Annotated in this window: 65 protein-coding genes and 1 pseudogene (1 of these 66 only partly in view); 41 read left to right on the top strand and 25 right to left on the bottom strand. The window is 62.3% G+C overall.

The annotated features are described in order from the left end of the window. Positions 1 to 140 precede the first annotated feature (140 nt). Complete coding sequence (locus tag KBY73_RS07720) at positions 141 to 407, top strand: YciI family protein (RefSeq protein WP_254936502.1); 267 nt, start codon at positions 141 to 143, stop codon at positions 405 to 407. Positions 408 to 414: 7 nt separating this feature from the next. Here the strand turns inward: KBY73_RS07720 and KBY73_RS07725 are convergent, their stop codons facing one another. Next, positions 415 to 720, bottom strand: a complete 306-nt coding sequence (locus KBY73_RS07725) for a c-type cytochrome (RefSeq protein WP_254936660.1) — start codon at positions 718 to 720, stop codon at positions 415 to 417. 148 nt (positions 721 to 868) lie between these two features. On the opposite strand from KBY73_RS07725, the gene KBY73_RS07730 reads away from it, so the two are divergent. Further along, positions 869 to 2,068, top strand: coding sequence for a metallophosphoesterase (locus KBY73_RS07730; protein ID WP_254936503.1), 1,200 nt, complete (start codon positions 869 to 871; stop codon positions 2,066 to 2,068). 2 nt (positions 2,069 to 2,070) lie between these two features. Continuing rightward, complete coding sequence (locus KBY73_RS07735) at positions 2,071 to 4,752, top strand: AAA family ATPase (protein WP_254936504.1); 2,682 nt, start codon at positions 2,071 to 2,073, stop codon at positions 4,750 to 4,752. Between the two features lie 97 nt (positions 4,753 to 4,849). On the opposite strand, the gene KBY73_RS07740 is transcribed toward KBY73_RS07735, so the two are convergent. Next, positions 4,850 to 5,215: an AbrB family transcriptional regulator gene (locus tag KBY73_RS07740; RefSeq protein WP_106502848.1), complete on the bottom strand. Its 366-nt coding sequence runs from the start codon at positions 5,213 to 5,215 to the stop codon at positions 4,850 to 4,852. Between the two features lie 137 nt (positions 5,216 to 5,352). Here KBY73_RS07740 and KBY73_RS07745 point away from each other — a divergent pair, with 137 nt between their 5' ends. Together KBY73_RS07745 and KBY73_RS07750 are read left to right on the top strand one after the other, a co-directional pair. After that, positions 5,353 to 5,904: a GNAT family N-acetyltransferase gene (locus KBY73_RS07745; RefSeq protein ID WP_254936505.1), complete on the top strand. Its 552-nt coding sequence runs from the start codon at positions 5,353 to 5,355 to the stop codon at positions 5,902 to 5,904. Continuing rightward, positions 5,897 to 6,427 (top strand): Nif11 domain/cupin domain-containing protein, encoded by a 531-nt coding sequence (locus tag KBY73_RS07750; protein WP_254936506.1) that lies wholly within the window; start codon positions 5,897 to 5,899, stop codon positions 6,425 to 6,427. Before KBY73_RS07745 ends, KBY73_RS07750 begins: the two co-directional genes overlap by 8 nt. Here the strand turns inward: KBY73_RS07750 and KBY73_RS07755 are convergent. The 4 genes from KBY73_RS07755 to KBY73_RS07770 all read right to left on the bottom strand — a co-directional run bounded on the left by KBY73_RS07755 (position 6,363) and on the right by KBY73_RS07770 (position 8,847). Then, on the bottom strand, positions 6,363 to 6,854 hold the full coding sequence (locus KBY73_RS07755) for a phosphate-starvation-inducible PsiE family protein (protein WP_254936661.1): 492 nt from the start codon (positions 6,852 to 6,854) through the stop codon (positions 6,363 to 6,365). The genes KBY73_RS07750 and KBY73_RS07755 overlap by 65 nt on opposite strands. Positions 6,855 to 7,150: 296 nt before the next feature. Beyond that, positions 7,151 to 7,477: a hypothetical protein gene (locus KBY73_RS07760; RefSeq protein ID WP_254936507.1), complete on the bottom strand. Its 327-nt coding sequence runs from the start codon at positions 7,475 to 7,477 to the stop codon at positions 7,151 to 7,153. A gap of 5 nt (positions 7,478 to 7,482) precedes the next feature. Beyond that, on the bottom strand, positions 7,483 to 7,878 hold the full coding sequence (locus tag KBY73_RS07765; RefSeq protein ID WP_254936508.1) for a DUF1232 domain-containing protein: 396 nt from the start codon (positions 7,876 to 7,878) through the stop codon (positions 7,483 to 7,485). A 48-nt stretch (positions 7,879 to 7,926) separates the two neighbouring features. Further along, the gene (locus KBY73_RS07770) at positions 7,927 to 8,847 is read right to left on the bottom strand and encodes a sigma-70 family RNA polymerase sigma factor (RefSeq protein WP_254936509.1); all 921 of its coding nucleotides are present in this window, start codon (positions 8,845 to 8,847) and stop codon (positions 7,927 to 7,929) included. Positions 8,848 to 9,049: 202 nt separating this feature from the next. On the opposite strand from KBY73_RS07770, the gene KBY73_RS07775 reads away from it, so the two are divergent. From KBY73_RS07775 to KBY73_RS07785, 3 genes are all read left to right on the top strand, one after another. Next, positions 9,050 to 9,538, top strand: a complete 489-nt coding sequence (locus tag KBY73_RS07775; protein WP_106502844.1) for a DUF2214 family protein — start codon at positions 9,050 to 9,052, stop codon at positions 9,536 to 9,538. Continuing rightward, entirely contained in the window at positions 9,538 to 10,215 is a 678-nt protein-coding gene (locus KBY73_RS07780; protein ID WP_254936510.1) for a peptidase, read from the top strand. Before KBY73_RS07775 ends, KBY73_RS07780 begins: the two co-directional genes overlap by 1 nt. A gap of 104 nt (positions 10,216 to 10,319) precedes the next feature. Then, on the top strand, positions 10,320 to 11,084 hold the full coding sequence (locus KBY73_RS07785; RefSeq protein ID WP_254936511.1) for a phycobilisome rod-core linker polypeptide: 765 nt from the start codon (positions 10,320 to 10,322) through the stop codon (positions 11,082 to 11,084). Between the two features lie 8 nt (positions 11,085 to 11,092). Here KBY73_RS07785 and hisIE read toward each other — a convergent pair whose 3' ends face one another. Further along, positions 11,093 to 11,809, bottom strand: coding sequence for a bifunctional phosphoribosyl-AMP cyclohydrolase/phosphoribosyl-ATP diphosphatase HisIE (gene hisIE, locus KBY73_RS07790; RefSeq protein ID WP_254936512.1), 717 nt, complete (start codon positions 11,807 to 11,809; stop codon positions 11,093 to 11,095). On the opposite strand from hisIE, the gene KBY73_RS07795 reads away from it, so the two are divergent. The 6 genes from KBY73_RS07795 (at position 11,808) to KBY73_RS07820 (ending at position 15,983) form a co-directional block, all read left to right on the top strand. Beyond that, a complete protein-coding gene (locus KBY73_RS07795; protein ID WP_254936513.1) occupies positions 11,808 to 12,272 on the top strand; it encodes a 6-carboxytetrahydropterin synthase in 465 nt (154 codons plus the stop codon). The genes hisIE and KBY73_RS07795 overlap by 2 nt on opposite strands. A gap of 108 nt (positions 12,273 to 12,380) precedes the next feature. Continuing rightward, entirely contained in the window at positions 12,381 to 12,572 is a 192-nt protein-coding gene (locus tag KBY73_RS07800; protein WP_254936514.1) for a DUF3721 domain-containing protein, read from the top strand. Next, the gene (locus KBY73_RS07805) at positions 12,572 to 12,997 is read left to right on the top strand and encodes a hypothetical protein (RefSeq protein WP_254936515.1); all 426 of its coding nucleotides are present in this window, start codon (positions 12,572 to 12,574) and stop codon (positions 12,995 to 12,997) included. The genes KBY73_RS07800 and KBY73_RS07805 overlap by 1 nt, the downstream gene beginning before the upstream one ends. A gap of 36 nt (positions 12,998 to 13,033) precedes the next feature. Continuing rightward, positions 13,034 to 13,990 (top strand): permease, encoded by a 957-nt coding sequence (locus tag KBY73_RS07810; protein ID WP_254936516.1) that lies wholly within the window; start codon positions 13,034 to 13,036, stop codon positions 13,988 to 13,990. Beyond that, positions 13,990 to 14,667, top strand: coding sequence for a TIGR03943 family putative permease subunit (locus KBY73_RS07815; protein WP_254936517.1), 678 nt, complete (start codon positions 13,990 to 13,992; stop codon positions 14,665 to 14,667). The genes KBY73_RS07810 and KBY73_RS07815 overlap by 1 nt, the downstream gene beginning before the upstream one ends. Continuing rightward, positions 14,664 to 15,983, top strand: coding sequence for a hypothetical protein (locus KBY73_RS07820; RefSeq protein ID WP_254936518.1), 1,320 nt, complete (start codon positions 14,664 to 14,666; stop codon positions 15,981 to 15,983). The genes KBY73_RS07815 and KBY73_RS07820 overlap by 4 nt, the downstream gene beginning before the upstream one ends. Here the strand turns inward: KBY73_RS07820 and KBY73_RS07825 are convergent. Continuing rightward, positions 15,969 to 16,781 (bottom strand): metal ABC transporter permease, encoded by an 813-nt coding sequence (locus KBY73_RS07825; protein WP_254936519.1) that lies wholly within the window; start codon positions 16,779 to 16,781, stop codon positions 15,969 to 15,971. The two genes, KBY73_RS07820 and KBY73_RS07825, sit on opposite strands and share 15 nt — an antisense overlap. Positions 16,782 to 16,815: 34 nt before the next feature. On the opposite strand from KBY73_RS07825, the gene KBY73_RS07830 reads away from it, so the two are divergent. Next, complete coding sequence (locus KBY73_RS07830; RefSeq protein ID WP_254936520.1) at positions 16,816 to 17,217, top strand: transcriptional repressor; 402 nt, start codon at positions 16,816 to 16,818, stop codon at positions 17,215 to 17,217. 39 nt (positions 17,218 to 17,256) lie between these two features. Here the strand turns inward: KBY73_RS07830 and KBY73_RS07835 are convergent, their stop codons facing one another. Together KBY73_RS07835 and KBY73_RS07840 are read right to left on the bottom strand one after the other, a co-directional pair. After that, the gene (locus KBY73_RS07835) at positions 17,257 to 17,952 is read right to left on the bottom strand and encodes a metal ABC transporter ATP-binding protein (RefSeq protein ID WP_254936521.1); all 696 of its coding nucleotides are present in this window, start codon (positions 17,950 to 17,952) and stop codon (positions 17,257 to 17,259) included. Positions 17,953 to 17,978: 26 nt separating this feature from the next. After that, positions 17,979 to 18,992 carry a hypothetical protein gene (locus KBY73_RS07840; RefSeq protein WP_254936522.1) on the bottom strand — a complete coding sequence of 338 codons (1,014 nt, stop codon included), beginning with the start codon at positions 18,990 to 18,992 and terminating at the stop codon, positions 17,979 to 17,981. An 84-nt stretch (positions 18,993 to 19,076) separates the two neighbouring features. On the opposite strand from KBY73_RS07840, the gene KBY73_RS07845 reads away from it, so the two are divergent. From KBY73_RS07845 to KBY73_RS07890, 10 genes and pseudogenes are all read left to right on the top strand, one after another. Beyond that, positions 19,077 to 20,126, top strand: coding sequence for a metal ABC transporter substrate-binding protein (locus KBY73_RS07845; protein WP_254936523.1), 1,050 nt, complete (start codon positions 19,077 to 19,079; stop codon positions 20,124 to 20,126). A 74-nt stretch (positions 20,127 to 20,200) separates the two neighbouring features. Then, positions 20,201 to 20,341 (top strand): hypothetical protein, encoded by a 141-nt coding sequence (locus KBY73_RS07850; protein WP_254936524.1) that lies wholly within the window; start codon positions 20,201 to 20,203, stop codon positions 20,339 to 20,341. Between the two features lie 21 nt (positions 20,342 to 20,362). Beyond that, positions 20,363 to 20,407, top strand: a pseudogene (locus KBY73_RS15135) (hypothetical protein); the annotation flags it as partial. A gap of 46 nt (positions 20,408 to 20,453) precedes the next feature. Further along, the gene (locus KBY73_RS07860; RefSeq protein WP_254936525.1) at positions 20,454 to 20,912 is read left to right on the top strand and encodes a carbohydrate porin; all 459 of its coding nucleotides are present in this window, start codon (positions 20,454 to 20,456) and stop codon (positions 20,910 to 20,912) included. A 64-nt stretch (positions 20,913 to 20,976) separates the two neighbouring features. After that, positions 20,977 to 22,089 carry a GTP-binding protein gene (locus tag KBY73_RS07865; RefSeq protein WP_254936526.1) on the top strand — a complete coding sequence of 371 codons (1,113 nt, stop codon included), beginning with the start codon at positions 20,977 to 20,979 and terminating at the stop codon, positions 22,087 to 22,089. Positions 22,090 to 22,123: 34 nt separating this feature from the next. Beyond that, positions 22,124 to 22,699 (top strand): HupE/UreJ family protein, encoded by a 576-nt coding sequence (locus tag KBY73_RS07870; protein ID WP_254936527.1) that lies wholly within the window; start codon positions 22,124 to 22,126, stop codon positions 22,697 to 22,699. Positions 22,700 to 22,778: 79 nt separating this feature from the next. Further along, positions 22,779 to 22,922, top strand: a complete 144-nt coding sequence (locus KBY73_RS07875; RefSeq protein WP_254936528.1) for a hypothetical protein — start codon at positions 22,779 to 22,781, stop codon at positions 22,920 to 22,922. A 114-nt stretch (positions 22,923 to 23,036) separates the two neighbouring features. Further along, positions 23,037 to 24,608: an iron uptake porin gene (locus KBY73_RS07880; RefSeq protein ID WP_254936529.1), complete on the top strand. Its 1,572-nt coding sequence runs from the start codon at positions 23,037 to 23,039 to the stop codon at positions 24,606 to 24,608. A 121-nt stretch (positions 24,609 to 24,729) separates the two neighbouring features. Further along, the gene (locus KBY73_RS07885) at positions 24,730 to 25,794 is read left to right on the top strand and encodes an extracellular solute-binding protein (protein ID WP_254936530.1); all 1,065 of its coding nucleotides are present in this window, start codon (positions 24,730 to 24,732) and stop codon (positions 25,792 to 25,794) included. Between the two features lie 114 nt (positions 25,795 to 25,908). Beyond that, positions 25,909 to 27,381, top strand: a complete 1,473-nt coding sequence (locus KBY73_RS07890) for an iron ABC transporter permease (protein ID WP_254936531.1) — start codon at positions 25,909 to 25,911, stop codon at positions 27,379 to 27,381. A 36-nt stretch (positions 27,382 to 27,417) separates the two neighbouring features. Here the strand turns inward: KBY73_RS07890 and KBY73_RS07895 are convergent, their stop codons facing one another. Beyond that, positions 27,418 to 28,014, bottom strand: a complete 597-nt coding sequence (locus KBY73_RS07895) for a Crp/Fnr family transcriptional regulator (protein WP_254936532.1) — start codon at positions 28,012 to 28,014, stop codon at positions 27,418 to 27,420. A 192-nt stretch (positions 28,015 to 28,206) separates the two neighbouring features. Between KBY73_RS07895 and KBY73_RS07900 the strand changes: the two genes are divergently transcribed. From KBY73_RS07900 to mscL, 4 genes are all read left to right on the top strand, one after another. Then, complete coding sequence (locus tag KBY73_RS07900) at positions 28,207 to 28,782, top strand: hypothetical protein (protein ID WP_254936533.1); 576 nt, start codon at positions 28,207 to 28,209, stop codon at positions 28,780 to 28,782. Next, a complete protein-coding gene (locus KBY73_RS07905) occupies positions 28,779 to 29,753 on the top strand; it encodes a hypothetical protein (RefSeq protein ID WP_254936669.1) in 975 nt (324 codons plus the stop codon). Before KBY73_RS07900 ends, KBY73_RS07905 begins: the two co-directional genes overlap by 4 nt. Before the next feature lie 113 nt (positions 29,754 to 29,866). After that, a complete protein-coding gene (locus tag KBY73_RS07910) occupies positions 29,867 to 30,796 on the top strand; it encodes a hypothetical protein (RefSeq protein ID WP_254936534.1) in 930 nt (309 codons plus the stop codon). A gap of 5 nt (positions 30,797 to 30,801) precedes the next feature. Then, positions 30,802 to 31,179 carry a large conductance mechanosensitive channel protein MscL gene (gene mscL, locus KBY73_RS07915; protein WP_254936535.1) on the top strand — a complete coding sequence of 126 codons (378 nt, stop codon included), beginning with the start codon at positions 30,802 to 30,804 and terminating at the stop codon, positions 31,177 to 31,179. Here the strand turns inward: mscL and KBY73_RS07920 are convergent. The 6 genes from KBY73_RS07920 to KBY73_RS07945 all read right to left on the bottom strand — a co-directional run bounded on the left by KBY73_RS07920 (position 31,159) and on the right by KBY73_RS07945 (position 36,063). Further along, entirely contained in the window at positions 31,159 to 32,127 is a 969-nt protein-coding gene (locus KBY73_RS07920; protein ID WP_254936536.1) for a formylglycine-generating enzyme family protein, read from the bottom strand. The genes mscL and KBY73_RS07920 overlap by 21 nt on opposite strands. Before the next feature lie 10 nt (positions 32,128 to 32,137). Continuing rightward, positions 32,138 to 33,640 carry an arylsulfatase gene (locus KBY73_RS07925; protein WP_254936537.1) on the bottom strand — a complete coding sequence of 501 codons (1,503 nt, stop codon included), beginning with the start codon at positions 33,638 to 33,640 and terminating at the stop codon, positions 32,138 to 32,140. Positions 33,641 to 33,829: 189 nt separating this feature from the next. Next, positions 33,830 to 34,690 (bottom strand): bile acid:sodium symporter, encoded by an 861-nt coding sequence (locus KBY73_RS07930; protein ID WP_254936538.1) that lies wholly within the window; start codon positions 34,688 to 34,690, stop codon positions 33,830 to 33,832. Positions 34,691 to 34,739: 49 nt separating this feature from the next. Next, a complete protein-coding gene (locus KBY73_RS07935) occupies positions 34,740 to 35,120 on the bottom strand; it encodes a YidH family protein (RefSeq protein ID WP_254936539.1) in 381 nt (126 codons plus the stop codon). Next, positions 35,117 to 35,512, bottom strand: coding sequence for a DUF1622 domain-containing protein (locus KBY73_RS07940; RefSeq protein ID WP_254936540.1), 396 nt, complete (start codon positions 35,510 to 35,512; stop codon positions 35,117 to 35,119). The genes KBY73_RS07935 and KBY73_RS07940 overlap by 4 nt, the downstream gene beginning before the upstream one ends. A gap of 128 nt (positions 35,513 to 35,640) precedes the next feature. Next, positions 35,641 to 36,063 carry a Fur family transcriptional regulator gene (locus KBY73_RS07945; protein WP_254936662.1) on the bottom strand — a complete coding sequence of 141 codons (423 nt, stop codon included), beginning with the start codon at positions 36,061 to 36,063 and terminating at the stop codon, positions 35,641 to 35,643. Positions 36,064 to 36,178: 115 nt separating this feature from the next. Between KBY73_RS07945 and KBY73_RS07950 the strand changes: the two genes are divergently transcribed. After that, positions 36,179 to 37,126 (top strand): NAD(P)-dependent oxidoreductase, encoded by a 948-nt coding sequence (locus KBY73_RS07950; RefSeq protein ID WP_254936541.1) that lies wholly within the window; start codon positions 36,179 to 36,181, stop codon positions 37,124 to 37,126. Positions 37,127 to 37,197: 71 nt separating this feature from the next. Here KBY73_RS07950 and KBY73_RS07955 read toward each other — a convergent pair whose 3' ends face one another. After that, positions 37,198 to 37,671: a hypothetical protein gene (locus KBY73_RS07955; protein WP_254936542.1), complete on the bottom strand. Its 474-nt coding sequence runs from the start codon at positions 37,669 to 37,671 to the stop codon at positions 37,198 to 37,200. A gap of 369 nt (positions 37,672 to 38,040) precedes the next feature. Here KBY73_RS07955 and KBY73_RS07960 point away from each other — a divergent pair, with 369 nt between their 5' ends. From KBY73_RS07960 to KBY73_RS07995, 8 genes are all read left to right on the top strand, one after another. Then, positions 38,041 to 39,093 carry a methyltransferase domain-containing protein gene (locus tag KBY73_RS07960; RefSeq protein ID WP_254936543.1) on the top strand — a complete coding sequence of 351 codons (1,053 nt, stop codon included), beginning with the start codon at positions 38,041 to 38,043 and terminating at the stop codon, positions 39,091 to 39,093. Then, positions 39,093 to 40,046: a helix-turn-helix domain-containing protein gene (locus KBY73_RS07965; RefSeq protein ID WP_254936544.1), complete on the top strand. Its 954-nt coding sequence runs from the start codon at positions 39,093 to 39,095 to the stop codon at positions 40,044 to 40,046. The genes KBY73_RS07960 and KBY73_RS07965 overlap by 1 nt, the downstream gene beginning before the upstream one ends. Positions 40,047 to 40,126: 80 nt before the next feature. Next, positions 40,127 to 40,774, top strand: a complete 648-nt coding sequence (locus tag KBY73_RS07970; protein ID WP_254936545.1) for an MCE family protein — start codon at positions 40,127 to 40,129, stop codon at positions 40,772 to 40,774. 246 nt (positions 40,775 to 41,020) lie between these two features. Beyond that, positions 41,021 to 41,671, top strand: a complete 651-nt coding sequence (locus tag KBY73_RS07975) for a hypothetical protein (protein WP_254936546.1) — start codon at positions 41,021 to 41,023, stop codon at positions 41,669 to 41,671. A gap of 47 nt (positions 41,672 to 41,718) precedes the next feature. Continuing rightward, entirely contained in the window at positions 41,719 to 41,997 is a 279-nt protein-coding gene (locus KBY73_RS07980; RefSeq protein WP_254936547.1) for a response regulator transcription factor, read from the top strand. A 93-nt stretch (positions 41,998 to 42,090) separates the two neighbouring features. Then, positions 42,091 to 42,654, top strand: coding sequence for a hypothetical protein (locus KBY73_RS07985; protein WP_254936548.1), 564 nt, complete (start codon positions 42,091 to 42,093; stop codon positions 42,652 to 42,654). Positions 42,655 to 42,712: 58 nt separating this feature from the next. Further along, positions 42,713 to 43,105 (top strand): hypothetical protein, encoded by a 393-nt coding sequence (locus KBY73_RS07990; protein WP_254936549.1) that lies wholly within the window; start codon positions 42,713 to 42,715, stop codon positions 43,103 to 43,105. A 361-nt stretch (positions 43,106 to 43,466) separates the two neighbouring features. Next, positions 43,467 to 46,733 (top strand): autotransporter domain-containing protein, encoded by a 3,267-nt coding sequence (locus tag KBY73_RS07995; protein ID WP_254936550.1) that lies wholly within the window; start codon positions 43,467 to 43,469, stop codon positions 46,731 to 46,733. Positions 46,734 to 46,798: 65 nt separating this feature from the next. On the opposite strand, the gene KBY73_RS08000 is transcribed toward KBY73_RS07995, so the two are convergent. Continuing rightward, positions 46,799 to 47,074, bottom strand: coding sequence for a hypothetical protein (locus KBY73_RS08000; RefSeq protein ID WP_254936551.1), 276 nt, complete (start codon positions 47,072 to 47,074; stop codon positions 46,799 to 46,801). A 100-nt stretch (positions 47,075 to 47,174) separates the two neighbouring features. Next, entirely contained in the window at positions 47,175 to 47,567 is a 393-nt protein-coding gene (locus KBY73_RS08005) for a hypothetical protein (protein ID WP_254936552.1), read from the bottom strand. 36 nt (positions 47,568 to 47,603) lie between these two features. On the opposite strand from KBY73_RS08005, the gene KBY73_RS08010 reads away from it, so the two are divergent. Both KBY73_RS08010 and KBY73_RS08015 read left to right on the top strand, forming a co-directional pair. Then, a complete protein-coding gene (locus tag KBY73_RS08010) occupies positions 47,604 to 47,930 on the top strand; it encodes an AAA family ATPase (protein ID WP_254936553.1) in 327 nt (108 codons plus the stop codon). 81 nt (positions 47,931 to 48,011) lie between these two features. Beyond that, positions 48,012 to 48,620, top strand: a complete 609-nt coding sequence (locus KBY73_RS08015) for an AAA family ATPase (protein ID WP_396096840.1) — start codon at positions 48,012 to 48,014, stop codon at positions 48,618 to 48,620. A 60-nt stretch (positions 48,621 to 48,680) separates the two neighbouring features. Here KBY73_RS08015 and KBY73_RS08020 read toward each other — a convergent pair whose 3' ends face one another. The 5 genes from KBY73_RS08020 to KBY73_RS08040 all read right to left on the bottom strand — a co-directional run bounded on the left by KBY73_RS08020 (position 48,681) and on the right by KBY73_RS08040 (position 52,614). Next, positions 48,681 to 48,872, bottom strand: a complete 192-nt coding sequence (locus KBY73_RS08020) for a DUF3955 domain-containing protein (RefSeq protein ID WP_254936555.1) — start codon at positions 48,870 to 48,872, stop codon at positions 48,681 to 48,683. A 158-nt stretch (positions 48,873 to 49,030) separates the two neighbouring features. After that, complete coding sequence (locus KBY73_RS08025) at positions 49,031 to 50,014, bottom strand: lysylphosphatidylglycerol synthase domain-containing protein (RefSeq protein WP_254936556.1); 984 nt, start codon at positions 50,012 to 50,014, stop codon at positions 49,031 to 49,033. Positions 50,015 to 50,031: 17 nt separating this feature from the next. Next, entirely contained in the window at positions 50,032 to 51,303 is a 1,272-nt protein-coding gene (locus tag KBY73_RS08030; protein WP_254936557.1) for a LarC family nickel insertion protein, read from the bottom strand. Beyond that, on the bottom strand, positions 51,248 to 51,892 hold the full coding sequence (locus KBY73_RS08035) for a hypothetical protein (RefSeq protein WP_254936558.1): 645 nt from the start codon (positions 51,890 to 51,892) through the stop codon (positions 51,248 to 51,250). Before KBY73_RS08035 ends, KBY73_RS08030 begins: the two co-directional genes overlap by 56 nt. After that, positions 51,889 to 52,614, bottom strand: coding sequence for a hypothetical protein (locus tag KBY73_RS08040; protein ID WP_254936559.1), 726 nt, complete (start codon positions 52,612 to 52,614; stop codon positions 51,889 to 51,891). The genes KBY73_RS08035 and KBY73_RS08040 overlap by 4 nt, the downstream gene beginning before the upstream one ends. A 73-nt stretch (positions 52,615 to 52,687) precedes the next feature. Here KBY73_RS08040 and KBY73_RS08045 point away from each other — a divergent pair, with 73 nt between their 5' ends. Continuing rightward, positions 52,688 to 53,163, top strand: the 5' portion of a protein-coding gene (locus KBY73_RS08045; RefSeq protein WP_254936560.1) for a hypothetical protein. The gene runs 364 nt beyond the window's last position; only the first 476 of its 840 coding nucleotides appear in the window; it begins with the start codon at positions 52,688 to 52,690; its stop codon lies off the right edge, out of view.

Genomic DNA, 53,163 nt, shown 5'->3' on the forward strand with positions numbered 1-53,163 from the left:
GTGAAAAAGGCAGCAGCAACAAGAACGAGAAAGGAGCGCAAAACGGTGATTGGGAAGCTTGATCTCTGTCCTAACACCATTGATCGGCAGCCAGTAAGCAGGTAACCCCGTAATGTCAGGCCCTGACAACTCCCATCACCATGCGCTTCGTGCTCTGGGGCACCTACTGCGATAACGCCCTCGCAAAGCGCAGCCCCTATCGGGAAGAGCACCTGGCCGGACTGCAGGGCCTTAAGGACGCCGGCACCCTGATCACCCTGGGCCCCACCGAAGGCAGCACCCATGTGTTCGGTATCTACGAGGCGGGCAGCAAGGAGCAGGTTGAAGCCCTTGTCAAGGCAGACGTCTACTGGCTCAATGGCATCTGGACTGAGGTTCAGGTGTATCCCTGGATCCAGGCCTTCTGAAGCAACTTCAGGCCTTAGGCCAATCCAGCTGGGCCTGCTGCCATACGTAGGCGGCCACCGCCTCTGCCCCCCCATCCCCAAGCACGGCTGCATAGCCCGACATCTGGCCCTGGCCAGCGGCGGCTATTACGGCGATCCGCTCCGGAACATCGATGCCATTGCGCTCCAGGGCCGCCAGGCGCAGGGTTTTACCCCGGCGAATGATGTTGCCGCCGTTGACGTGGCAGCCAGCGCAATGGTTGGCAAACAGCTCAGCCCCATCCGCCTCAGGGGCAGCCCAGGCCGGCTCTGCGCTGATAACCAGTGCCGCCATCACCACGGCTAACAAGGCCAATCTGGCCAACCCCACCCCCCGCAACAGCTTCTGCAGCACCTTGGCAATCTTGCAATCGATGATTCCAGTGTGCGCCTGCAGGCGCTAAACAGGGTCTTACGCCGCCACCTGGGCCCTGGCTAGCCCCTTGCCACCCGTCACCCTGCTGCACAGCGCCGACTGGCAGATCGGCAAGCCCTATGCCCGGGTCAGCGATCCAGACAAACGCGCCCTGCTGCGCCAGGTGCGGCTCCAGGCAATCGGCCGGATCGCAACCCACGCCGCCGCCACAGCAGCCGACTTGGTGGTGGTAGCTGGGGATCTATTCGACTCACCCACGCCTGGAGCAGCGGATGTGAGTGCCGTGTGTGCCGCCATCGGCACGATCCCTTGTGCCGTGCTGGTGATCCCCGGCAACCACGACCACGGTGCCCCAGGCAGCGTGTGGCATACGCCCTATTTCCAGGCGGAGCAGGGGCGCCGCGCCGCCAACCTGCAGGTGTTGCTGGAGGCCACACCCATCGAACTGGAGAGCGTGGTGGTGCTGCCCTGCCCGCTTCTGCGTCGCACTGATGCGAGCGATCCCTGCGGCTGGCTCAACGGCCTCAACTGGACTGAGCTGCCTAAAAACAAGCCCCGGCTGGTGCTCGCCCATGGCTCGGTTCACGGCTTTGGTGCCACCGACCTTGATGCCGCTGGCGAGCCAGACGACGACAACCCCGGCGATGCCAGCAACCGTCTGCGGCTAGATGGGGCCTGGATGGAGCATGTTGACTATGTGGCACTGGGCGACTGGCACGGACTCAAACGGGTATCCGAGAAGGTTTGGTACAGCGGCACCCCCGAAGCAGATCGCTTTCCCCGCAGCGCCGACTACCGCTGCGGCCAGGTATTGCAGGTGCAGATTGGGCGGGGCGTGCTGCCCCAGGTGAGCCCCTTGGCCACCGGAGCGCTGAGCTGGCATCCCCTCCGCGTCCAACTGCAACAGGACAGCGATCTTGAGCGACTCGAAGCTCAGCTGGAAAGCCTGCTTGGCGGGCGCATCGGCAGCGACCTGCTGCTGCTGGAGGTGGGCGGCAGCCTCAGCCTGGCTGGCCATCGCCACTACGCAGAGCTGCTGGAGCGCCTGGATGCCCAGCTGTTGCGCCTGAAGCTGCGGGGTCGCTGCGAAGCAGCGCCGGGTGAAGCCGAACTAGCCGAGCTCACCCAGCGCCCCGGCGATCCCCTGGTTGCCCGGGTTGCCCAAGAGCTGCATCGCTGCCTGAAGATCCCTGGCGACGCCAACCCAACGGTGGTGCGTCTAGCCCTCAGCGAGCTGCACCAGACCGTGGCCCAGTTGCAGGGCTAAATATGCGCCTGCTCCACGCCACCCTGCGCCAGGTGCGCTTGCACCAGCAGCTCAAGCTTCAGTTTGATCCCCGCTTCACCCTGCTAGGCGGCCCCAACGAGGCGGGTAAGAGCACGGTGGTGGAAGCCCTGCACAAGGTGCTGTTCCTGAAGGCCAGTGCCACGGGCCGCGCGGTAGACGAAATGCGCTCCCGCCTGCACAGCGGCCTGCCCGAGGTGGAGCTGGCCTTTGAAGCGGCCGGCGCCCGTTGGGAGCTACGCAAGCGCTTTTCCGGGGCAAGTGGCACCTGCCAGCTCAGCAGTGATGCTGGCCTGGCCCTGCGGGGGGCGGCGGCGGAGGAGCAGCTGGCCCGTCTGCTGGGGGTGGATGGGCCAATCGAGGGCAGGCGCCACAGTCAGTTGCCGCTGCGCTGGGCCCACCTCTGGGTGCGCCAGGGGGAGGCGGGCACCAACCTGCTGGCCAGCCCCAGCGAGGCCTACGACGTTGAACAGCTTGTACAGCAACTGCAGCAGCGGGGCGCGGCGGCCGCAGCCCTGGAATCCCCCCTAGATCGCCTGGTCAGCGAGCAGCTGCAAGCCCGGCTCGACCAGCAGTTCACGGCCACAGGCAAGCTCAAAGCCGGCTCCACCCTGGCCGCGGCCCGCCAGCGCTGCTCAAGCGCCCTACTGAACCTGGAGCAGGCCCAAGCCCTCCAAGCTGAGCTGGAAGCGGCCATGGAGCAGCTGCGTCAAATAGGTCAAAGGTTGCAATTGATCGAAGCCCAGGAGCGGCCGCAGCTGCAGCGAGCTCTCCAGCTGGAGGCCCAATTACGGCTGCGGCGAGCCCAGGTGGAGCCCCTGCGCCAGCAACTGAGCAATCTTGAGCAGGCCCTATCGCAGCTGCAAGCGGTGCAGCGGCAGCTGGGCGAACTAGGGGCGCAGCAGCAGGGCTGCCAGCTGCAACGCAGCACCCGGCAACAGCAATTCCGCAGCTTGGAAGCCAATTGCCAAAGCTCAGACCAGGCCTGCCAGGAGCTGAAAAACCAGCAGCAGCAACAGGTCGAGCGTCTCGAGCTAGCCCAGCAACTGCTCGATCTAGCCAACCTCGAGCGGGAGGCTCAGCAGCTCCAAGAGCATCAACAACAATTCCAGCGGCTCCAGCTCCAGGCGGAACAGTGCAAGCAAAGCCTTGCCCAGCTGGCCCCGATCGATGCCGCCGCTGTGAAGTCCCTGCGGCAGGCCGAACAGCAATGGGCCCAGGCCGAAGCCCGCAGCCAGGCCATGGCAACAGCAATCAGTTTGATTGAGGCAGATCAGCCCGTGAGCCTCGCCGGCCAGACCCTATCCCCTGGAGAAACAGCTCAGCTCAATGGCAGCGCCGAGCTAGCGGTGGGCTGCGGGGTACGGCTGCGAATCAGCCCTGGAGGAGGGGAGGCAACCGCCCAAGCTGCAGCTGCACTGCAGCAAAGCGGCGCGGCCCTGCGCGAGCTGCAGACCGCCATTGGCGTGGCCAACAGCGAAGCGGCAGAAGTAATTGCCCGGCAGCGCCAGGCCCTGGAGCTGGAGCTGGCCAACCTGCGCCAAGCGGCCAGTGCCATCCCCTGGAGTCGCCTGGAAGAGCAGATCGCCGCCCTTGAGCCCAGGCGTCAGCGCCTGCTCAGCCGGCTGGCAGAGCATCAATTGCAGCGCCAGAGCCTGACCGAACGCGGCGAGCTGCCCCAGGGGCGCGCGGAGCTCGAAGCCTGGATCGAAGAGCTGCGGCGACAAGCTAATGAGCTCAGTAAAAGGCAGCAGCAGGCCGAGGCCGAGCGCACAAGCTGGCGCCAGCAGCTGGAGCAGCAGAGCCGAAGCAGCCAGGAGCTGGAGCGAAACCTCGAGCAACTCACGGGCTCCCTGAGCACCTTGGCGGAACGCGAACTAGCCCTACAAGCCAGTCACGGTGATGCGCAGCAACTAACTGATGCGGTGAACAGCAGCCGCCAGGCCCTGCTCATCCAGGAGGCGGAGTTGGCCGCCCTGGATAAGGAAATACTCGACAAGCTGCCAGCTGGCGGCGCCATCGAGCAGCGCCTTCGCCTGCTAGATGGCGAGAAAGACGCCCTGCTCACCAGCCGCGGCCAAAACGAGCAACGCTGCCTCACTCTTAGCTCGGATGATCCAACGGCATTAGTCGAACACCGCCAGGCCGCCTGGGAGTCGGCCCAGGCAGATCTGGAGGCGCTGGAGCTCCAAACCCAGGCATTGCAGATGTTGCAGAACCTGTTTCACCAGAGCCGCCAGGATTTCTCCCAGCGCTACAGCGAATCGCTAGAGCAGGCCATTGGGCCCTACCTCCAATACCTGCAAAACGGCAGGCACCAGGCAAGCCTGGACTTTGACCCCAAAAGTGGGTTTGGCAATTTCGAACTTCAGCAGGGCCCACACCGCTTTGGCTTCGAGCAGCTAAGTGGAGGCATGCGCGAACAATTAGCCGCCGCCCTACGCTTGGCCATAGCGGAGGTGCTCCAACCCGCCTACGACGATTGCCTGCCGTTGATATTCGACGACGCCTTTACCAACAGCGATCAACAGCGCCTGCAAGCGCTGCAGCAAATGCTGCGCCGAGGGGCCAACCACGGCATGCAACTGATCCTGCTGTCCTGCAACCCGAATGACTATCAGGCGCTGGCTGCCGAGCTTGGCAGTGAAATCGCTTTAGCCGCCTGAGCAAAGAGTCTTAGGCGGCAAGGCAAAAAAAAACCCCGGACCAGCCGGGGTAAACAATCAACAGATGCTTAAGCAGCGTCAAATGGGGACGCGACTATCACTCTTCGTCTTCGTCGGTGGCACCGGCGGGAATCAGGCGAATCTGCTTGCGGCCGAGCTTGATCTCGAACTCATCGCCGGGCTTGAGATCAAGCAGTGCCGTGTAGGCCTTGCCGATCAGCAGATTGCCATTGCCTTGCACGGTAGCGATGTAGCTGAGTTTGCGGCCGCCCTTGCCAACCTTGCCAGCACCGCCAAGCTCAACGCCCTTGGCTTCAAGCAGGGCCTCATAGAAGGCAGTGAAATTAAGGCGCTCGCCGCCATCCTTCTTATTGGAGACATAGCCGCAGGCCCGGACGATCTCCGACTTACCCACATCGCCAAGCTCTTTGACCTTGGCAAGCAGTTCTGATCCTGTGAGCATCGATTTAGGGGATTGGTGGGTGAATTGGCGGGGCTTAAGAGGTTTGCCCCTGGAAATTACATTCAGAATTTACACCATTAACTGCAGCTGCCAAGCTTTGCCAGGCAAATCAATGCCTAAACATTCAGCCCATTTCGATGCTGGCTGGCAGCGGTGATAGAAAGCAGGCTGAACCCAGCAACGGGATGGAAAACCTGCGGGTGCTGCATCCTGTCGATCTCGATCAAGTAGCAGCGGTGTATCACGACGCCGTGATCAGCCAGGCCAAAGGCCTCTATAGCCAAGCTCAGATTGCGGCATGGGCCAACCATGCCCACACCAGCAATGCTGTTCGCGAAGCCCTGCATAGGGGCTATGGCCTGGCCAGCTGCGCAGCCAACAACCAAAACATTATTGAAGCTTTTGGGGTGCTGGATCCGCCGCAACGGCTATCGCTTCTCTATTGCCGCGGCAGAGCCTCCCGGCAGGGAAGGGCCCGCCTAATTCTCCAGTCCCTTGAAAGCCACGCCTGGCAACAGGGGTGCCGCCAGTTGCACACCGAGGCGAGCCAGCTTTCCAAACCGCTTTTGCTCCATCTCGGCTGGCAGATCGATGCCGAAGAGAAGGTGATATTTGCTGGTGAATCCTTCCTGCGATGGCGGATGATCAAAGATCTAAGCCAGCAAAGCGAACGGGGCCGCGATGGCTGAAGCCCAATTGCAGCAATTTCTCGAGAAGGTACGCCAGCTGAATGCCTTCGTGGCCCTCAGCGAGGCCGAGCCATCCCTGCGCCAGGCCCTGCGGAATTGCAGTGATCACCACGCGGTGGTGGAACTAGCCCGCAGCCGGGGCTTCGAGATCGGCCGGCGCTGGGGTGAAACCGATCCCCCCCGGCAAGCCGAAGCCAATCTCTTAGCTAGTCCCTGCCCGGCTACGGGGCAGGAAATCAGCGTTGTTTTAGTGGATCAAAAAAATTGGCGACTTGAGCGGATTCACTCCTGCCTTGCAGCCAGTCCTGAGGGTTTTTGGTACGACCAAGAGGAACACGAGTGGGTAACCCTGCTCCAAGGCAGCGCCCTGCTTGAGCTAGACGGTGAGGAGCTGCCCGTAGAGCTCTGCCGAGGTGACAGCCTGCTGATTGCAGCCCACCGGCGGCACCGGATCCTCGCTACGGATCCTGCTCCTGGGACCGTATGGCTGGCCCTGTTCTGGCGGGAGGCTGGCGAATGTTGACGCTGCGAACCAGCCAGAACGCCGCCGCTAGGGCGAGCACCGCAATACCTAGCCCGCCGAGAAGCTGGGGCTTGTTTTCAGCCCCGGGGGGCAGCACTATCACTTTGCGAGCTACCGCGGTCATGGCTGTGAGCAACACCAGCTCGATCTGCACCACATGACGGCGCAGATAGGAGGTCACGTTTTGGAGCACCTCCACCGCAATTAGCAGGGTGAGCAGATCGCCCAAAACCGCATTCATCTTGCTGCCGAGCCAGGGCGTATCGGGCTGCAGCACCGCCGCGGTTACACCGATCGTCAACTGCACAGTGCCAGCCACCAACACCACCAGCAGCACGATGCCGAGCAGCTTGGCCAGGGATTGCTCGCCGCGATCAACCAGCTGGAGATAGGTGGCGTCTTGCCAGAGCCGGCGCAGTTTTTTGATCACGGTCGCCCGTTAATTCTTGAACTGTTCATAGATAGGTCGGGCTTGGGTGTCGCTGGGGGAGTTTTCCAGCTGGGTGTCACAAGTAATGGATCCATCCGCCGCTGTGACGCAATTTTTGGGCTTGACCTTGGTGGATGGCCCCACGGAACTGCCCGGGCCCAAAAGAAAACTTTCAGCCTGGGCCAAGACCGGAGCCATGGTGAGCAAGGTGCTGGCGGCAAGGGTTGCCAAAGAGAGGCCTGGGAGCTGCATCGAAGCGATGGCTGTTATTTCTCCACTCTGAACTGCCATGCTCAGGTTTGCTGGTCTTGGCGAATTTCCTGCAACAGCAGATCTAGCTGCCCCAGCGAAGCCTCCAACCCCGGCCGGCCTGCACCCTCACTCTGGCCCGCTCCGTCTTCGTTTTGCCAGAGCTCCTCAACGCCACACAGCTGCTGGGCGAGGCCAGGCAACCCGTCGCTGTTGTGGGTGCGTTGCAGCACCTCAAGCAGGACGGGCATCCGAATCGAAGCTGCATGCAGGGCGCGCCTGAGATCCGCCTGGGTGCGTCCGGTGTGGCGCAGCCAGTCTTTGAGAAAGCTCTGCAGATCATCGAGCTCTGCACCTGTGAGGCTGGCCATCGGTTTCAGCGGTTCAGGGGAAACCATTGATCCAGTCTGCGCTGGGCCCGCAACTGCACCGCCGGGGTGCGATGGCGACTGCACAAACCAAGCAACGCCGTAACGGCCACAAGATCGTCGCTGAAGCCCGCCGCCGGAATGAAATCTGGAATCAGATCTAGGGGCACCAGCAGGTAGGTAAGCGCAGCCAGCACAGTGAGTTTGGCTGGTGCAGGGGTCTGGGGGTCAAGCAACAGCTCCAGACATTCAAGGGCTGGTCTGGCCAGGGTGCGGCCAGCTCGGCGCAACAACTTGAGCAACACCACCTCATTCACCTCGGTGCTCTCCAACACCTGGGCATCAACGACGGGAGCATCCGTTGCGGGGGCATCCCCTGAGGTCGGATCTACGAACTCGGTCACGGGCAGCACTGCAGCCAACCTGCTTATTCAAGGAGCAAACGACAGCTACTAGGCCTCCACCAAACCGCTATCGATGCCGGTTTTCCGCAGTTTGCGCAGGGCCCGCTGCAGCACCTGGCGGCAATACTCCCGGCTGCAATCGAGCTGGCGGGCCACCTCTGCCAGGGTCCGCCATTCGTGGCTGCTATCGAGACCAAAGCGCAGCATCACCACCGTGCGCTCCTTGGCTGTGAGGTTGGCGCGTTCGAGCAGGGTCCACACCGTGGCTGTGCGCTCGGCAAGCTCAGCGCGCTCCATCGGCGGCAGCTCCGGGCTGGGCAACACATCAACCAACTCAGTGGGATCAGACTTCGACTTCACCACCCCCTGCAGGCTCACGGTGATGCTGCGTAGTTCGCAGCCCAGTAAATCCTCCACTTCCGCCTGAGGCAGATGCATCATCTGGGCCAACTGGGCTGGCCTTGGTGCAACTCCGTTGGCCTGGAGATAGCGAGATTTGGCAGCCCGCAATTTTGTGAGTTTTTCATTCACATTTACGGGAATGCGAATGGTGCGGCTCTGGGTGGATAGGGCGCGATTTAGACCTTGACGAATCCACCAATAGGCATAAGTACTAAAGCGATGCCCGCGGCTGGGATCGTATTTCTCCACGGCGCGAGTGAGACCAAGGGTGCCCTCCTGGATTAGGTCCAGCAGCTCTAGGCCCTTGTTCTGGTAGCGCTTGGCCAGATTGACCACCAGCCGCAGATTGGCCGTGATCATTTGGTTTTTGGCCCGCTCACCGGTTTTGAGGGTGCAGCGCTCCAGATCATTGAAATCACAAGCAAGTCCCGAGCCACCGGCATCACGGCAGCGCTCCTGCAAAAGGGCCATGGCCTGCACCTTGCGACCCAAGGTGAGCTCCTGCTCGGGTGTCAACAACTGATGACGGCCAATTTCACCCAAAAAGGCGCTCAAGGAGCTCACCATGGATCACCCAAGCAGTGAATTGAACCTAAGGGCAATCAGCAGGCACAAACGGACTAACAGAAAAGCTTCCGACTTTCAAAATTCCTTCGCAATTTCCGTGATTGTTCAACTTTCATAATGGCTGCTGATTTCAGCTCACTTTTGAGCAGGCAGCAGGCCAGCTGAGCCGCCGGTTACGGTTGCAGGGATCTGCTTACTACAAATGCCTGGCTTGGCTGCCATCCCCCCTGAAGTGCTCTCCCGCGCTGGGGTGGCCTACGTGCACTACGTGAGCTTCATGCTCTGTTTTGGCGCCTTGGTGCTGGAGCGGCGCTTGATCAAGCCAAATCCAAACAAGGCCGATGCCACCTTGATGGTCATCACCGATGTGGTGTACGGCCTGGCAGCCCTTGCCTTGCTGGTGAGCGGGATTCTGCGGGTTCTGTACTTCGGCCAGGGAAGCGAGTTTTATACGGAGAACCCCCTGTTCTGGTGGAAGGTTGGGCTCTATCTAGGGGTGGGCGGCCTGTCCCTCTATCCCACCATCACCTACATCCTCTGGGCCATCCCGCTGCGCAAGGGCGAGCTGCCCCAGGTGAGCGAGGCTCTAGCCACCCGTCTGGGCTGGATCCTCAATATCGAGTTGGTGGGCTTTGCCCTGGTTCCCCTACTAGCCACCTTGATGGCCCGCGGCGTCGGCCTGCCTGCCTGATGCTGCGGCGATTAAGCCGGCGATTAAATCGAGCGAGCCTGCCGGTTTACGGCCTAGTTCTTGCTCTCGGTCTTTTCCCCGCCAGGGGATTGGCCGCAGCACCAGCTGCTGGTGATTATCGCCAGCGGCTAGTGCCCACACCCCACGGCTGGCCCAAGCGTCAGCATTGGTGCGTTTGGATCGAGCCCGCCGCAGCGGCCGGGCCTGCTGCCCGCTGGGATCAGCTTTGGCTGCAAGCCGTGGAAGCGGCGCTGGCAAGCTGGGCTGAATTGGTCACGATTCACCGCAGTGAAAGTAAGGAATCGGCCCAAGTACAGATATTGAGGCGCCGGCCACCTCTGCAGAGGGGTCGGGCCAGCCATGGCCGCGCTGAACTAACTCTGGCGACGAACAAGCCAGGCGAACCGCCAAAAATCGAGCCGCGAGTACTGGTGAGCATCAGCCCTGGGCAGCGACCAGACGCCATGCAGGCCACGGCCCTGCACGAACTTGGCCACGCCTTCGGGATGTGGGGACACAGTGATCACCCCCAAGACGCCATGGCGGCCGTGCCTGGAGCGCCCCCCGTGCTGCAGCTGACGTCCCGGGATCGGGCCACTTTTATGTGGCTGCAACAGCAGCCCGGCTTACCAGGCAATGACCCAACTGCAGCCGGCCTGACCTCCGGCTGCCATTAATTACGCGATGTTGCCCATTGTGAAGTTGTCTGATGTTCGAGCGAATCTTTTAAAGAGCAGCGGAAAACTCTCATACGTTGCCCGACCTGACGAGTTTTCGCCCCATGCCCTTGCCCGTTCTGGCCACCAAACCACTGACCAACAGCGCTCGTGTCAGCAGCTTTCTGGCCGCCGGTGAGGAAAGCCCCCGCCAGAGCGACACCACTTGCCTGGTGCGGGATCCGGCAGCTACCGATGCCCTGATTGAGCAGGCCTACCGCCAGATCTACTTTCACGCCTTCAAGGTGGACCGCGATGCGGTGCTGGAATCCCAGCTGCGCTCCGGCCAGATCAACACCCGCGACTTCATCCGCCAACTCCTGCTCTCGGAGAAGTTTCAGAGGGATTTTTATCGCTGCAACAGCAATTACAGGGTGGTCGAACAGGTGGTGAGTCGGGTATTGGGCCGGCCGGTGCATGGCCAAGCTGAACAGATTGCCTGGTCGATCGTGATCGCCGAGCAGGGGCTACCCAAGTTTGTTGACGCTCTGCTGAATTCCGACGAATACCGCGACAATTTCGGCGAAAACCTGGTGCCTTTTCAGCGCTCGCGGGTACTTCCCGGCCAGGCATTAGGCACCATGCCCTTCAACCAGCAAGCCCCCCGCTACGACTCCTACTGGCGTGAGGCGATGGCCAGGCGCGCTCCCGCTGGCGGATCTCCCTGGTCGGCGAACGGAGGCTGGCCCCGCCCAAGCTGGCTAGCTGGCCAGCCAACTCCGGCGATGCAAAGGATCTGGCAATACACCGTGGCCACTGGAGGCTTCGTGCTCACCGGCCTGCTGATCTGGATTGCTGCGGCCATGCTCAGCACAGGCGCCCAGGGCTGAGGCGGCCCTCAGCCCCGCCGAGGAGCGCCGCGGCGGGCGGCCAACACCTGCTGCACCTGCCGCCAGCTGACGCCGTGGTGAGCTAGCGCCACCTGCAAGTGGAAAACGATGTCGGCGGCTTCGCTGGCGATCTCCTCGCCGTTGTCGTCCTTGCAAGCCATCACAAACTCAGCGCTCTCCTCCCCGATCTTCTTGAGGATGCGGTTGTCGCCCCCCTCTAACAATTTGTTGGTGTAGCTGCCGGGCTCGGGAAGGTCGCGGCGCGCTTCGATCACCCGCATCAGTTCGGTGCAGACATCTGCCGGGGGCGGTGCGGCGAAAGCGCCACCGGCCGTGGGCTCAGGGCCCGCGTCGTAGAAGCAGCTGCGGGCACCGGTGTGGCAGGCCACATCCCCGCTCTGCTCAATGCTGAGCAGCAGCACGTCGGCGTCGCAGTCGTAGCGCAGGCCCTTGAGCTGCTGGATATGGCCGCTAGTGGCCCCCTTGTGCCATAGCTCCTGGCGCGAGCGGCTCCAGTAGTGCACCTCGCCGCTGGCCAGGGTGTGCTCGATCGCCTCCTGGTTCATCCAGGCCACCATCAACACGGCGCCATCGAGCCAGTCTTGGGCGACAGCGGGGATCAAACCAGCTTCGTTGAAGCGCAAGGCCCCAATGAATTGAGGGTCAGGGGGCTGAAATACTGCTGACAAGGCCCTTGCGCTGCTGCTGTCCCGATCCTCACCCATGCCCACTCCGGCCTACAGCTGCATTAAAACTTTCAGCGGTTATCCCTGTTGCCATCGCCAATGGCGCCACCAGGGCCACTGCCGCTTCGTGCATGGCTACAGCCGCAGTTTTAGCTTCTGGTTTCGGGCCAATGAACTCGACGAATGTGGCTTTGTGGTGGATTTTTCCAGCCTGAAACAGCTAGAAGCCCGGCTGGCAGATCAATTCGACCACACCTTTCTGGCCAATGCCGATGACCCCCTCCTCTCCACCTGGCGCCAGCTGCACGACCAGGGCGCCCTCGACCTGCGGGTGATGGCCAATGTGGGCATGGAGGCCAGCGCTGAGCTGGTTTGGGGCTGGGCCAACGAACTGCTGCACGGCCGCGACAGCGGCCGCAGCTGCTGCTGGAAAGTGGAGGCGAGGGAAAACGAAAACAATGCCGCCTGTTTTGAAGCCCTGCCGGGGTGGTTCAAACCCTGACATCAAGCCAGCAATGAATGGGCCAGGGGCGCGAGGCTCCTAGCTTGCGCCTCAATGAACCGCCACCGCCCTATGGGCCGCTTGCTCCAACTGCTGACCGCTGCCCTGATGCTGCCCGCTGCCGCCCTGGCTCAGACCAGCCCTGGTGGAGGTGGGGTTCAGGCGCTATATCCCAGCAAGGCCGCGGCCGAAAAAGCCGCCAAGCACTTCCACTGCACCGGAGCGCACCAGATGGGCGATAAATGGATGCCATGCGCCAAACATGGCGATGGCCATGGCAGCCATATGCCGGCTCACTGATGGCCAAGTGCGGCGACAAACCCAAGCTGCTGGCCATCGGCATCGCACCCCTGGGCATCATCTCGATCGGCATCGTGCCAATGGGGGTCGTGAGCATTGGGGTGGTGCCGATGGGCGTGCTGAGCCTCGGTGCCGTGGGCATGGGGGTGATCAATATCTGCGTGGTGGGCATGGGCATCGTGGTGGCTGGCATCAACGTGATGGGTATTTGGAACGCCGGTGCCAGCTCCCCCCACCAGCACCACCAAGCGGCCACCGGGACCCATACCCCAAACCTCTACGCCTACCCAAGCAAGCAGGACGCCCTGATCAAAGCCAAACAGCTGGGCTGCAACGGCGTCCATGCGATGGGTTCGCTGTGGATGCCCTGCGCCACCCATCCCGAGCTCGAGCCACCCCCAGCTGCGCATAGCCAAAGGCCCTGAATCAGCATCCATGATGTCTATCCCTGCGGGTTGCTCTTGGCACAGCTGGCCACCGCCTGGGCGATTTTTCAGGGTTTGCTACTCGAAGCCCTGCCGTTTCTGCTGATTGGCGTTGGTATCGCCAGCCTGGCCCGCTGGCTGGCGCCTGGAGGTGCCTGGCTGCGGCAGTTGCCCGCCCACCCCCTGCTCGGGCCCCTCACCGGTGCCGCCCTTGGCTTTGCCCTGCCCGCTTGTGAATGCGGCAATGTGCCGGTGGCGCGGCGGCTGCTGGCCGGTGGCGCCCCGGTTGGCACTGCCCTGGGCTTTTTATTTGCCGCACCGGTGCTGAATCCAATCGTGCTGGCCAGCACCTGGGCCGCCTTCCCCAACCAGCCCTGGCTGCTGGCGGCCCGCCCTGGAGCAGCCCTGCTGCTGTCGGTGCTGCTGGCCACGGTGCTGCGCCTGCTGCCCGAGGCCGAATTACTAGATCCGGTGCTACTTGAAGAACGGCGCCTGAGCCAGCCCTTGGCCCAGGTGGGGCTGCTGGAGCGTCGCAGCGGACTTGTGGGTGCCATCGACGCCAAGGTGCAGCCCATGAAGGTGGCGCGGCCGCCCTTACAGGAGGTGCTCCAGCACGGCAGCCGCGAATTTCTCGATCTGGCCGCCCTGCTGGTGCTGGGTTGTGCCATCGCCGCCACGGTGCAAACGTTGCTGCCGCGTAGCTGGCTGCTGGCGGTGGGGGGAGCTCCAACCATCTCTGTACTGAGCCTGATGCTGCTGGCGGTGGTGGTTTCGGTTTGCTCCAGCGTCGATGCCTTCCTCGCCCTGGGCTTCGCTGCCCAGGTCACCCCGGGAGCGCTTCTGGCCTTCCTGGTGCTGGGCCCGGTGGTCGACCTGAAGCTGCTGGGACTGTTCCGGGTGCTGTTCAAGCCCAAGGCCATCGCCCTCACCAGTGCCGCCGCAGCGGTGGCCGTGTTGGTGCTGGGGCAATGGGTCAATTTGCTGCTGCTGTGATGCGCGCCTTCGCCCTGGGGCTGTGGGGAGCCGTGCTGCTGCAAAGCAGCCTCAGCGGCAGGCTGGATCTCTTGCTCAGCGGCGTTTTCCACCCACTAGTGGCGCTGAGCGGTGTGGCCTTGCTGCTACTGGCTGGCCTGCTGCTGGCTGAACTAGCGCGAAGGGGCCAGGGAAGCCCAGCCCCATCGCGACGCCAAGCCATCCCAAAAATCTGGTGGCTGAGCGCCGCAGTGGCTTTGCTGGTGTTGGCCATTCCCCCCAACCCCTCCTTCAGCACCCTGGCCGCCAACCGGCCCGCCGAGCTGGGCGATGAGACTGAGCTGAGCTTCGTGCTGCCGCCAGCCCAGCGCAGCCTCACCGATTGGGTGCGCTTGCTGCGCAGCCAACCCGACCCCAGCCTCTACGCGGGTGATCCCGTGCGGATCAGCGGCTTTGTCTTGCCCCAGCCGGGTGAGCCCCCCCAGCTAGCCAGGCTGCTGGTGCGCTGCTGTCTCGCCGATGCCACCCCGGTGGGCCTACCTGTGCGCTGGCCAGCCGGCCGGCCGCCCCGGGCGGATCAATGGCTGGCGGTGGAGGGCACCATGGCTATTGAGGAACGCAACGGCCAGAGCCGCAGCGTGGTGGTACCGCAGCGAATCACACCGATTGCCCGGCCCAAGCGGCCCTTGGAACCATGACGGCCACGGGGCAACGGATCACGTTGGCTCTGGCAGCAGGACTTGCCCTGGCCTTGCTGCAGCAACAACTACTGCTACGACGCCCACCACGGCTGCTGGAGCTGGAGTCAAGCAGCGCCAGCTCCGGTCCAGCGGCCCTGGACCTGCGCTTCAGCCGACCGATGCGCAGATCCAGCCTGGTGGTCTCCAGCAGCCTGCAACCCCAGCTGGCCTGGACGTGGCTGGGGGAAAGCAACCCCCTGCGCCTGCTGCTGCTTCCAGGCCAAACCATCCCCGGACCATTGCGGTTGCTGCTGGCAGGGGTCGACCGCCGCAACCTGCCGCTGCGCCGCCAGCAGTGGCTCTGGGACCCCCGGCCGCGCTTGCTGGCGGTGGTGCCCGTGGCCGGCGGCGAACAGCTGCAGCTGCAACGGCGCGATGGCAGCTGGCAGGCGCTGACCCCGGTGTGGCCGCAGCTGGCCCAAGTGCAGCCCCTCGGTAACGGTGCCGGTGTGGCCCTGCTCAGTGGTGATGGCATGGGCAGCCACCGTCTCTGGCTGCTGCCGCTGCAGCAACACAACCTGGTGCGCGAACCGCAGCGCCTCTCCGAACCCGTGGCGGGTGGGCTGCAACCCCTAGACGACGCAGACCTGCTGTTTGCCCACCTGAGCAGCAACCGACGCGGCGACCTGCTGGTGCAATCGTCCACCACCGCCCTGGATCCGGGCAGCACCAGCGTGCGTTCCGCCCAGGGGCGCCAATGGTCCCTGCCCCACTCTGCTTCTGGCCCCATGCAGCTGCTCCCCGAGGGAGGCGGGGTAGTGGTGCCTGAGCTTGAAGGCCTCACCCTGCACAACCTGCCGGGCCAGCCCAGCCGGCGCCAGCTGCTGCCTGGCAGTAGGGAACTCAGCAGTTTCTGCCCCGTGAGCGGCCGCGCCCTGCTGGTGCGTCACTGGCCCGACTACCGGCGCTCCCTAGAGCTGGTGGAGCCTGGCCAACCGCCGCGGCAGCTTTGGATCGGCAGCGAAGCCGTTCTGGCCAGCGCTTGCGACCGGGGTGGGGATCGGGTCTGGCTGGTGGTGAGCAACTGGTCCCAGGGATCCCAGCCCCTGATGCTGGCCCTCGATCGCCGCGGCCAACTGCTCAAGCAACGCTCCTTGAAGGGCTGGGAGGTAGAGCCGGGAGCGCCGATGTTGTTTGATACCACCCGCCAGCAGCTGCTGCTCACCCTGCGCTCAGGCAGCCACGCCAAGCCGGTGCTGGTGGATGGCAGCAGCCTGAGCCTGCACCCCCTGGCCAAGCCGGTGCGCCTGGCTCTGTGGCTACCGGCAGGCTGATAGGCGCCGGTGCTGCAGGGAGGCCAGGGGCAGCAGGCCCATGCAGAGCACCCCGATCAGGGGGCCGGGCGGCAGGTTCACAGCTGGCTGGATCGCCAGCAGAAAGCCGCCACCGCTGATCCCCATACCCACCAGGGCCGAGCGCCACAGGGCCTGGCGCAGGCTGGCGGCTCCAGCCAAGGCCACTAGGGCCGGAGCACCCATCAAGGCAATCACCAGCACCACCCCCACGGCGGTCATGGCGCTCACCACCGTGAAGGCCGTCACCAGGGTGAGCAGCAGCCGCAGCCGCTGCACCGGCAAACCAGCACTGGCGGCGCCGAGGGGATCCACCCCCAGATACACGTAGTGATGATAGCGCCAGGCGAGCAGCAGCAGCACCGCCACCAGGGCCAGCAGGCTGCGCAGCAGGTCGGCAGGAGCGGCGGCCAGCAGATCGCCAAACAGCACCGCCTCCAGATCGACCCGGATGTGCAGCAGGGGAATCAACAGCACCCCTAAACCGAGAAAGCCAGCCAGCACGGTGTTGAGCACCGCCTCATCGCCCCCTTCACCAGAACGATCACCGCGGCTGAGCCGCTCCGCCAACAGGGCACCGGCCAGGCCGCTGATCACCCCACCGAGGCCCGGATCAAGCCGCAGGGCCAGCGCCAGCGCCAAACCCGGCAACACCGCGTGCGACACGAGATTCGCCAGGAACAGGCGCCGCTGCACCAGCAGCAAGGTGCCGGCCAATGGGCAGAGGCCGCCGATCACCAGCGCCAGCACCAGGGGCAGCAGCCACCAAAGAGTCTCCATAGGATCAGCGCACTACGCCCCAGCCACTCTGGCCATGCCATCCCAGGTTGCCGCGTCAAGCGACCGCCAGCAGCTGCTGCTTACGGCGTTGCGCCAAGCCGACCGGGAACTCTCCGGCCAGGACCTGCACGCCCTGCTGCGCCAAGGCTCCCAGCCCATGGGGCTGGCCACGGTCTACCGCCACCTGCGCCAACTGCAGCAGCGGGGCTGGATTCGTTGCCGCCACCTGCCCAGCGGCGAGGCCCTGTTCGCCCCCACAGAGCGGGACGAGCACCACCTCACCTGTGTCGACTGCGGCGCCACGGTGGTTCTTAATAACTGCCCCATGCACGACGTGCACCTAGACGGCGACCAGAGCGCAGGCTTCCAGCTGCTGTTTCACACCCTGGAATTTTTCGGGCTCTGCGGAAGCTGTCAACAGCGCCAGGCCAGCTAGCAGCAGCCCAGCTAGCAGCAGGCCATCAACCGCAGCCCATTAACCGCAGCAGTGATTGCCTACCCGCAGGTCGCCGAGGGCTTGGCGCACCTGCTGGGGGCTGCCGTCGGCGAGCAACGAGTGATCGAGCACCAGCACCCGGTCGTAGGCGTCGAGGTCGCGGCCCCAGTCGTGGCTGCTCACCAGCAGGGTGAGACCGGCATCGCGCAGCTGGCCCATCACCTTGAGCAGCTGGGTGCGTGAAGGGGGGTCGATGGCAGCGCAGGGCTCATCCAGCAGCAGCAGCCTGGCTGGCTGCACCAAGGTGCGGGCCAGCAGGGCTCGCTGCTGCTGGCCACCGGACAACTGATCCAGGCGCCGGCCCGCCAACCCGGCCAGGCCGACCCGCTGCAGGGCTGCTTCCACATCACAGCAGCCAGGACGCTTGGCGGCCATCCGCCCCAAGGCCACCAACTCCCGCACACTGATAGGAAAGTGCCAGGCGATCTCCCCCCGCTGGGGCATCAGGGCCAACTGCTGTCGCGCCAGGGCCAAGGTAAGGGGCACCCCATCGAGCCGGATCGAACCGCTCTCGATCGGCAGCTGACCCTCAATGGCCTGCAGCAGGGTGCTTTTGCCGGCGCCGTTGGGGCCCACCAGGGCGGTGAGCGTGCCGGGCTCGAGCGCAAAAGCCACGCCGTCGAGAGCAAGGTCGCCGCCGCGGCGCACCCGCAGCTCACTCACCTCAAGCGACACGCAACATCATCAGTGCAACCGCAAACCTAACGACGGTCGAGCACCAGCACCCGCGCTCCCAGCACGGCAAACACCGACACCGCCGCCGTGGCCCCGAGGTCACCGCCGATCCCCGCCAGGCGCGGAGCGAAGCTGAAGCTCAGCAGGGCGAACAGCAAACCCATCGCCAGCAGCAAGGGCACCGGCCGCGGAGCGAGCCGCTCTGGAGCTGTCATGCCGACGAAACTGGCACCTAACCACATAGCCGCCAAGGGCCCTGGCGCCAGCTCCAAAGAAGGGGGCAGCAGGGCAAGGAGCAGGGCCACCAGCAGGGAGGGCAGGGCGGAGCCCAGCACCACCCCGAAGCCGTAGCGGTAGCTGATGGCGTGGGTGAGCAGCGGGGAGAGCAGGGCAGCGAACAGCACCAGCCAGCGCTCATCGCCAGACCAGGCATGCAGAGGGGCACCCGCGCCCATGGCACCGGAGACCAGGGCCACCCCCATGGCACCGAGCACTCCGAGAAAGGCGGTGGTCCCAAGCTTGCCGCCGATCCCGCTCCAACTGTTCGCCAGGAGCGACAACGCCAGTCCGGCCAGCACCCCGGCCAGCACCACCCAGCCCGGATGGCCGAGCACCAGCTCAGAGGTCATCCCAGCAAAAGCGCCGCAGTACAACGGGCCAGCCACCCCCCGGCAACGACGGCTGGAATGGCCGATGGCCTCGACCAGCCCGCCGGCAGCACCCACCAGCGCCGCAGCCAGTGCCACCGAAACAAGCGCTCCACGGCTCAGGGCCAGCACGACCAGAGCCGCGAAAGCTGCCAGCAGCACGGGCGCGGGCTGGATCGCTCCAGGGGGGCCATGGCCGGCATGCCGCAAAAAGCCCAGCAGAACCACCAGCGCCAGCAGCAGCAGCGCCAACGCCATCCCGCCCGGAGCCCCCAGCACGAAGGCATCGAGATAAAAAAACAGCAGCACACCCGCCATCAGCAGGGCGTGGGGCCTGGTCAGAGCAGAACGATCCACGCCCTGGATCAGCGGCATCAACTCCAACAATCCCACTTGGAGGGCGACAGAACGAGCCGCAGCCAACCCCAAGCAACACCCTGAGAACCATTATCATTCGCGGGATCAGGCGCGCCAGCTATGCCTCATATCCCCTCTCCCGCTGCTGCCTCTCCCGCTGCTGCCTCTCTCGCTCTGGCATTGGCAGCAGCCGTAGGACTGCAGGCTTGCCGCACTCCCCCACCGGCCGACGTGATCGCTGCCGACGGAGTCCTTTGCGACCTGACACAACGCCTGGCCGCCAGCGACCTACGGGTGAGCTGCCTTTTGCAGCCGGGCGACGACCCCCATCAATTCCGGCTAACACCCCAGCAGAGCCGGGAGCTCAGCCAGGCCCAGCTGGTACTGATCAACGGCTTCGGCCTCACCCCAGCCCTGGCCGAACTGACCAAGCCGGGAACAAGCCGGACCAAAACCGTAGCCGTAGCAGAGCTAGCCGTACCCAACAGCCCCGTCCTAGAGGCTGCGCCGCCCAAGACCGCCGATTCTCACCAGCACCACGATGAGGATGGCCAGCACCACGATCAAGATGAGCATGCCCATGGCGACAGGGATCCCCACGTGTGGCACGACCCAAACCAGGCGGCCGCCCTGGTGCTGCTGGTGGCCCAGCAACTTCAGCAGCTAAAGCCTGCCGCCCAAGCCCCCATTGCCGCCCGGGCCCAGGCGATGACGGCGACCCTGCAGCAGCTGGACGCCTGGAACCGCCGGCAACTTGCCACCATTCCCACCGCCAGCCCCCTGGCCACCGGACACCGGGCCTTTGCCAGCCTGGCCCGGGCCTACGGACTGCAGGAACTGGCGGTGGTGGATGCCAGCAGCAGCAGCGACAACCTGCGCCCCCAGGCCTTCCAGGCCGTGCTGGAGCAATTGCGGCGCGAGCAGGTGCCGATGCTGTTCGCTGAACAGCTGCCTGCAGGCAAAGCGCTGCAGCGGGTCAGCAGCCTCAGCGGTGTACCCATCGCCGCCGCACCACTGGTGGCCGATGGTCTGGCAGCGGAACCCGATGGGAACGGCAACCTGGTAGCCACCCTCGCCGCCAACACCTGCCTGATCGTCAACGGCCTAGGCGGCCGCTGCGACCCATCCGGCCAGCAGGCCCTGAGCCAGCGCTGGCAGGCCATCCGCTGACACCCAACCAGCAGCCACAACGAGAATCGTTCTCATTCTCGCCATGCACTGGCTCCGTGCCTCGCTCCGCAGCCGTGAAAATTCGCCCAATCCTGCTGATTGCAGCAACTGCTGCTGGAGTACTGGCACCGGTAACCGCAGCTGCAGTTGAATTCGAGCTCGCTGACCTCAATACCTGCATCAGCCACTTCTCTGATCTGCGCCCCACCGACTAGGCCTATCAGGCGCTGACCAACCTGGTAGAGAAATACGGCTGCGTCGCCGGCTACCCCAACGGCAGCTTCAGAGGTGGGCAGGCCATGACCCGCTTCGAGGTGGGTGGCCGGTGTGGGTGTGCCCGATGCCACCCCCTTCATCACCACCCAGATCGAGACCAATCAGATCGAGGAGAACGGCGTCAACACCAATGCCTTAGGCATCAGCGGCTTCTGGCAGCCGGCCAAGAGAGGCTGGCTGCCCTCGATCAGCGCTGGTTACGGCGTCAACGGCAGCTCCGGCTCAGACCTGCCCACCAGCCAGTCGTGGATGGTGGGCCTGCAATGGAGCGATGTGCTGGCTGAGGGCAACAGCTTTGGCATGGGAGTGGGCCAACCCGCATTTGCAACCGCCACCCGCAATGGGGCTACCAGCGAATCCGGCGTGTGGGCTTGGGAGTGGTGTTACCAGTGGCAGGTCACCGACGCCATCTCCGTGACTCCGGCGATCTTCGTGCTCAACAATCCTGGGGGTAATGGGGGTGGTGCCAACCAATTCGGTGCCCTGATCAAAACCAGCTTCCAGTTTTGAGTCGAGCTAACCCCTGCCCCAATGGAATGCAGCAAAGGGTTCCTAGGGTCATCACAGCCAAGCCATGCGCCATTCCATGACCGCCAGTGCCACCCCCACGGGCCTGCCCGTGACAATCCTCACCGGCTTTCTGGGGGCGGGTAAGACCACCCTGCTCAACCACATTCTCAGCAATCAGCAGGGGGTCAAAACCGCCGTGCTGGTCAACGAATTCGGTGAAATCGGCATCGACAACGACCTGATTGTTGCCACCGGCGAAGACATGGTGGAGCTGAGCAACGGCTGCATCTGCTGCTCCATCAACGGTGAACTGCTCGAAGCGGTGTACCGCATCCTGGAGCGCCCCGATCCGGTGGACTATCTGGTGGTGGAGACCACCGGCCTGGCCGATCCCCTGCCGGTGGCCATGACCTTCCTCGGCAGCGACCTGCGAGATGCCACCAGGCTCGATTCGATCATCACCCTGGTTGACGCGGAGAACTTCAGCGACGAGCTGCTGGAGGGTGAGGTGGCCCGGGCCCAGATCGTTTACAGCGACATGCTGTTGCTAAACAAATGCGACTTGGTAGCTGAGGAGCGGATGGCGGCTCTGGAGGCCCAGTTGCGCGAGATCAAGACCGATGCCCGCATCCTGCGCTCGGTGAAGGGCGAAGTGCCCCTGCCCCTACTACTCAGCGTGGGGCTGTTCGAAAGCGACAAAATCGTTGCCCAGCAGCAGCTCAGCGCCGAGCCAGACCACAGCTCCTGCGACCACGATCACGGCCACTGCGAACACGATCACCACGACCACGACCATCACAAGCACGAGCACCACGACCACGATCATCACAAGCACGATCACGCCGATCACCCCGACCACGCCGCCATCGAGGGATTCACCTCGTTGTCGTTTGAATCAGAGGGGCCTTTCGCCCTGCGCAAATTTCAGAACTTTCTCGACAACCAGCTGCCAGCCGAGGTGTTTCGCGCCAAGGGGATCCTCTGGTTCAACGAAAGTGAGCGCCGCCATGTGTTCCACCTGGCTGGCAAGCGCTTCTCGATCGACGATTCCGACTGGCCAGAGGGCTCAGGGCGCAAGAACCAGATCGTGCTGATCGGTAAAAATCTCGACCACGCCCAGTTGCGCAAGCAACTGCAGGTGTGCGTTGCCAAAGATTCCGGCAAGGGCTTCGCTTGAACGGGATACTGACTCAGAGGATCCAGCCAAATTCATGATGTCCACCACCGTGCGCCAACTGGCCCCGGCCGCAGCCGCTGGCTTGGCCCTCAGCCTGTTGTCGACCCTGCCAGCAGGTGCCCATGGCCTGGCAAGCGCGGGCTTGGCCGCAGGAGCAAGCCACCCGCTGCTTGGGCTAGACCACTTGCTGTTGCTGCTGGGCGTTGGCAGCGCTGCCGCCCTGGCCGGTCCATCGTTACTGCTCGTGGCCCTAGCCGCTGCGATTGCTGGAAGCTTGTATGGGGCCCTAGGGGGCAACCTGCCAGGCGCCGAGGTGTTAGCAGCCTTGATGGTGTCTGGTCTTGGCCTAGCGATGGCTGCACGCCAGGGCCAGCTGCTAGCCGTAGTGCTGGCAGGAGGAGTGGCTATTCACGCCATGCTGCATGGCCAGGAAGCAACAGGCAGCAGCGCAGATCTGCTGGGCTGGTGGCTAGGGGCGAGCCTCTGCTCAGCGGCCGTGGTGGGGGCAAGTTTCGCCGTGATCCGCCAGCTTGCCCCCAGCTGGGGACGGCGCTTGGCAGTTGCCCTCAGCATCGCTGGAGCGCTGCTAGCGCTTGCCCCGTTGGCGTGAGAACCGTCCCAAGCGGACACTTTTGTTACACAAGTCCCTTGCTGAGCTAGCTACGCTTATCAAAGCGAAATCAAACGCCATGGCCGAGCTGATTCTTTTCTCCGGCGTTGTCGCCTTGTTTGGCTTGGCTTTTTGGCTCGCCACCGATTCCGATGATGACAATGGTGGTGGCGGCCTGATGCAACCCGTGCTGGTCCCAGTGCGCGTCAGACAAAACCGGTGATATTGGTTACATCATTTTGAATCAATAGTCTGCACGCCCATCGTCTAAATCCAATAGAAGTATGGCTAGTTGGGTCCCCAGTGGACATCAACAAACTTCTGTTGTGAGGAGTCTATGAATCAGTTCCATCGCCTATTGCTGGCCCCAGCCATTTTTGGCGCACTATTACCAAGCTTGGCCGCCCAAGACTCCGCCGTTGCCAATGAAATCCCGTTGCTGAATAGCCGGGAGGCAATCAACGACTACATGGAGCAACAAGAAATTGACGAGCTCAAGGCTTGGCGCTCCCTCAACCAGGTCACCAGCGTCAACCAATTTTCTGACGTAAGGCCCACCGACTGGGCTTATCAAGCACTTTCCAATCTGGTGGAAAAGTACGGCTGCGTGGCCGGCTATCCCAACGGCACCTACAAGGGTGGACAGGCCATGACCCGCTACGAGGCGGCGGCCCTTTTGAATGCATGCCTCGACCGTGTCACCGAAGTGACCGACGAGCTGCAAAGGTTGATGGATGAATTCAAGAAGGAGCTAGCTGTGCTGAAGGGCCGCGTCGACGGACTTGAAGCAAAGGTGGGCAGCCTGGAAGCCCAGCAGTTTTCTACCACCACCAAGCTCAAAGGCGAGGTGAACTTCATCCTGGGTGGCGTACCCGACTACAACTCAGATACCAGTGGCCGGCAAGATCGCACCACCTTCAATTACGACCTGCGCCTGAATCTGGATACCAGCTTCACCGGCAAGGACCTGCTCAAAACCCGCCTGCGCTCGGGTAATTTCACGGCCTTCAGTCCCTTCAATGCTGGAGACAGCCTGTTCAAGTTGGATAAAGCCTCCAGCACTAATGCGGGAGCATCAGGCGCTGGTGGCCTCGATACGGTGTCAATCGATCGCCTCTATTACCAGTTCCCGGTGGGCAAGCAATTCACGCTTACCGCCGGTGCCCTGGTGCGCAACACTGAAATTCTCGCCTTTATTCCCAGTGCCTACCGATCCCAGCTGCTCGACTTCTTCGCCGTGGCGGGGACCCCTGGTGCATACAACAAAGTAACCGGCCAGGGATTTGGCGCTGTTTGGAAGCAACAGGTAGCAAAAGGGCAGGGCTTCTGGAACGCCTCGCTCAACTACATCGCCCAGGATGGTGAGATTTCCAACGAGGGCATCTTCGACAGCGATGGCAGCCTCAACACCACGGCCCAGATCGGCTACAAAGCCCCCAACTGGGGAGCCGCCATCGCCTACCGCAACGGCACCACCGGCACCCGCACCATCAATGCCAACGGCACAGCAAACAGCAACCTGAGCTCTGGCCAGAGCTCCAACAGCTTCTCCTTAGCTGGCTACTGGCAACCCCTTGACAGCGGCATTATCCCCTCGATCAGCGCTGGTTATGGCTTCACTGACATATCAGGGGGCGTAGCTGGAGCCGCCGATTCCCAGTCCTGGTACGTCGGCTTGCAGTGGGATGACGCCTTCGTTAAGGGCAACATCGCCGGTGTGGCAATTGGGCAGAACCCCAGCGCTGGAACAGGCATAGATGATCCTCTCTCTCTTGAGCTCTTCTACAAGTTCCAGGTAACTGACAACATCTCAATCACTCCAGGGCTGTTCTACATCACCAACAGTTCTAACCAGGTGAATGAAAAAGATCTCTGGGGTGGAGTGATTCAAACCCAGTTCCGCTTCTGATCTTGAAGCAAATCCACCTTGGGCGTAGCAATAGTTACGTCCAAGGCTTGCATTGATCACAGGGGGAAGGCGTGAGCGTTCTTAGCCTGAGGGCATTGTCAGCGCCAAATCCATTTCCAACATGACTCTCCCACCCAGCACAAGCTGCCAACGTTCCCGCCCCTGGGGCCTACATCTTGGCTTTTGTGCCCTAGCCGCTACCACCCTGGCCAGCGCCATCGGCGTGGCCGGCATGGCCCAGAACCGGCCCCAGGAAGTGAATGTCTATTCCGGAAGGCACTACAACACCGATAAACAGCTCTATAGCGAGTTCACCAAACGCACCGGCATCAAGGTGAACCTGCTGGAGGGTAAAGATGACGAGCTGATCCAGCGCCTCAAGAGCGAGGGCAACAACAGCAAAGCCGATCTGCTGGTACTGGTGGATGCGGCCCGGATTTATCGAGCCCAGGAGGCCAATCTGTTTAGGTCGATTCGCTCCGCTGAACTCAACAATGACGTGCCTGCCAACCTGCGGGACCCCAAGGGTCATTGGTTTGCCTTGACCCGCCGGGCCCGGCCCGTAATGGTCAACCCAGCAATCGTGAAGCCCGGCCTGATCCGCAGCTACGCCGACCTCAGCCGTCCGGAGCTCAAAGGCAAGCTCTGCCTACGCAACCGCGCCAGCGTCTACAACCAATCGCTCACGGCCGATGAGCTGGTGCGGCGCGGCAAACCTGCCACCCAGCAATGGCTGCAGGGGATGCTCGCCAACACCAAAAGGCCCTTCTTTACCTCCGACACCCCCATGCTGCGAGCCGTGGGACAGGGACAGTGCGGCGCTGCTGTGGCCAATCAGTACTACCTAGCACGCATGCTGCAAGACAAGAACAGCACTGAGCGCAGCACCGCTTCGAAGCTGAAAGTTGTGTGGCCCAACCCCACCCACATCAATATTTCGGCCGGTGGCGTCACCCGCAGCTCCCGCAACCCCGAGGGTGCGCAACGTCTGCTGGAGTTCCTGGTTTCGCCCCAATCAGGAGAGGGCTACGCCGCCGCCAACAACGAATACCCCCTCAAGGGCTGGGGCAACAACCCAACCCTGAAGGCATTTGGCACTTTTAAGGCCTCAACGGTCTCCATGGAGCAGCTGGGCCGCCGCAACCGCGAAGCGGTGCAACTGATGACGCAGGCTGGCTGGGAGTAACGACTTGGCATCGCGTTGACGCCCTCCACGATCCAAGGCGCCCCTGCGCAGGGACAAGGCGCTCCCGCGCAGGGACCGGGCCGCTCCAGCAGCCGGACCTGGCTCTTACTGGTTGTGATTTTGGCCAGTGGGCTCGCCCTATTGCCCCTGCTCAGCCTGTTGAAAGACGTGTTGATCAACAGGGGCGAAACCAAGCTGGTGCTGGGATTTGACGGGCTCAGACAGGTGCGGGGCACCTTGCTGCTGGTTGCAGGGGAGGGGCTCTTAGGCGCCGTTGTGGGAACTGCCATCGGCTGGCTCACCGCGGTTTGCCGCTTCCCAGGCCGCCGCTGGCTGCGCATCGCCCAACTGGTGCCAATGGCCTTCCCTGCCTACCTCCTGGCCGCCAGCCTGATCGACTGGGGCAGCTACCGGGGCCTGCGCATCCATGGCCTGGGCTGGGCCATCGTGCTGCTCACCCTGGCTAACTACAGCTATGTATTTCTGCTGAGCACCGAGAGCTTCTCTGTTAGTGGCAGGCGGCTATTGGAAGCCAGCCGCAGCCTTGGCGTGGGCCCTTGGAGAAGTTTTTTTCGCGTCGCCCTGCCAATTGCCCTGCCCTCGATCGGCGCCGGCATTGCCCTAAGTGCCATGGAGGTCGTGAACGATCTCGGCGCGGTGCGACTGCTTGGCGTGCCCAGCCTCTCTGCTGGCATCCTCGATCGCTGGCAGGTGGATGGCGATCCCCAGGGTGCGGCGCTGCTATCTCTGGTGGCTCTGGCAATCGTGGCGGTGTTGATCGCCAGCGAACGTCAGTTGCGCCAACGCAGTCGGCGCTGGAACCTGGAAGGCGGAACGGGCAGCGCCCACGTTTGGCATCTGGCGGGCTGGCGCGCAGCCCTGGCCCAGTTGTTCTGTGTGCTGCCACCCCTTATTGCTGTGGCCATTCCAGCCCTATGGATTCAACAGGGCTGGCAAGGGCTGCAGAGCGAATCGTTCGCAGAACTGGGCCAGCTGGCAAGCCGCAGCCTCGGTTTGGCCTTGATTGCCACTGCGGTGACCTGCCTGGGTTCGCTGCTGCTGGCCATCTGCCGGCGCTGGAGCCCCCAACCGCTCGTCCAACAGCTCAGCTTCATCGCCGGCTTGGGATACGCCATTCCCGGCAGTGTGCTGGCCCTCGGGCTGATCGTGCTGGGCGGCCCCCTCGGCTTCAGCCCAGTGCTGCTATTGCTCTGGGGCTACGGCGACCGCTTCATCGCTGTCTCAAAACAGGGGCTTGATGCTGCGCTTGAGCGCATACCCCCCAGCATCGACGAAACGGCGACCAGCCTGGGCTGCGACTGGCTGGCTGTGTTGCGGCGGATTCACCTGCCCCTACTGCGAGGGCCTCTGCTGGTGGGATCACTGCTGGTGTTTGTAGATGTGGTGAAAGAACTGCCAATCACCCTGGCCCTGCGGCCCTTCGATTTCGACACCCTGGCGGTGCGTGTATTCCAATACGCCAGTGACGAACGGGTGGGTGCCGCAATGGCACCAGCCGTCATGATCATGGCGTTTGGCTTGCTAGCTGCATTTGCCCTAGTGCCCACCCTGGAGCAGCGCGACTAAGCGCTACCGATCAGGCCCCCATCAGGCACCCTTCAATCAGGCGGCAGCCAAAGGGGCGGAATCAATTAGTTCCGGCGCTAGGCGCATGCCGGCCTCGCCGACGGGGGCCTCGAGCAGCTGGGCCTGGCGAATCCGTGAAATCAGCCGCGTGGTGGTAACCCTGGTGGTGCCGATCAATTCACCGATCCGTTCATGGGTGAGACGAAACGGCAGATCACACCAGCTACCGCAGCGACGACCGAGTCGGCGCACCAGCAGACCAAACAATGCATGTAGCCGCTGGTCAGCGCTACCTAAGTGACGGATGCGCAGTAGCTGCAAGGTCCATTCATTGACGGCATCAAAGCCATCACCCTGCCGGAGCGTGGCGTCACTGCGGAAACTCAAAGGCGTGAGCGCCTCCACGCAGACACCCTCACTGCAGAGGCGCTCGGTGCATAGCTGATCCCCCGCTTGCAGGAAAGCCAAGGTCATCCCCTCGATTTCCTCGCAGGGGCAATAAACGCGAGCCACCCCGTCCAGCACCTCAATGCAGCTACCAGCTGGGAGCAGGGCGGGGTTTAGCAGCACGGTTTGCCCAACCGGCATACGCACGGCGGCAAGGGAATCGGCGGGCAGGAAGCGAAAACTCATGGCCGCGGCAGAAGGCTTGTTGCGAATGAGTCGCAACCTAAACAAGAATGACGCCTTTTGCAAGCGATTCTCAATAACAACTAGCAATTGCAAGAGGGCAGGCGTCCGGGCCAAGCGCGGTTTCAATTGCGCTTTTTGTCTACTTTTTCACCAGTTGCATCTCTAACGCACGCAAAATCGGCCTTTGTAGCTATGGGCTACAACTTGCAGCCAAAATCCTCAGCCATAGGCATCCTGGAATTGCTTCCCACCGACGTTGGGGATTTTCCCTTCATGTTGAACCGCAACCCCATCTGCAGCCGCATCGGCCTGCTGGCCGCTGCCGCGAGCCTGCTGGCGGCAGCTCCAGCCCTAGCCCAAACAGAAACCCTCTACAAGCTAGACACCAAGTGCAGCATCAAAGGCGGTGAACCGCAGGCCTGCGTAGTGGAGGCTGTAAACGAGGGCAATGCAACCCTCTACCGCCACATCATGGGCAAAAACGTCGAAACGATTCGAGTAACCGATAGCCCAGTGCGGATGAGCATTTGGGTTGACAGCACCAAAACCTGGAAAAACCTCGACTCCGCAGCAGCTCGCTTCTCTACGAACACGATCTGCTTCAACGGGCGCGACCTGTGCGTGATCAACCCCAATTACCTCAACAGTGTTAAGGAAGACCGCCCTGACGCAACGGCAGGCCGCGACCTGATCAAGGTGCAGTTCGGCGCTGATGGCCGCATAGATCTCACCTGCTACGACGACGGCTGCAAGGGGGTCGGCAAATGAACAGTGCTCTCAAAACCCCGTGGAGTGGTCTGGGACTGGTGCTGGCGGGAGTGCTGGCCCTGCCGATCGGCACGGCGTTTGCCATTGATCGCCCCATGGCGAATAACCCCATGCCGGATAGCGGCACAGCCCAGCTGCTTGCCCGCGGTGGCGGTGGTGGGGGCTCCCGTGGTGGTGGTGGCGGATCCCGAGGCGGTGGTGGCGGTAGCGGTGGTGGCAGTGCCAGGCGAGCCAGTGGCAACAGCGGCTTCAGCAATGCCGGTGCGGGCCTCAACCGCGGCTCAAGCCGACCCACCGGTGGCTGGAGCAACAATGCCAAGGTTGGTGCGGGAGCCGGAGGGGCCGGAGGACCTTCCCTAAACCGGCCAGCAGCGACTAACCGTTCGGCAGGCGGCACGCGTCAATTACCAGGCGCCGGCCAAGGCGGTGACCGTATCGCCAACCGTGACGGCAATCGAAATGTAAATCGCGATGTGAATCGCAACGTCAATCGAAATGTGAATCGGAATATAAATCGCGATGTGAATCGCAACTGGAACCGAAGCGTCAATATCAACAATGTCAATGTACGCCCAGGTTGGGCGAGGCCCGGATGGGGTGTGGCACGCCCTTGGAACTACGGCTGGTATGGCGGCTGGTCGACCCCAACTTGGGGATGGTGGGGCGCGAGGGCAGCGGCTTGGGGAGTGGCAACTCTCGCCACCGCAGCAATTATTAACGAGTCCGTTAATAATGCCGTAAGCAGCAATACAACTTATATTGTTGTCCCGAATACTAACTATCAGTTGCTATTCGGAACGGTCCAACCATCCGGCACTAATGCAGTGAGTTTTGTGATGCAGGCAGATGGCAACAACTACCAGCTGACTGCTAACTGCAACCAAGGCACAATCAACGGTCAAGAGCCCAGCAATGCCGAAGAGGCCGAGCTACTCAATGCCGCCTGCCAAGTGGCATACGGATCGGTTTGACTGGCTAACAACCCATGGATCTGTCGCCATAGCAGCGGCAGATCCAACTTTTTTGATAAAAAAATTGATGGCAAAATGTAAGCCATCGTTCCAACTTCCATGTATTAGCCGAGATGATGAAGCAACTTCTTGGCAATCAAGCCAGGCAGCAGGCCAGAGCCATACCCATCTTGTTAGGGCTCAGCCTTGGCTGTGGCCTAACAAATGAACTGCGCGCCCAGCAGTCTGATACCGCCGCTGGTAATCCCCCTAGCGAAGAGACTCCCGCTGTCTCCACACCCCAGCCAGCGGCTGCCACTCCTTGGGCAGGCACAATTGAGTTATATGGCTTTGCTCCAGTGCGTAGCACCGGGACAACAACTGTCACAAATGGAACAAGAAACTTCAGTACGGACACCGATCTGAATCTCGGTGAAGTTCTTTCTAAGCTGAAGTGGGCAACCACCCTGCGCGGTAGCATCGAAAAGGATCGACTAGGTGTTTTAGTAGATCTGGATTACGTCAAACTTGGGCAATACGGATCAAAAACAGGCCAGCGTGGGATTTTCACGGGGAGTGCCGATGTCACCGCTAGCCAGGGTATTTACGATCTTGCCCTGCGCTATCGCTTTGGGGATCGAGAAGCTGCAGTGGGCAAGCCGGGGCAATTCAGCCTGATCCCCTACGCCGGCATACGGGTAATCGATGCCCAGTTGGATGTGGCAGCCCAGATTCAAGGCAGTGGAGGACGGGTCAGTTTTGAACGAGAAGGTTCTTTTGGACGCACCTGGGTTCAACCTCTTTTGGGAACCCAAGCTACGATTTTTATGTCTCCCCGCTTACGGGCATTTGCCCGCGCCGACATCGGTGGCTTTGGGCTAAGTGGATCAGAAGATCTTTCCGGAAACGCCCAGATCGGCCTTGGCTATGCAGTTGGCAATAGCACTGACCTAAACATTTCCTGGCGCTATTCGGGGATCAATTATAATACTGGCAATACCCCCGATAGTGGCTACAGCAGCTATCGGAACGGCTTTGAAATTGGCCTCAAATTCTTCTTCTAACTAAAATGAAACGTCGCACCACTTTTCTTTCAGACTTCAAGGCATTTGTCGGCAAAGGTAATGTTGTCGATCTCGCTGTTGCAGTGGTTATCGGCGGAGCTTTTGGCAAAGTAGTGGATGCGGTAGTCAGCCTAGTGATGACCTCACTGCTTGCTCCTACGCTGAAAGCTGCCAATGTGTCGGCTATCAGCGCTTTGCCAGCAGGAGCTGTGCTCGTGGCGCTGATCAATTTCATCGTGATCGCCTTCGTGGTGTTCCTGATCGTGCGCGGCCTTGAAGCCATGAAGCGTGGCGAACGACCGATCTCAGCTCCCGATCCCCAGGTTCAACTTGCTGCTGCCGCTACCCGCCTGGCAGAAGCTTTAGAACGTCGCCAGCTCTGAAGGCCTCACCACACAGCGAAAACCCATATGGCCCGTGGAGGTATCAAGCCCCTGGGCCATTCGAGCTGCTGGTCGGTAACGACGGCAATAGCTAGGTGCACATAAATAAGAACCGCCCTTAACCACTTTGCGTGGTTGCTCGCCGTGCTGGGAGTGGCGATCGATGCTCGCTTCACGCGCTTTGACTTCGGCGGCTGCGGCGCAACAGCCTCCCGTGCTCTGCTGGTGGTGGCCATACCAGCTATCGGTCCACTCCCACACATTGCCGATCATGTCGACTAGCCCATAGCCGTTGGCAGGAAAAGCGCCTACGGGGGAGGTGCGCTCGTAGCCATCTAAGCGGCTGTTGTGGTGGGGGAAATCACCCTGAAAGGTATTAGCTAGGGGCACCCCACCGGGATAGAGCTCTTCACCCCAGGCAAACTCGACATTGCACAGGCCGCCCCAAGCAGCCCGCTCCCATTCCTCCTCCGTAGGCAACTGTTTGCCGCACCAGCTGGCGTAGGCCAAAACGTCCTCCCAGGCAACATGGACCACCGGATGCTGCTCGCGGCGCTTAATCGAACTTCCCGGCCCCTCCGGATGACGCCAGTTTGCTCCGGCAAGATATTGCCACCAGCGGTAGTGGCTTCCAGGCCCTAGCGGCCCCGGGGGCGGCACAAAAACAATTGATGCCGGCGCTAATCGTTCGTGATTGGCGCCGGGATAGAGAGCGGGGTTTGCTGGCTGCTCCGCCAGCGTGCGGTAACCGGTCGCTTTCACAAAGCTCCGAAACTGGGCGTTAGTAACGGGAGTGCGATCGATCCAGAATCCAGCAACCTCGACGTCATGGGCCGGAGCCTCCTCGGGGTAGTGGTGGTCTGACCCCATCCGGAAGCCGCCCGCCGGTATCCACACCATTCCAGGGAATGGGGGACGACCGGGGGATCGGGCGGTGCCGGCTGACATGGCGGCAGGATCAGGGTCCGCCGACAGTATTCACCATCTTCTCCATCACCTGCTGCAGCGAGAAGCTGGCAGCCTTTTGGCGGGGTGGGTATTCAGCGAAGGTGGCGAGGAACTGGGCCACGTAGGTCTGGGCTGGTACCAGAAGGAAAATGTGATCAAACATCCAGTCCCAATAGGTGTTTGAGGTCACATCAGCGCGCTCATAGGGGTCGGTGAGCAGGTTGAAGATCTTGGGTACCCGCAGAGCCGTAAATGGTTCGGCCCAGATCTGGCAAGTGCCCTGGGAGCGCTGCTCCATGAACACAAACTTCCAGTTGTCGTAACGCAGACCGGTGAGGTCGCCGTCGTCGGAGAAATAGAAGAACTCAACCCGGGGACTCTTTTCAGCCTGGCCAGTCCAATAGTCGAGCATGTTGTAACCATCGAGGTGCACCTTGAAGGTCTTATTGCCCACCTGATAGCCCGCCTTAAGCTTCTCCTTGATCTCAGGCTCTCCAGCCGCCGCAAGGATGGTGGGCAGCCAGTCGAGGTGGCTACAGATACCGGAGAAGATGGTGCCTGGAGCAATGTGCCCCGGCCAGCGCACTAGGGCCGGCACCCGATAAGCCCCTTCCCAATTGGTATTCTTCTCGCTGCGGAAGGGTGTCATGCCGGCATCAGGCCAGCTATTCATGTGGGGGCCGTTGTCGGTGCCATACATCACGATGGTGTCGTCGGTGACACCCAACTCGTCGAGCAGGTTGAGCATTTCACCAATGCACTCGTCGTGATAGATCATCACGTCGTGATACTCCGACTGCCAGCGACCGCTGCGGCCCACATCCTGGGGACGCGCATAGGTACGGAAGTGCATGTGGGTGGTGTTGAACCAGACGAAGAAGGGCTCACCAGAGGCAACGGCATCGCGAATGAAACGCTTTGCCTCAGCCATGAATTCGTCATCGGCCGTCTCCATCCGCTTACGGGTTAGGGGGCCGGTATTTTCAATCCGTTGGCTGCCATCACCATTGGCCCAGCAATGCAACACACCACGGGGGCCGAAACGCTCCTTGAAGTTCGGGAAATCTTCAGGCGTGGGATAGTCGCGCAGCTCCGGCTCCTCCTCGGCATTGAGGTGATAGAGGTTGCCAAAAAACTCGTCAAAACCGTGCATGGTCGGCAGATGCTCATCGCGATCGCCGAAGTGGTTTTTGCCAAACTGGCCGGTGCGATAGCCCTGGGGCTTGAGCAGTTCAGCAATGGTGGGATCTTCCGCTTTAAAGCCAGCTTCGGCGCCAGGCAGCCCCACCTTGCTAAGACCGGTGCGGAAGACGCTCTGGCCGGAGATGAAGGCCGCACGACCAGCGGTGCAGCTCTGTTCGGCGTAGTAATGGATGAAGCGACCACCCTCCTTGGCTACGCGGTCAATGTTGGGGGTCTGATACCCCATCAAGCCATCGCTGTAGCAACTCAGATTGCTTTGGCCGATGTCGTCACCCCAGAGGATGAGAACGTTGGGTTTTCCGTTTGGCATGGGAAGCAAGAAGACGAATACGCCTGCCTAAAGGATGGAATGGCTGCAGAACATCGCTGGAAACGTATGCACTTCTTCACACCAAAATATTCAGGCCAGAATTTATTTGCGCAAATGCAAATATTGGCGCAAACGCAAAGAATCAATGCTAGGAGCGAATCTGCCAGCTGGATTGCAATCCAACATTTTTCAGACCTGAAGACTGCGCTGCCATCTCAGAAATGGAATCGATAGCAACACAGTTATCAATAGATACACCAGAATGCCAAGTTTGACGGCGGGCACTTCCGGGGCATAAATGCCAGCCAGCAACAACGCAAGACCTGGATTACGCATTGATGTTACTAACGCCAGGGTGACCCCTAGGCAGGGATCTCGGTTAGTGAGGCCATAGCCCAAAGCCAGGCTGATCAACACCAAAGCCGCCATCACCGGCAGGGCAATCAGATTGGCGCCCACATAGGTAACCAAAAGCGGCGCCGTTTTCCACAACACCACCAACACGAGCAGCAGCAGCAGCCCGTTCGCGAGGCGATCGAGAGGACTTTCTAGTCGGCTTGCCCACTTGGGCGCTAAGCGCCTCAATAACAAACCCAGCAACAGGGGGAGCAGCTGAACCAGGGCCACCTGCGCGGCTACATGGTGCGACTGAACCTGCCAACCCTCAACTCCAAAGATGCGGGTGAAGCCGCTCGCCAGCAGAGGAATGGTGATGATCGCCGCCAGGGCTGCGGCCACTTGGAGCAGGGCCGCCAGGATCCGATCTCCTCCCTGCTTGCCTGCCTTGCGCATCAGCAGGGGAGCACTGGGGCAAACAGCCATCAGAGCGATAGAAAATCGAGCCGGCTGGGAGAGGGCCATGGTGGGCGGCAGCAACAGCAACAGCGCAGCTGCCACAGGCACGAGCAGGCAGGTGCCGATGAGACCACGCAACAGCAGACCCCGGTGCTGCCGCCAGCGACTTAAGCCATCGAGGGGCAGTCCCACCCCCAGGGCAAACATGATCGCGAACAGGGTGGCAGTAACCAACAGGGGCGGCGATTGAGCCATCGGAGCAAGGCGCGGAACAGCAGATCAAAAAGAACCAGGTGGCTGGGGCCTAGCTGCCGGCGCGGGCAGCAATCAGCCCCAGGGCCAGCACCCCGATCAAAGTGAGGATCACAGCTGTAGCGGCAGCTATGTGGGGCTTGTCTCGGTAGACGTAGTCGTCTAGATGGAGACGGCGCAGCTCTTTGCGGTATTGGACCGTGGCTCCGGCCATGGCGAGAATCCCCGTGATCGTGAAGGCCGCCGCCACTAGCTGCACTCCCCACTCCACCTGGGCACCTTGGCCACCGACAGCACGATCGATTGCTCCCACGATCTTGTCTAGGCCGAAGCCAAAACTGATCAGCGAGAGACAGGTGCGGATCCAGGCCATCAGGGTGCGTTCGGCCGCATCCCGATTGCGTTGCTTGGCCAGTTCGTTGGTGAGATTCATGGGCGCCCCTCCGGGCTCAGGGATCGATGGGATGCTTCAGCCTCCAAATCACGGGCTAAAAACACATTGAGCAAGGTGCGGATCACGGCCACCACGCCCAATTGGATCAGATGGGCACCGGTTGGAGAAGTGGAGGTGGCGACGATGTCTGCCCCGAGCTGAAACTCCAGAGCCATCGCCAACCAGCTGCCGAAGGTGAGCCTTACCGCCTGAAAAGCACTGGGGCCGCGCCGCCTGGCACGCCAACCCTGCCAAGATTGGCGCAGGGTGATCAACAAACCGAGCACCACTGTGGCGAGCGAGAAGGCCTCAAGCACGCTGCGCAGGGCCATGGCCAGGGTGGCCAGTCCCTGATCAAAAACAAGCAAAAAGCTTGGCTCGGAGCTAGGCATCGAAGTCAGCTGGCAAGCACGGGTACATTCACTTTCCCAAACCTAAGGAGCACTGCCGATGCCGTCAGCTGCGCTGACGCTTTTGCAAAAGGCTGCGCTTAATGGTTGTCTTGAGGTGTATGCGGGAGCTACTCCGCCGCCGCACAGCTGGGGCAGAGGCCCCGAACGTTGAGCACGCACTCAAGCAAGCGGAAGCCATAGCCACCCGCGGCCCGCTCGCCAGCCTGGAGAACTGCAGAATTTTCAAATTCCTCAGTGCGGCCGCAACGCACACATACCAGATGGTGATGGTCGCGGTGGGCGTCACTGGCCAGCTCAAAGCGGCGACCACCCTCTGGTAGCTCCAGCTCCTGCAGCAGCCCCATGGAGCTCAACAGCCGCAGAGTGCGATACACCGTGGCGAGTGACACCCGCTCCTCGCTGCGCAGCAGACGCTGGTGCACCTCTTCAGCGCCCAGGTGGCTGCCTTCACCAATGCGCTCAAACAGGGCCAACACCCGCTGGCGCTGGGGCGTCAGCCTCTGGCCGCGATCGTGCAGGCTGGAGCGCAGGCCATCGCCACCGGTGGAAAGGGTTGCAGCTTGGGGCTGGGCTCCAGGGCTGAGTCGGGCGGTCACAGCATGATCCCAGGCTTCTCAACAATAGATGTAGTTGCGAAGAGGTGCCATGAGCAAACCCCGGGCCGTCTTTCTCGATGCCCTCAGCCTGGGCCCGGTAGACCTGGCTCCCCTGGAGCGTCATGCCGAGCTGATCTGCTGGCCCAGCACCCCGCCGGAGCTACGCCTGGAGCGGCTGCAGGGGGCCGAGATCGCGATCACCAACAAGATCCGGCTGGATGGAGAGCTGTTGCGGCAACTGCCCCAGCTGCGGCTGATTTGCGCAGCCAGCACCGGCACAGACCAGATCGATGGCCAGTCCTGCAGCGAGCTGGGTATTGCCGTTCGCAATGCCGGTCGATACAGCACGGCCTCGGTGGTGCAGGTGACCTGGGCCTTGATCCTCGAGCTGGTCTGCGATCTGCAAACCCGGCGGCGACAAGTGCTGCAGGGCGACTGGCAACGCAGCCCAGTATTTTCCCTGGTGGAGCCGGAATTTAATGAACTAGCAGGCCGCACCCTCACCGTGGTGGGAGCCGGCACCATCGGCCGAGGCGTGGCAGCCGTTGCGGAGGCCTTCGGGATGGAGGTGCGGCTGATCACCAGCCGCAGCAGGGCCGGCGAACTCGAAGCCGCCCTGCGCCAGGCGGATGTGCTGAGCCTGCATGCCCCGCTCACCCCGGCGACCCGGGGCCTGATCAACGCCGAGCGGCTGAGCTGGTTGAAGCCGCCTGCCGTACTGGTGAACCTGGGCCGGGGCGGCCTGATCGAGCTGCCGGCCTTAATTGAAGCCCTGGAGCAGGACCGCCTGGCTGGAGCTGCGCTCGACGTGCTTGACAAGGAGCCGCCAGGCGACGAGTTGGAGGCCCTTAAAAAGGTGCCAAACCTGATCCTGACGCCCCACATCGGCTGGGCTTCCCGCCAAGCCCGCCAGCGCCTGGTGGCCGCCCTTGCGGAAGCCCTGGAGATCCATAGGGGGATTACACCCGAAGGATCGGCGACATGTGAAGGCTCATGAAAACGCCCATGCCCTAAAAGCCGCTTGATAAATAATTAGGCGCTCTATGTGTAGGGCGAGCTTTCAGAGAGTTATATGTCTAAAATCTCACCCTTGCTGTTCAAAAAGCCTTCGACATCATCGTCGACGAATGCCGTTATTCCATAGGCTCGACTAAAAAACTTTGTTTGGCCACCTTGAGCTGAAATTGACCATTTGCGACTATTTTCAAGCTCAGGAAGAAATAAATAATCAGCCCCCTTGCCGCCCTTGGCGAAAACCTCAACCTGCAAACCCGTACCGTTTACGACACTAATAATGTCGTCGTCATTGCCACCATGTACCGATATCGAACCAACTTTCCCCGCATAATCAACTTCCCTACGGGTGGGCGCAATTCCAATTATATCATCTCCATCTTTACCCTTAACATTTTTTCGATCACCAGCCACCGCATAGCGTTCAATTTTTTCCCAATCGAATTTATCTTTTGCGCTGGTACCCAGTACAAAAACCTTATTGGACTCATTCTTGATAGTTATCGATCCGATCGAATAGGTTGACATTTTGGCAGCCAATTTATACTTATTCAACATCATCGCACACCAGCCGTCGACAGTCAACGGTCACAATTCCTTATTAGCTGCGCGACTTGGCAAGCAATTGTGCAGCGAGATTAGTCCGCAACCTCGGCATTGATCTAGCCGCCCCTATCAAGCCAGAAGCAGACAAGAGTCATACCCAGAGGACACGAGCTCCTTAAATATTCTTAAATGCAAGGGCTTGTCCCTGAATGATCGGACTGATTGGATATTTGCTTGTAAGCGCCTCGCGGCGGGGTTTTGTGATCCGCCGGCAGCATCAGCCCTGCGCCTCTCCCCCCCCCCGTGGCGACGAAGGCAGACTGAACCCATCTCCCCAGGCCGCGAGCTGCCATGCCCACCCAAGCCGCCGTTCAGGCCTATTACGGCCAGGAGCTCACCGGCACGGCCGACCTCAAAACCAGCGCTTGCTGCGATGCCGACGCGGTGCCGGCCTGGCTGCGGCCGCTGCTGGCCCGGATCCACCCCGATGTGCTGGCGCGCTACTACGGCTGCGGCCTGGTGTGCCCGCCCCTGCTGGAGGGCTGCCGCATCCTCGATCTGGGCTGCGGCACGGGCCGCGACGTCTACGCCCTAGCCCAGCTGGTGGGAGCGAGCGGCTCAGTGGTGGGCGTCGACATGACGCCGGAGCAGCTAGCGGTGGCCCGCGAGCACCTGGACTTTCATGCCGAGCAGTTCGGCTACGCCAACGTGTCGTTTCTGGAGGGCACGATCGAAGCTCTCGAGGCCCTGCCCCTGGAGCCCGGCAGTTTCGATGTGGTGGTGAGCAATTGCGTGCTCAACCTCTCCACCGATAAAGCGGCTGTGCTGCAAGGGGTGAAAGGGCTGCTCAAACCCGGCGGGGAGCTGTACTTCTCCGATGTGTATGTGGATCGGCGACTGCCGGAAGCGGTGCGGCGCGATCCAGTGCTCTACGGCGAATGCCTGGGCGGAGCCCTCTACTGGAACGACTTCCTGCGCCTCGCCAAGGGTGCTGGCTTCCCCGACCCACGGCTGGTGAGCGACCGCGAGCTCCGGATCACCGAGCCGGCCCTGGCGCCCCTGGTGGGCGAGGCCCGCTTCTATGCCGCCACCTACCGCCTGTTCAACATCGCCGAACTGGAGGATGCCTGCGAAGACCATGGCCAGGCCGTGATCTACCGCGGCACGATCCCCCTCCACCCCAACCGCTTTGACCTCGATGGCCACCACGCCATCGAAACCGGCCGGGTGTTTCCGGTTTGCGGCAACAGCTTCCGCATGCTGCAGGCGACGCGATTTGCGCCCCATTTCACGTTCATCGGCGACTTCAGCCGCCATTACGGCCTGTTCCCCGGCTGCGGCAGCAGCCTGCCCTTCACGGGCAGCGGCTCCGGTGAAGCGACTAACAACGGCAGCTGTTGCTGATGAAAGACGCCCTGCTGGCACCGCTGTTTTCGGGACCGGCTATCACGCCGGTGCTCGACAGCCACGACTTCGACCAATGGCGGCAGGTGATCGAAGGCACCCTCGGGGACCATCGCAGCACCCTGCGCTCACCGTCCTGCAGCTTCCGCACCCGCGTCGCCATCGGCCAGGCGGGCCCCCTGCAAGTGCTGCACCTTCAGGGCCAGGGACAGGTGGAGCTGCAACGCATCCAGGACGCCAACAAGGCGGTGATGTGGTTGCCGCTCCAGGGTTGGAGCCAGGAACAGATCAACGGCCGCTGGGAGACTGCTGAGCCCGGCGAAGCCCTGCTGATGCGGCCGGGCGATCGGCTGGAAGGCATCACGAGCCTGCGGCTGGAAGGGCTCTCGATCGTGCTGCCCCCCGACCACCTCCACTCCAACTCACCCGCCCGTATCGGGGCCGGACGTCACAACCGGGCCCTGGTGAAGGCCGCCCTGGGCTTTGCCGAGGCCGTGGCCATGGGCCGCGCCGGAGCGGAGCACGCCGCCCTGGCGCTGCTGGATGCGCTCCAGAGCTGGGAGCTCCAAACCGCCCTCCTGCAGGGCCAACCCCGGGAGCGCATCACCACGGTGCGGCGACGGGCCTATGTGGAGCAGGCCAGCCAATGGATGGGCCTCCACCTGCACGAGGCCATCGACATCCGCCGAATCAGCACGGCGATGGGCGTGTCGACCCGAACGCTGCAATACGCCTTCCTGGATGATCGGGGCCATTCGCCCATGGCGGAACTAAAGCGGCTGCGCCTGCGGCGACTGCGCCAGCTGTTGCTCGATCCCGAGCAGCGCCAGCACTCCACCGCCGAGCTGATGGTGGGCACCGGCTTGCTGGCCTGCGGAGCCACGGCCGCCGATTACCGCCGTTACTGCGGGGAATCGCCGCGCGAAACCCGCCAGCAGTCCCAGAACAGGTGATCCACGGGGCTGGGCTGGAGCGGCCGGCCCACGTTGAACTGCTGCCGCACCTCCGATAACGGCAAGGGGGCCAGGGCAAGGTGAAAGCGCTGGCACTCCAACCCGACGCCAGCGTGAGGGTGGAACTTCAGGTAGCGGAGCGCTACGCCGATCTGATCGGGCCCCGAAGTGTGACCAGCCAAGGCCAAGAAGGCTTCGTGGGCGATCAATTCGTGGTGATCAGCCCCGATCCCCAAGGCCCATCCAAGCGGGCCAAAGCCGGCAAGCGCAGCCTGCCCTACGAAGAGCCCATCGCGATCAGCAGCGTGATCAATCAGCTAGCGCAGACCCAACTGCTGCTGCAGGCCACCTTGCGCAACACCACCGCCCTCACCGCCGAAGACATCCCTCGCGTGATGGGAGACATGCGCCGCACGCTGCAGGATGCCGGCCGACTGGCCTCCACCTTGGATCGCGCAGCGGCCTCCACCGCACCACAGCTACGCCACACACTCCAGCAGGTGGAACGCACGGGCTCCAGCGCGGCCCAAACAGCCACTGAGGCGCAACGCCTCTTCGCTGGCAGCAGGCCGGCCCTGATCAGCACCCTCGAGGAGCTGCAGCGGGTGAGCACGCTGAGCTGGCGTCTGCTGGAAGGGTTGGTCGGACTAACAGGGATCGGAGCCGCCAGCGGCAGCAACTCCCCTCAACCATCCGCGACGTCACCGCCAGCAAGACCCGCCCCATAAGCCAGAGGTTCGGCCAAGGACATCAACCAGTACTGGCTACGCCAGCGAGAAGCTTGTAGTTGACCTGAAAGCTGCCCTCAGTGAGGTGGGCGGTACTGTCCCCTAATAGATCAGGATGCTGCGCAGGAGAGTCGTTTCGACGAGTTCGAAACGGTCGTGCCCCATTAAGCCCACGGGCAAATGACGCGATCTGTAGCGCAGCTGCGGCAAACCGCCTACCAATGGTGCTGACACCACCAGCACGCCGTGCCGCTGCTTCACGACGCCGACATCATCCTGCTGCTCTCCGTGGACGTCGTGGGCAGCACCGCCTTCAAATCCCGCCATCCCTCGGTCGGGATGGAACCGGGGTGGGTGCCGGCCATGCAGCACTTTTACAGCCACACCATCCGCACCGTGATGCGGAAGCTCAATGCCGTGCGCTCAGCGCGATCTGGCTTTCGTGGCCGTGGCCCGATGCCACGTCTCAGCGTCCACAAAGTGATTGGAGACGAAGTTCTCTTTGCCTGCTCACCGCAGACCCCCCTGGATTTCGCCGACAGCCTTGAGCTGTTCACCAACTTGGTCGCAGAGCTGAACGAGGAGTACACCAGGGGTTACGGCTTCGGTATTCACTCCGCTGCCTGGGCAGCGACTCTGTTGTCCCGGAATCGCGCGCTCCGCATCGAGGAATTGGACACCCCGGAAGATCCTTACTACGAGTTCGTGGGTCCCGACATCGACCTTGGTTTCCGGCTGATCAAACATTGCCCAGTGGGTCGGGTCATCGTTCCCGGCGACCTACCGGTGATGCTGAATGGCTACGGCCTCATGTTTGAGCAGATCGGCACCGCCAGCCTGCAGGGGGTGACCTTAGATCCTTACCCGGTGTTGCTGACCCGTAGCGGGAAAATCTGAAGAGCTGGAGCTGGTGGAGACGGTGCAAGAGTGAAGGCCAACTCAGAGTGTTCTACGCCGATCCGCTCGGCGTTGAGGCCTTACGCGCCACCAGTCGGGGGGAAGGCCCACCGCCACAAGAGGCTCTCTCGCAGCGGGAGGAAGAGGTGCTGCAACTGGTCACCCGTGGCTACACGAACAAGGAAATGGCCGAGGCCCTGTTTGTCTCTGCCGAGACGATCAAAACGCACGTCACCAACATTCTCGGCAAACTGCAGGCCCGCGATCGCACCCATGCCGCCGTGATCGGTATTCGGCTAGGGCTGGTGAGTTGGGAGCCGGCATAGCCCACCCAGCTGCAGGGTTGTGGCAAATCGCCCGAATGGGGGATGCACCACCGGCTCCTGCCCGCGATGCTGAAGGGGTCTGCTCAACCGGCCATGGCCCCAGCATTTCGTGTTTTGCCCCTGGTGCTGCTTGGGGGCCTGAGCAGCGCCGCGCTCGCGGCCACGCCCGCCACCACCCTCAGCCTGCAGGGCGTGAGCTTTCAGGTAAAGACGACTGGGCAGGGGTCAGTGCGGCAGCTGGTGGTGAAGGCACAAGAAAACGGCCATGCCTACCCAGCGGTGAAGCAGGAGTTACTCGGCTCCCTCAGCGGCAGTGAGGTGGAAGACCTCAACAGCGATGGCCGGCCCGAGCTGGTGCTGTTTGTCACGAGCGCCGGCAGCGGCAGCTATGGCTCGGTGCTGGCCTGGAGTGCCAGCAAGGGCCACACCCTGCTGCCAATCACCATGCCGGACCTAAGCGGCAAGTTGGCCCAGGGCTACATGGGCCACGATCAATTCAATGTGGTGGAAACCACGCTGGTGCGGCGCTTCCCGATCTATCGCGCGGGCGACAGGAATGCCAAGCCCACAGGCGGCACCCGCCAGATCAACTACAAAATGGTGCCCGCTGAGGCGGGCTTCCAGTTCAAGCCAGTGAGCAACACCACCTTCCAGTGAGGTGTTGATCCCCAAGGGCTAGCTGAACAGCTCCAGCAAAGACTCCATTGCGATAGCCATGACGCTGCTGAACCACCTTGCCGCCGCTGGCCTGATCTGCGGCGGCCTGATGCTGCCGGCCCAGGCCTACGACCTGCAATACCGCCAGAACGGCACCACCTTCACGGCGCCGCAGCTAATGGAGATCTTCAATGGCAGCTTGCCGGCGCAATACGACCAGCGCTGGACCACCTACCTCCTGCTCGACGCGCACGCCAACAAAAACCTGGTGGCGATCACCCTGGGTCTGAGCCCACGCGTGGGCCAAAGCCAGGCACTGCTGCCAGTGGCAACGTTCAGCGTGATCGAGCCCCTGCCGCGCACCGCGGCGCAATGGCAACAGCTGTTGGGAGGTGTGGCGAGCCAATACGCCCGGCTCATGCTCGACAACCACAGCCAGATCAAACCATGATCTGAACTACAGCCGGTATAGCCAGAAGCAGGTAAAGGGCATGCCATTACTGGGGCATAGAGAGTATGGGGAACTGCTGCGCCGATTGCCGATCAGGGCGACAAACCCTCCAGACCCAGCGTGTCAGCATGAAAGTATTGCTTTATGACGGAAGCCGAGCTGCAGCGATAGCGCGGTGAAGGCCCAAGAAGAACGCTGAGAGACCTTCTTTATCAGAAACCCTTGACAAAAGCAGGCAAACAGAATTGGTCCAACAAGACTTGCGCATAAATGACATTGACGCGGGGCAGCACATCTACTTGACAAAGGCTCGCATTTTCTGTAAAATACATCAAATATTCTCATCAAAGGCGGCGCCAAAATGCTCTCCCGCGGCAAATGCTTATCTATAATTATTACTGCAGCAGTCGGAAGCCCGCTAAGGGCGGCGGCCCAGGCGTTTCCAGTCACTCAGCCCACGACTGTCTACTCCGGCGGATATACCTACACCCTATCTTCTGATCTCGGCCCAATTAACAAGATCTGGGAAGGACGTGTCCAAAATTCGTCGTGGTTTAAAGATTTCAACCTGGCAAGAGAGATCAGTCTTGCGGCAGGCCTGTCAGTAGGTCGAGATGATCGCCCGAATATAGACGAGGGACCTTGGTTTATTTGGAACTATGGCCCCGGGGTTCTCTCGTCAGAAATCGTTGCGGAGCACTGCTCCTTCTTGCAAACTAAAATTATTAATGACACTCGCGTAAAATGCGTTACCGCAACATCTTACCAAGGCCAGCTGTATGCCTACGAGTCCCAGCCTAGAACTCGCACAACAATTGCGTCGAGTGGCAACGCCATAGGAGGTACGGGTGTAAACCTGACAAGCAATCTAGGAAGCAAACTACTGCCTGAGTTTACGGGCGGCACGCTTACGGTTTCAGGCAGCGGTCCGATCAGCGTTACCAATAATTTTACCCTTGATGCTTCAGTAAAAAATGCTATAGATGCTGCTGGCAGTAGCGCAATATTTAGCGGAGTATTTAGCGACAAAGCGGGCACCATTGGCCGCATCACATTCACAAACAGCACTCCATCCAGCAGTCCTGTTATCACGCTCACCGGGAAAAGCACCTATAGCGGTGTAACCCAAATTACTGGCGGAACAATTCTTCGGCTAGGGACAGAAAATGCTCTGCCAGTAACATCAAGACTAATCAACTCAACACGCAACAGCAGCGCGAGCGCCTTGGAGCTCAACAACTTCAATCAGACCTTGACGGCAATCTCGGGTTTTGGCCGCATCAGCCTGGGAACAGCAACGTTAACGATTAATGGACCAGCAGGGGTGGAAACAGCTTGGCTTGGTTCCATTGATGGCACAGGTAGCTTGATTAAAGATGGGGCCTCCAGGCAGTCGTTAAGCGGAAACCTTACTTATACCGGTCCCACGGAAGTAAAGGCGGGAAATCTAGGAATTAATCGCTCAAGCAATTCTCCGGTGACTGTTGGAAGCTTGGGAACACTTTCCGGTATTGGAACTATTAATGCTTCTGTGTTCAATAACGGCACCGTGGAGCCTGGGGGATTCACCGGAGGGCGTTCCAGTCTTGGCACCCTTACCATTAACAATGGGTTATTCACCCAGGCGAATACTGGGACCTTGGCTCTAGAAATTAACGGCACCACCTCGGATCTATTGCGGTTTACGGGATCGGGGAAGGTGTCTGATTTGGCTGGCACTGTCAAGATTTCGGGCAATCCAACCCCTGGGCTTGTTTATACAGGGATCTCGGGGCCGACGGCTTATTCAGGGGCAAGCGTAGCTAATTCTGATACATCAAGCGTGGTGATCGCATCTGGCTATAAGTTTTGCCGGGAAGATGATGCTTGCTTCAAGAGTCTGAACGGATCGCCGAGTGTTGATGCCACGAAGCTCCAGTTTGGTTGGGCATCACTCGACACCACAGCCGCAATAGTTCCTGTCAAAGATGTGACTCCTCAGCAAGCAATCACCTTCGCAAAGAATAAAGGTGGTCCCATCACCAAGCTGATCACTGATCCGGTGCCTGCTCCCGCGCCTGATCCCAAACCCGGTCCCAATCCTGATCCCAAGCCAGGTGCCAGGACCCTGATGGGAACTTGTCTTGCCAATACCAACGATCCATCTGGTTGCAATACCGCCTTGCAACCAGGTCAGCCCACGCAGCCAGTTTCTCCGAACCTGGTGACTGTGGCTAAAGGGTTTGATGGTGGAAACGCCGCCATTGCTTCTGTTGTGAACTCCGGCGTGAGCGGTGGCTCCTCGATTGCAGCGGCCACAGGTACTCCCACGGGCTACACAACCAAGCAGGCAAAAGCGGCTGGTCTTCCCTCGGACTTCGTGACGGTGCTCAGCGCTGTCAACAGCCTCCCCACCCGCTCAGCAGTGATCAGCTCGCACCACCAAGTGACGGCTGAACCCTATGCCTCGATGCAGTCGGTGGCTCTCGAGGCGATGGAGCAGTTCCGCTTCAATGCAATTGCTCTTTCAAGGGGCGATAAGGCGATACGATTGTTCACAGAGGCAGACGCGTGCAAGCTGGATGACGGGAGCTTGATCCCCGCCAGTAGTGAACAGCGGCCTACTGATTGCAAACCCCAAAAGGTCTCACAGGCATCGCGCTGGTCGCTGCTGATCGATGCCACTAACACTCAAGCCAACCTCGACGGCACCAACGATTTGGCCTCGCTGGACTACAACATCTTTCAGAGCACCTATGGCCTGCAGTACGACGCCTCACGCCAGTGGAGCATCGGTGGCGCGTTCGGATACGGCCAGGCCAACCTTTACAACTACGAATACGCCAACAGCACAATCGACTCCAGCACCTACAGCGGTGGCGTCTGGGCGATCTACCGACCAAGGGATGCTTGGAAGATCACTGGCCTGCTGGGCTACATGAACCTTCAGTACGACTCCAGCCGGCAGATTGATTTCGGCGGCCTGAACCGCAACGCCCGGGCTACCTGGAGCGGTAATGGCTTCACCTCAGCCCTGGAGGTGCAGTACGACTGGATCCTCAGCGCCAACAAGGCTGATCGCAACGCTGTTCGGCTCAAACCCAACACCTACCTCTCCTACAGCCTGCACAATCAAGGTGACATCACCGAATCCGGTGCTGACTCGCTCAACCTGGCGATTGATGGCCATACGGCTGACTCCTTGGTCTATGGCATCGGCTTCACCCTGGAAACTCCGTTGCAGCTAGCACGCAGCACCCGTCTGATACCCCGGCTGTCAGTGGGATACGAGCACGACTTCAACGGTGACAGCAGCGAGGAGCATCAGCTCAGCGCCTCTTTTGCCGATGTGCCCGCCCTTGGTTCGCTGGATGTGCTGGGTCAAAACCGCGGGGCCAATGATCTGAACGTGGGCCTGAGCGTTGAACTGGAAACCTCCGACCAGTTCTCCCTTTATGCGGGAGTTGGTGGCTCTTTCTGGAGCAATGGCAACGAGATCAACTACGGCGGCGGCCTGCGCTGGCGTTTTGGTGGGGCACCCAAGGCAACCATCGCCAAGGCTCAGCCAGCTCCTGCGTCTACATCGGAACCCAATGCTGCCCCCGCCGTGGAACAGCCTGAGGCCCCATCCATTCGTGGGCTGTGGTGATTGCCCAGGTGGGGGGATCTCCGATGAAGTTCCCCAGCCGGCCGTGTTAACCCCTTAGCGGCGACTCACTTGCCTTCCCAGCCTGCCTCGTATCCAGCCTGGAAGTAGGAAGCATTGCGGCTGTCGTATTTGCCGTTGTGGCGCTCGTAGGCGTTGCTGAGATTCGCCTTGCGATCCGTGCGGCCGGCCTTGTAGCCATCTTTGTAGTAATCGCACTTGATGGTCCCGCCCCAGGTATCGGGGCACTGGATGGCTGCAGCGCTGGGAGTGGGCACGCTCACCACGGCAACGCCGGAGAGCAGCAGAGCAGAGCAAGCAACAAGATTGTAAAAGAAACGCATGTTTGTCTTTGTGGAGCTGGGAGGGGATCAGTTGTGCAAGTGAGCCCCGAAAGGAATGGCTGACTTACGCCTCAATAATCTCTCTATCTATGCCTGATACTCACCATTTGTCTGCGATCTGGCAGAACTGAAATAGGGCCCTCAGCCCGCGAGCCAACAGCTCGCTGAGCACGCCACGCGGCAGCAGGGCCAGAGGCAGAAACCACACCACCTGGAAAAAGAACAGGGGCAGGTAGGCGGTGCAGGCCATCAAAACCAACACGCCAGCGCCGAGTAGGTCGCTGGCGATCAGGGCGCGCCAACTGCGGTGCCGCATCTGCCACACCGCCAGCGCCACGCTGGGAAGCCAGCCCGCCAGCAGGAGCATCTGCCCCACCTGAGCCGGCGTCAGCCCGACCTGGCCCGAAGCACGACTGGCCAGCAGCACGATCCAGGCCAGGCCAAGACCCAGCTGCAACAACAGCCAGCGAAGGGATCGACGTCGACAATCCATCTCTCCATGCTGATGCCACCCTCGATGCCCTGCCGCGTGGCCCCATCCGTCCACGGAGAAGCCCTGAGTCATTTGGGCGTCTCGGGTTACCGCTCCTTGCAGCAGCTGATGCTGCCCCTCGGCCCGCTCACAGTTGTGAGCGGCGCCAACGGCTGTGGCAAGAGCAACCTATTCCGAGCCCTGGGGTTGGTGGCCGCCGCCGCCCGCGGCGATCTGGTAGCCACCCTGGCCGCAGAAGGGGGATTGCTGGCGGTGCTTTGGGCTGGCCCGGAGCAGGGCAGCCAGGGAGCCAGGCTGCGGCTCGGTTTCGCGGGGAAGACGTTGTCGTACGCGATCGAACTGGGCTACCGCGCGGACGATTAGACCAGCGCCTTCCTGCTCGATCCAGAGATCAAACGGGAATGGATCTGGGCTGGCGGGGCCTTTCACCCGCGCAGCCTGTTGGTGCAGCGCAGCGGCGCCGTGGTGGAACGCTGCGGTGACCGCCGCAGCCCCCTAGCCCTGGAGGTGGCACCGCACGAGAGCCTGTTCACGGCCGTCTCCGATCCACTCGAGGCGCCGGAGGTGTTTCAGCTCCGGCGCACACTTCTGAGCTGGCGCTTCTACGACAGCTTTCGCACCGATCGCCTGGCGCCGGCCAGGCTCGCGCACCTCTCCACACGCACGCCGTCGCTGGCCGCCATCGGCGATGCCTTCCCGGGGTGTCGCCTGGCGGTGGACACCAGCCAGCCAAGCTTTCGCCTGCAGCTGCACCAACAAGGCCTGCTGCGCCCGCTTGATGCAGCGGAACTCTCTGATGGCACCCTGCACTACCTGGTGCTGAACGAGCCGGAAAACAGCCTGCATCCCGATCTCCTGCCGCCCCTGGCGCGGTTGATCGATGCGGTGGCGCAGCGAACCCAGGTCTGGGTGATCGCCCACGCCGAGGCGCTGATCACCACCCTGCAGAAAACATCGGGCTGCCGCCTACTGCAGCTGGAGCGCGAACAGGGTGCCACGCTGCTGCCGGGTCAATCGGCGCTAGATCGCGCAGCCTGGCGCTGGCCTTCCTAGCCAATCCGCTCTGGTCCCAGGGGGGAACACGCAAGCAGACCCAGAGGCACGAAGCCCGCTTCAGGGCTTTCGTCCCCGTGCTGCCCGGGCGCCTGTGAGCGTGATGCCGCTCCCCAGGAGGAGTAGGGCGCTGATGGGCAGCAGGCCAAACGGTTCGCGCAGCACGCCCTTGGCATCCACCCGGGAGCCGATCATTTGGAAGGCGAGCAGACAGGCCACCGAGCCGGCCGCTAAGCCAGCAGACAAGGCCATTAGACGTTGGGAGATGGATGGATCTCTTTTCATGGCCGCAGCCCGATTTCGGAAGAAGCCATGGTGGCGTTGCAATTCCCAAAGTTAATACCTTGAAAGTTACAGTATTAAAATATATTGACCGAGTAGCTTTATATTTTATATCCAGAAATAGCGGGCTAAGGGCGGTGCCCATCCAACCGGGCCGTGAGCGCCGCCAGCAGATCGGCAATGGTCACCACCAGCCGGTAGCTGATGGCGATCGCCAGCAGCGGCGCCTCGGGAATGGCGAAGCCGAGGCGCAGCAGCAGCACCGACTCGAACACCCCCAGGCCGCCGGGGGCGCCGGGCACTACCAGGCCAGCGGTCCAGGCCAGGGCGAAGCCCGCCAGCCAGCCGCCCCAGCTGAGGCTGTAGGAGAGATCGAAGGCCAGCACGCAGCAGGCAAAGCCGCCAAAGCGCAGCAGCACAAATCCAAACTGCACCAGCAGCGGCGGCCAGGGATAGGAGCGAATCGGCGCAGTGGCGGCCGCCTCGATGTCCATGGCCAGCGCCGAGGCCTTGCGGCGCTCCAGGCGACTGAGCAGGGGGTTGAGCAAACGCGGCCAGAGCAAGACCAAGGGCAACAACCCCAACAAGGCCAGGCCCTGTTGCCAGCCGCCCGCAGACACCAGCGCCAGGGCCGCCACCGCCGCCACCAAGGGGTCCAGCAGCACCGCCACCAGGGCCAGAGCGCCCGGGGCCGGGGCCGCCAAGGGCGCCTCAGCGCTGCGCAACAGCTGCACGCGACTGCTGAGGTGCCAGATGCCGCCGGGCAGGAATTTGCGCAGGTTGGTATCGAGGTAGGCCCGCACCAGTTCGCCCCAGCGCGGGCGCAGCCCGAACCAGCGCAACACCACGCCGAAGGCCAGGCCGTTGGCCACCAGGCTCAGCAAGCTCACCCCCACCCCCAGCAGCAACCACAGCCAGCCCTGACGATCGAGGCTGAGCTGCAGCAGCTGGCGCCCGTGGCCCACTAGGGCCGCCAGCAGAAAACCGAAACTCAGCAGGCTGATCCACAGCTTCAGGCCGCCGGGCAGGGGCGGCAAGCCCTCCCACCAGGCGACCAAACGAGTCAGCCCGCGGCGGCAGCGCTGAAGCAGGGCGTGGGCAAAGGGCGGCATGCTTGGGGGTGGCTGGGCTAGGGCTCGCTGGGCAGATTGGCGTCGGGCAGGGCCTCGAGGGCCTGCTGCACAACCAAGCGCACCTGATCGATCCCCAGTGTGTGCTGGCGAGCAAGAGCTGCCAGGTCGTCGTGTTCTGGCTTAGTGCGCCAACGACCATCGGGCAGCTGGGCCTGCTTGAGCCGCACCGGCCCCAGGGGCGTGGCCAGCTGCCGGCTGCGGCGCGGCAGCACCCAGCGGGTCTGGGGGTGTTCGCGCAACCCCAGGGTGCTGCTGTGCTGCCACCACACCCGGCGCAAGCTCTCGGCCAGCTCGGGGGCGACAAGGGCCGTAAGCAGCTGGGCGGTGCGCCCTTTCTTCATGGCGATCGCCTGGCTGAACACCTCCAAGGCCCCGGCCTGGCGCAGTTCCTCAGCCAGGAAAGCCAGATCCTCCGCCGTGGCGTCATCGATCTGGGCCTGCTGCACCAGCACGCTTTCGAGCTGGGCAGGATCGGAGCTGCCGCAATCCGCCAAGGTGAGCCGCAGCAGGTTGGGGCGATCCAGGCTGCGCGAGCCCAGGCCCACGCCCACCCGCTTAGGCACGTGGGTGGGGGGATGGCCAAAGCGCGTTGCCCAGCAGGCCGCTAAGGCCAGACCCGTGGGGGTGGTGAGTTCGCCCGGGGGGAAGCCTTCGGCTGAAGCCAGGGGAATCGCCCGCAAGCGGGCCAGCTCCAATACGGCAGGCGCCGGCAAGGGCAGGGTGCCGTGGGCCGTAGCCACCAGGCCATGACCCGCCGGCGGCGGGCTGCACACCAACTGCTCCACCCCGAAGTGCAGCAGCCCGGCGCACACCCCCACCACATCAACCAGGGCATCGAGGGCGCCCACCTCGTGGAAGTGCACCTGCTCGGGGCTGTGGCCGTGCACCGCCGCCTCCGCCGCCGCCAATAGGCCAAACACCTCCAGCACCCGCTGCCGCAAGGGCTGGGGCCAAGGGGCCGCCTGTAACTGGCTCCGCAACGCGCCCCAGGGCCGATGGGCCGGCTGGCGCTCCAGGCTCACCACCTCCAAATGCATACCCCGGAGGCCGCCGCTGCGGCGCTCTTCCAGCTCCAAGCGGTAGGTCCCGGCTAGGCCGAGGGCAGCCAGGGGGCCATCGATCTCCGCCTGCGGTAGCCCCAGATCCAACAGGGCTGCCAAAAGCATGTTGCCGGCTAAGCCCGTTGGCGCATCCAGCAGCGCCAGCACCGCCTCAAGCCTCCCCAGCCAGGGGGCGTCCCAGCCTTGGCGCCAGGGCCAGCAGGGCATCGGCCTCGCTCTGCAATTGCTGCTCGCTGGCGCGCAACTGGGCCTCAACCTCGCGGCGGGCCCGGCGCTGTTCCCGTTGGGCGGTATCAACGTCTTGGCCGGACAGGCCCCAGAGCCGCCCCAGCAGGGCCCTGTCGTCGTTGCCGCCGACGCTCTGGCCGTAGATCAGCTGCTCGGCCACCATGCCCGCCTGCAGCACCCGGCTCCAGCGCCGCAGCTCCTCGGCCGGCAACTTGGCATGGGCCGGCGGCTCGAGTTCGGTGCTGCCGCTGGTGTTGAGGCCGGCCCGCAGGCAGGCCAGGGAACCCACCAGCACCTGGCGCACAGCCATCTCCTCTTTACGGGCCACCAACAGGTGACCCGCCTCATGAATAGCAATCCGCCGCAGACGGGCGCGGCCCCCTGGCAGGGCTTCGGCCAGCACATGGCCGCCGCGGCCACCGAAGCGGGCCGCATCCAAGGTGAGGCCACCCAAGCCCAGGCCAGCTATCAGGGTCACAATCCAGGGCGATAGGCCCAGGGCGGGGCCAAGAATCGCCGCCAGGCTGATCAAGCCCACTGCCAGGCCAGCCGCCAGGGGTTGGGTCATGGCCGGCGCGGGCCGCCCTGAGCAGCCGCCGCCGGCCGTGCCTTGCCGCCCTTCCCGCCCTTGCTTGCGGCACCATCGCGGCGCCCCTTGCCGCCACGGTTACCCCGCTGGGCCACCGGACCGATCACTTCAAAGCTCTCCAGCTGCAGCTGCTGGGCCTGGCGGCGCAGGTTGAGCGCCACGAAGTGGCGCAAATGCTCGAGGGGCACATCACCCTTGAGCTGCAGCTTGAAGGGCACGGGCCGGCTGCCATCCGGGCGGGGCATCACCCGCACCTTCACCACCAGATCGCCGGTTTCAGGGCGGGTGTAAATCAATTCACCGCGCACCGAGAAGTAGTCGTCGCCCTCGGGCAGGGCGTCTTGAGGGTTATCGGCGGCAGGGGTTTCGGAAGCAGGGCTATCGGCAGCAGGGGATTCAGCTTCCTCGCCCGCGGCCAGGGTGCTGGGCTCCCACACGCCCACCATCTGCAGGTGCAACCCCTCCTCCTCCCGCGAGCGGGGGTAAACCACCCAGAGATGGGGCTCTTCGAGGTTGAGGTGGCGGCGCATCAAAGTGAGCAACCGGCCCAGCACCACGGCCTCAAGCTCGGTGCCATCAGCCGTGCGGATCACCCCCCGGGTGAGCTGCTCGGCATCGGTAGGTACATAAACGCCTCGCACCACGCCAATGGCCCGGTATTGCGTGGGTTCGGTTACCGGAGAAATCGGGTGTTGGCGCATGGGCTGGACTTTAAGTGCCCCCAGGGCAAAGGGACAAAGGGCAGACTGGCAGCCCACCGCAGGCCGCTTGCCAATGCCCGCCGCTCCCAACCGTTCCGGGATCTGGACTGGGCTCGCCATTGCGGGGGCTGGAGCGCTGTGCATCGCCGCTGGCTGGTGGCTGGGACAGCTGCAGGGCGGTTCGGCTGGATCCGATCCCTCCCGCACGGCCCTGGAGCGTCAGGCCTCCTCCCTGCAGCAGCGGCTCAACCAGGGCGAGGCCAGCGAGGCCGAACAGCAGCGGCTGCTGGAGCTACTAGTAGCTCTGGACCGCAAAGCAGAGGCCACAGCACTGCTGGAGCGCCTAGCGGACCAGCAACCGCAGCAGTGGTCGCTGCGGCTGCTCCTAGCCGAGCTGCGCCGCGACCAGCAGGACCGCAGCGGCGCTGAGCGGGAGGTGCGCCAACTGCTCAACCTGCGGCCCGACCAGATCGAAGGCCTGCAACTGATGGCCCTACTGCAACTTGAAATGGGGCGTGGAGCCCAGGCCCAGAGCCAGCTGGAAGCGGC

Origin of the sequence: Cyanobium sp. Tous-M-B4, from assembly GCF_024345395.1 — a bacterium.
Lineage (GTDB): Bacteria > Cyanobacteriota > Cyanobacteriia > PCC-6307 > Cyanobiaceae > Cyanobium_A.

What these genes read in the sequence shown, in the direction of transcription:
- KBY73_RS07720 (WP_254936502.1), top strand. Translation starts at nt 141, where the DNA reads ATGCGCTTCGTGCTCTGGGGCACCTACTGCGATAACGCCCTCGCAAAG.
- KBY73_RS07725 (WP_254936660.1), bottom strand. Translation starts at nt 720, where the DNA reads ATGGCGGCACTGGTTATCAGCGCAGAGCCGGCCTGGGCTGCCCCTGAG.
- KBY73_RS07735 (WP_254936504.1), top strand. Translation starts at nt 2,071, where the DNA reads ATGCGCCTGCTCCACGCCACCCTGCGCCAGGTGCGCTTGCACCAGCAG.
- KBY73_RS07740 (WP_106502848.1), bottom strand. Translation starts at nt 5,215, where the DNA reads ATGCTCACAGGATCAGAACTGCTTGCCAAGGTCAAAGAGCTTGGCGAT.
- KBY73_RS07745 (WP_254936505.1), top strand. Translation starts at nt 5,353, where the DNA reads ATGCTGGCTGGCAGCGGTGATAGAAAGCAGGCTGAACCCAGCAACGGG.
- KBY73_RS07750 (WP_254936506.1), top strand. Translation starts at nt 5,897, where the DNA reads ATGGCTGAAGCCCAATTGCAGCAATTTCTCGAGAAGGTACGCCAGCTG.
- KBY73_RS07760 (WP_254936507.1), bottom strand. Translation starts at nt 7,477, where the DNA reads ATGGCCAGCCTCACAGGTGCAGAGCTCGATGATCTGCAGAGCTTTCTC.
- KBY73_RS07770 (WP_254936509.1), bottom strand. Translation starts at nt 8,847, where the DNA reads ATGGTGAGCTCCTTGAGCGCCTTTTTGGGTGAAATTGGCCGTCATCAG.
- KBY73_RS07775 (WP_106502844.1), top strand. Translation starts at nt 9,050, where the DNA reads ATGCCTGGCTTGGCTGCCATCCCCCCTGAAGTGCTCTCCCGCGCTGGG.
- KBY73_RS07780 (WP_254936510.1), top strand. Translation starts at nt 9,538, where the DNA reads ATGCTGCGGCGATTAAGCCGGCGATTAAATCGAGCGAGCCTGCCGGTT.
- KBY73_RS07785 (WP_254936511.1), top strand. Translation starts at nt 10,320, where the DNA reads ATGCCCTTGCCCGTTCTGGCCACCAAACCACTGACCAACAGCGCTCGT.
- KBY73_RS07795 (WP_254936513.1), top strand. Translation starts at nt 11,808, where the DNA reads ATGCCCACTCCGGCCTACAGCTGCATTAAAACTTTCAGCGGTTATCCC.
- hisIE (WP_254936512.1), bottom strand. Translation starts at nt 11,809, where the DNA reads ATGGGTGAGGATCGGGACAGCAGCAGCGCAAGGGCCTTGTCAGCAGTA.
- KBY73_RS07800 (WP_254936514.1), top strand. Translation starts at nt 12,381, where the DNA reads ATGCTGCCCGCTGCCGCCCTGGCTCAGACCAGCCCTGGTGGAGGTGGG.
- KBY73_RS07805 (WP_254936515.1), top strand. Translation starts at nt 12,572, where the DNA reads ATGGCCAAGTGCGGCGACAAACCCAAGCTGCTGGCCATCGGCATCGCA.
- KBY73_RS07815 (WP_254936517.1), top strand. Translation starts at nt 13,990, where the DNA reads ATGCGCGCCTTCGCCCTGGGGCTGTGGGGAGCCGTGCTGCTGCAAAGC.
- KBY73_RS07820 (WP_254936518.1), top strand. Translation starts at nt 14,664, where the DNA reads ATGACGGCCACGGGGCAACGGATCACGTTGGCTCTGGCAGCAGGACTT.
- KBY73_RS07825 (WP_254936519.1), bottom strand. Translation starts at nt 16,781, where the DNA reads ATGGAGACTCTTTGGTGGCTGCTGCCCCTGGTGCTGGCGCTGGTGATC.
- KBY73_RS07830 (WP_254936520.1), top strand. Translation starts at nt 16,816, where the DNA reads ATGCCATCCCAGGTTGCCGCGTCAAGCGACCGCCAGCAGCTGCTGCTT.
- KBY73_RS07845 (WP_254936523.1), top strand. Translation starts at nt 19,077, where the DNA reads ATGCCTCATATCCCCTCTCCCGCTGCTGCCTCTCCCGCTGCTGCCTCT.
- KBY73_RS07865 (WP_254936526.1), top strand. Translation starts at nt 20,977, where the DNA reads ATGCGCCATTCCATGACCGCCAGTGCCACCCCCACGGGCCTGCCCGTG.
- KBY73_RS07870 (WP_254936527.1), top strand. Translation starts at nt 22,124, where the DNA reads ATGATGTCCACCACCGTGCGCCAACTGGCCCCGGCCGCAGCCGCTGGC.
- KBY73_RS07875 (WP_254936528.1), top strand. Translation starts at nt 22,779, where the DNA reads ATGGCCGAGCTGATTCTTTTCTCCGGCGTTGTCGCCTTGTTTGGCTTG.
- KBY73_RS07880 (WP_254936529.1), top strand. Translation starts at nt 23,037, where the DNA reads ATGAATCAGTTCCATCGCCTATTGCTGGCCCCAGCCATTTTTGGCGCA.
- KBY73_RS07885 (WP_254936530.1), top strand. Translation starts at nt 24,730, where the DNA reads ATGACTCTCCCACCCAGCACAAGCTGCCAACGTTCCCGCCCCTGGGGC.
- KBY73_RS07895 (WP_254936532.1), bottom strand. Translation starts at nt 28,014, where the DNA reads ATGAGTTTTCGCTTCCTGCCCGCCGATTCCCTTGCCGCCGTGCGTATG.
- KBY73_RS07900 (WP_254936533.1), top strand. Translation starts at nt 28,207, where the DNA reads ATGGGCTACAACTTGCAGCCAAAATCCTCAGCCATAGGCATCCTGGAA.
- KBY73_RS07905 (WP_254936669.1), top strand. Translation starts at nt 28,779, where the DNA reads ATGAACAGTGCTCTCAAAACCCCGTGGAGTGGTCTGGGACTGGTGCTG.
- KBY73_RS07910 (WP_254936534.1), top strand. Translation starts at nt 29,867, where the DNA reads ATGATGAAGCAACTTCTTGGCAATCAAGCCAGGCAGCAGGCCAGAGCC.
- mscL (WP_254936535.1), top strand. Translation starts at nt 30,802, where the DNA reads ATGAAACGTCGCACCACTTTTCTTTCAGACTTCAAGGCATTTGTCGGC.
- KBY73_RS07920 (WP_254936536.1), bottom strand. Translation starts at nt 32,127, where the DNA reads ATGTCAGCCGGCACCGCCCGATCCCCCGGTCGTCCCCCATTCCCTGGA.
- KBY73_RS07925 (WP_254936537.1), bottom strand. Translation starts at nt 33,640, where the DNA reads ATGCCAAACGGAAAACCCAACGTTCTCATCCTCTGGGGTGACGACATC.
- KBY73_RS07930 (WP_254936538.1), bottom strand. Translation starts at nt 34,690, where the DNA reads ATGGCTCAATCGCCGCCCCTGTTGGTTACTGCCACCCTGTTCGCGATC.
- KBY73_RS07935 (WP_254936539.1), bottom strand. Translation starts at nt 35,120, where the DNA reads ATGAATCTCACCAACGAACTGGCCAAGCAACGCAATCGGGATGCGGCC.
- KBY73_RS07940 (WP_254936540.1), bottom strand. Translation starts at nt 35,512, where the DNA reads ATGCCTAGCTCCGAGCCAAGCTTTTTGCTTGTTTTTGATCAGGGACTG.
- KBY73_RS07950 (WP_254936541.1), top strand. Translation starts at nt 36,179, where the DNA reads ATGAGCAAACCCCGGGCCGTCTTTCTCGATGCCCTCAGCCTGGGCCCG.
- KBY73_RS07955 (WP_254936542.1), bottom strand. Translation starts at nt 37,671, where the DNA reads ATGTCAACCTATTCGATCGGATCGATAACTATCAAGAATGAGTCCAAT.
- KBY73_RS07960 (WP_254936543.1), top strand. Translation starts at nt 38,041, where the DNA reads ATGCCCACCCAAGCCGCCGTTCAGGCCTATTACGGCCAGGAGCTCACC.
- KBY73_RS07965 (WP_254936544.1), top strand. Translation starts at nt 39,093, where the DNA reads ATGAAAGACGCCCTGCTGGCACCGCTGTTTTCGGGACCGGCTATCACG.
- KBY73_RS07985 (WP_254936548.1), top strand. Translation starts at nt 42,091, where the DNA reads ATGGCCCCAGCATTTCGTGTTTTGCCCCTGGTGCTGCTTGGGGGCCTG.
- KBY73_RS07990 (WP_254936549.1), top strand. Translation starts at nt 42,713, where the DNA reads ATGACGCTGCTGAACCACCTTGCCGCCGCTGGCCTGATCTGCGGCGGC.
- KBY73_RS07995 (WP_254936550.1), top strand. Translation starts at nt 43,467, where the DNA reads ATGCTCTCCCGCGGCAAATGCTTATCTATAATTATTACTGCAGCAGTC.
- KBY73_RS08000 (WP_254936551.1), bottom strand. Translation starts at nt 47,074, where the DNA reads ATGCGTTTCTTTTACAATCTTGTTGCTTGCTCTGCTCTGCTGCTCTCC.
- KBY73_RS08005 (WP_254936552.1), bottom strand. Translation starts at nt 47,567, where the DNA reads ATGGATTGTCGACGTCGATCCCTTCGCTGGCTGTTGTTGCAGCTGGGT.
- KBY73_RS08020 (WP_254936555.1), bottom strand. Translation starts at nt 48,872, where the DNA reads ATGGCCTTGTCTGCTGGCTTAGCGGCCGGCTCGGTGGCCTGTCTGCTC.
- KBY73_RS08025 (WP_254936556.1), bottom strand. Translation starts at nt 50,014, where the DNA reads ATGCCGCCCTTTGCCCACGCCCTGCTTCAGCGCTGCCGCCGCGGGCTG.
- KBY73_RS08030 (WP_254936557.1), bottom strand. Translation starts at nt 51,303, where the DNA reads ATGCCCTGCTGGCCCTGGCGCCAAGGCTGGGACGCCCCCTGGCTGGGG.
- KBY73_RS08035 (WP_254936558.1), bottom strand. Translation starts at nt 51,892, where the DNA reads ATGACCCAACCCCTGGCGGCTGGCCTGGCAGTGGGCTTGATCAGCCTG.
- KBY73_RS08040 (WP_254936559.1), bottom strand. Translation starts at nt 52,614, where the DNA reads ATGCGCCAACACCCGATTTCTCCGGTAACCGAACCCACGCAATACCGG.